Source organism: Bartonella sp. CL71SXKL (assembly GCF_042194935.1).
Classification (GTDB): Bacteria; Pseudomonadota; Alphaproteobacteria; order Rhizobiales; family Rhizobiaceae; genus Bartonella.
Map to the genome: position 1 here is coordinate 230,687 of NZ_JBHINI010000001.1, position 57,671 is coordinate 288,357.

General features: G+C 37.9%; 43 protein-coding genes and 1 tRNA gene (2 of these 44 running past the window's edge). 28 read left to right on the forward strand and 16 right to left on the reverse strand.

The annotated features are described in order from the left end of the window. A protein-coding gene (locus tag ACFILA_RS00875) for a shikimate kinase (protein WP_375660507.1) crosses the window boundary here: on the reverse strand, window positions 1-570 show its 5' portion. It extends 63 nt beyond the left edge of the window; the window shows 570 of its 633 coding nt (coding positions 1-570); the start codon lies at window positions 568-570; its stop codon lies beyond the left edge, outside the window. A 260-nt stretch (window positions 571-830) separates the two neighbouring features. On the opposite strand from ACFILA_RS00875, the gene ACFILA_RS00880 reads away from it, so the two are divergent. The 3 genes from ACFILA_RS00880 (at window position 831) to ACFILA_RS00890 (ending at window position 3,592) form a co-directional block, all read left to right on the forward strand. Then, window positions 831-1,769 carry a site-specific tyrosine recombinase XerD gene (locus ACFILA_RS00880; RefSeq protein WP_273790142.1) on the forward strand — a complete coding sequence of 313 codons (939 nt, stop codon included), beginning with the start codon at window positions 831-833 and terminating at the stop codon, window positions 1,767-1,769. 78 nt (window positions 1,770-1,847) lie between these two features. Continuing rightward, window positions 1,848-2,804 (forward strand): acetyl-CoA carboxylase carboxyltransferase subunit alpha, encoded by a 957-nt coding sequence (locus tag ACFILA_RS00885; RefSeq protein WP_375630737.1) that lies wholly within the window; start codon window positions 1,848-1,850, stop codon window positions 2,802-2,804. A gap of 38 nt (window positions 2,805-2,842) precedes the next feature. After that, window positions 2,843-3,592: a murein L,D-transpeptidase family protein gene (locus tag ACFILA_RS00890; RefSeq protein WP_273790140.1), complete on the forward strand. Its 750-nt coding sequence runs from the start codon at window positions 2,843-2,845 to the stop codon at window positions 3,590-3,592. Between the two features lie 1,583 nt (window positions 3,593-5,175). Here ACFILA_RS00890 and ACFILA_RS00895 read toward each other — a convergent pair. The 3 genes from ACFILA_RS00895 to ACFILA_RS00905 all read right to left on the reverse strand — a co-directional run bounded on the left by ACFILA_RS00895 (window position 5,176) and on the right by ACFILA_RS00905 (window position 9,240). Next, window positions 5,176-6,237 (reverse strand): CobW family GTP-binding protein, encoded by a 1,062-nt coding sequence (locus tag ACFILA_RS00895; protein ID WP_375654299.1) that lies wholly within the window; start codon window positions 6,235-6,237, stop codon window positions 5,176-5,178. A gap of 406 nt (window positions 6,238-6,643) precedes the next feature. Next, on the reverse strand, window positions 6,644-7,741 hold the full coding sequence (locus ACFILA_RS00900) for a D-alanyl-D-alanine carboxypeptidase family protein (protein WP_375660492.1): 1,098 nt from the start codon (window positions 7,739-7,741) through the stop codon (window positions 6,644-6,646). Window positions 7,742-8,433: 692 nt separating this feature from the next. Beyond that, window positions 8,434-9,240: a 1-acyl-sn-glycerol-3-phosphate acyltransferase gene (locus ACFILA_RS00905; RefSeq protein WP_273790137.1), complete on the reverse strand. Its 807-nt coding sequence runs from the start codon at window positions 9,238-9,240 to the stop codon at window positions 8,434-8,436. Window positions 9,241-9,369: 129 nt separating this feature from the next. Here ACFILA_RS00905 and thiD point away from each other — a divergent pair, with 129 nt between their 5' ends. Then, entirely contained in the window at window positions 9,370-10,224 is an 855-nt protein-coding gene (gene thiD / locus ACFILA_RS00910) for a bifunctional hydroxymethylpyrimidine kinase/phosphomethylpyrimidine kinase (RefSeq protein ID WP_375659808.1), read from the forward strand. 1,936 nt (window positions 10,225-12,160) lie between these two features. Here the strand turns inward: thiD and ACFILA_RS00915 are convergent. From ACFILA_RS00915 to ACFILA_RS00925, 3 genes are all read right to left on the reverse strand, one after another. Next, on the reverse strand, window positions 12,161-12,442 hold the full coding sequence (locus ACFILA_RS00915; protein ID WP_273790135.1) for an N-acetyltransferase: 282 nt from the start codon (window positions 12,440-12,442) through the stop codon (window positions 12,161-12,163). Window positions 12,443-12,458: 16 nt separating this feature from the next. Beyond that, the gene (locus ACFILA_RS00920) at window positions 12,459-12,974 is read right to left on the reverse strand and encodes a hypothetical protein (RefSeq protein ID WP_375660493.1); all 516 of its coding nucleotides are present in this window, start codon (window positions 12,972-12,974) and stop codon (window positions 12,459-12,461) included. 274 nt (window positions 12,975-13,248) lie between these two features. Beyond that, a tRNA-Gly gene (locus tag ACFILA_RS00925) sits at window positions 13,249-13,323 on the reverse strand. Between the two features lie 186 nt (window positions 13,324-13,509). Between ACFILA_RS00925 and ACFILA_RS00930 the strand changes: the two genes are divergently transcribed. From ACFILA_RS00930 to ACFILA_RS00960, 7 genes are all read left to right on the forward strand, one after another. Continuing rightward, a complete protein-coding gene (locus ACFILA_RS00930) occupies window positions 13,510-14,487 on the forward strand; it encodes an ABC transporter substrate-binding protein (RefSeq protein ID WP_273790096.1) in 978 nt (325 codons plus the stop codon). Window positions 14,488-14,551: 64 nt separating this feature from the next. Then, window positions 14,552-15,448: an ABC transporter permease gene (locus tag ACFILA_RS00935; RefSeq protein WP_375660494.1), complete on the forward strand. Its 897-nt coding sequence runs from the start codon at window positions 14,552-14,554 to the stop codon at window positions 15,446-15,448. Beyond that, window positions 15,441-16,235 (forward strand): ABC transporter ATP-binding protein, encoded by a 795-nt coding sequence (locus ACFILA_RS00940; RefSeq protein ID WP_273790094.1) that lies wholly within the window; start codon window positions 15,441-15,443, stop codon window positions 16,233-16,235. The genes ACFILA_RS00935 and ACFILA_RS00940 overlap by 8 nt, the downstream gene beginning before the upstream one ends. 4 nt (window positions 16,236-16,239) lie before the next feature. Then, window positions 16,240-17,280, forward strand: coding sequence for a DNA polymerase III subunit delta (gene holA, locus ACFILA_RS00945; protein WP_375660495.1), 1,041 nt, complete (start codon window positions 16,240-16,242; stop codon window positions 17,278-17,280). 1,957 nt (window positions 17,281-19,237) lie between these two features. Then, window positions 19,238-20,167 (forward strand): prephenate/arogenate dehydrogenase family protein, encoded by a 930-nt coding sequence (locus ACFILA_RS00950; protein ID WP_273790092.1) that lies wholly within the window; start codon window positions 19,238-19,240, stop codon window positions 20,165-20,167. Between the two features lie 410 nt (window positions 20,168-20,577). Further along, window positions 20,578-21,432 (forward strand): YihY/virulence factor BrkB family protein, encoded by an 855-nt coding sequence (locus tag ACFILA_RS00955; RefSeq protein WP_273790091.1) that lies wholly within the window; start codon window positions 20,578-20,580, stop codon window positions 21,430-21,432. Between the two features lie 30 nt (window positions 21,433-21,462). Continuing rightward, window positions 21,463-21,939: a YaiI/YqxD family protein gene (locus tag ACFILA_RS00960; protein ID WP_273790302.1), complete on the forward strand. Its 477-nt coding sequence runs from the start codon at window positions 21,463-21,465 to the stop codon at window positions 21,937-21,939. A gap of 2 nt (window positions 21,940-21,941) precedes the next feature. On the opposite strand, the gene ACFILA_RS00965 is transcribed toward ACFILA_RS00960, so the two are convergent. Next, a complete protein-coding gene (locus ACFILA_RS00965; protein WP_273790090.1) occupies window positions 21,942-22,637 on the reverse strand; it encodes a TlpA disulfide reductase family protein in 696 nt (231 codons plus the stop codon). Between the two features lie 32 nt (window positions 22,638-22,669). Between ACFILA_RS00965 and argH the strand changes: the two genes are divergently transcribed. The 6 genes from argH (at window position 22,670) to ACFILA_RS00995 (ending at window position 29,551) form a co-directional block, all read left to right on the forward strand. Beyond that, window positions 22,670-24,070 carry an argininosuccinate lyase gene (gene argH, locus ACFILA_RS00970; protein WP_273790089.1) on the forward strand — a complete coding sequence of 467 codons (1,401 nt, stop codon included), beginning with the start codon at window positions 22,670-22,672 and terminating at the stop codon, window positions 24,068-24,070. A 51-nt stretch (window positions 24,071-24,121) separates the two neighbouring features. Continuing rightward, complete coding sequence (locus ACFILA_RS00975; protein WP_375637319.1) at window positions 24,122-24,301, forward strand: LPS translocon maturation chaperone LptM; 180 nt, start codon at window positions 24,122-24,124, stop codon at window positions 24,299-24,301. Between the two features lie 8 nt (window positions 24,302-24,309). After that, window positions 24,310-25,590: a diaminopimelate decarboxylase gene (gene lysA, locus ACFILA_RS00980; protein WP_375659812.1), complete on the forward strand. Its 1,281-nt coding sequence runs from the start codon at window positions 24,310-24,312 to the stop codon at window positions 25,588-25,590. A 126-nt stretch (window positions 25,591-25,716) separates the two neighbouring features. Beyond that, complete coding sequence (locus tag ACFILA_RS00985) at window positions 25,717-28,146, forward strand: TIGR02302 family protein (protein ID WP_375660496.1); 2,430 nt, start codon at window positions 25,717-25,719, stop codon at window positions 28,144-28,146. Window positions 28,147-28,368: 222 nt separating this feature from the next. Continuing rightward, the gene (locus ACFILA_RS00990) at window positions 28,369-29,139 is read left to right on the forward strand and encodes a class I SAM-dependent methyltransferase (protein WP_273790085.1); all 771 of its coding nucleotides are present in this window, start codon (window positions 28,369-28,371) and stop codon (window positions 29,137-29,139) included. A gap of 280 nt (window positions 29,140-29,419) precedes the next feature. After that, window positions 29,420-29,551, forward strand: a complete 132-nt coding sequence (locus tag ACFILA_RS00995) for a DUF4102 domain-containing protein (protein WP_375630682.1) — start codon at window positions 29,420-29,422, stop codon at window positions 29,549-29,551. Between the two features lie 499 nt (window positions 29,552-30,050). On the opposite strand, the gene ACFILA_RS01000 is transcribed toward ACFILA_RS00995, so the two are convergent. From ACFILA_RS01000 to tsaD, 3 genes are all read right to left on the reverse strand, one after another. Continuing rightward, entirely contained in the window at window positions 30,051-30,731 is a 681-nt protein-coding gene (locus ACFILA_RS01000) for a response regulator transcription factor (RefSeq protein WP_375630684.1), read from the reverse strand. A 905-nt stretch (window positions 30,732-31,636) separates the two neighbouring features. Beyond that, window positions 31,637-32,071, reverse strand: coding sequence for an EVE domain-containing protein (locus ACFILA_RS01005; RefSeq protein ID WP_273790082.1), 435 nt, complete (start codon window positions 32,069-32,071; stop codon window positions 31,637-31,639). A 586-nt stretch (window positions 32,072-32,657) separates the two neighbouring features. Continuing rightward, the gene (gene tsaD / locus ACFILA_RS01010; protein ID WP_273790081.1) at window positions 32,658-33,752 is read right to left on the reverse strand and encodes a tRNA (adenosine(37)-N6)-threonylcarbamoyltransferase complex transferase subunit TsaD; all 1,095 of its coding nucleotides are present in this window, start codon (window positions 33,750-33,752) and stop codon (window positions 32,658-32,660) included. A 286-nt stretch (window positions 33,753-34,038) separates the two neighbouring features. On the opposite strand from tsaD, the gene ACFILA_RS01015 reads away from it, so the two are divergent. The 4 genes from ACFILA_RS01015 to ACFILA_RS01030 all read left to right on the forward strand — a co-directional run bounded on the left by ACFILA_RS01015 (window position 34,039) and on the right by ACFILA_RS01030 (window position 39,469). Next, complete coding sequence (locus tag ACFILA_RS01015; RefSeq protein WP_375660497.1) at window positions 34,039-35,223, forward strand: COG4223 family protein; 1,185 nt, start codon at window positions 34,039-34,041, stop codon at window positions 35,221-35,223. Between the two features lie 11 nt (window positions 35,224-35,234). Then, window positions 35,235-36,794: a heme biosynthesis protein HemY gene (locus tag ACFILA_RS01020; protein ID WP_375660498.1), complete on the forward strand. Its 1,560-nt coding sequence runs from the start codon at window positions 35,235-35,237 to the stop codon at window positions 36,792-36,794. 146 nt (window positions 36,795-36,940) lie between these two features. Further along, entirely contained in the window at window positions 36,941-37,687 is a 747-nt protein-coding gene (locus ACFILA_RS01025; RefSeq protein ID WP_273790078.1) for a glutamine amidotransferase, read from the forward strand. A gap of 795 nt (window positions 37,688-38,482) precedes the next feature. Continuing rightward, window positions 38,483-39,469, forward strand: coding sequence for a DUF2125 domain-containing protein (locus tag ACFILA_RS01030; RefSeq protein ID WP_375660499.1), 987 nt, complete (start codon window positions 38,483-38,485; stop codon window positions 39,467-39,469). A gap of 1,311 nt (window positions 39,470-40,780) precedes the next feature. Here ACFILA_RS01030 and ACFILA_RS01035 read toward each other — a convergent pair. Next, a complete protein-coding gene (locus tag ACFILA_RS01035) occupies window positions 40,781-45,490 on the reverse strand; it encodes an NAD-glutamate dehydrogenase (protein WP_375660500.1) in 4,710 nt (1,569 codons plus the stop codon). Between the two features lie 267 nt (window positions 45,491-45,757). Here ACFILA_RS01035 and ACFILA_RS01040 point away from each other — a divergent pair, with 267 nt between their 5' ends. From ACFILA_RS01040 to rpsP, 4 genes are all read left to right on the forward strand, one after another. Next, on the forward strand, window positions 45,758-46,414 hold the full coding sequence (locus ACFILA_RS01040; protein WP_273790076.1) for a carbonic anhydrase: 657 nt from the start codon (window positions 45,758-45,760) through the stop codon (window positions 46,412-46,414). A gap of 230 nt (window positions 46,415-46,644) precedes the next feature. Beyond that, entirely contained in the window at window positions 46,645-48,213 is a 1,569-nt protein-coding gene (gene ffh / locus ACFILA_RS01045) for a signal recognition particle protein (RefSeq protein WP_375643065.1), read from the forward strand. A 24-nt stretch (window positions 48,214-48,237) separates the two neighbouring features. Then, window positions 48,238-48,567, forward strand: a complete 330-nt coding sequence (locus tag ACFILA_RS01050) for a chorismate mutase (RefSeq protein ID WP_273790075.1) — start codon at window positions 48,238-48,240, stop codon at window positions 48,565-48,567. A 16-nt stretch (window positions 48,568-48,583) separates the two neighbouring features. Continuing rightward, window positions 48,584-48,958 (forward strand): 30S ribosomal protein S16, encoded by a 375-nt coding sequence (rpsP, locus tag ACFILA_RS01055; RefSeq protein WP_273787601.1) that lies wholly within the window; start codon window positions 48,584-48,586, stop codon window positions 48,956-48,958. A gap of 137 nt (window positions 48,959-49,095) precedes the next feature. On the opposite strand, the gene ACFILA_RS01060 is transcribed toward rpsP, so the two are convergent. After that, the gene (locus tag ACFILA_RS01060; protein WP_273790074.1) at window positions 49,096-49,311 is read right to left on the reverse strand and encodes a DUF1674 domain-containing protein; all 216 of its coding nucleotides are present in this window, start codon (window positions 49,309-49,311) and stop codon (window positions 49,096-49,098) included. Between the two features lie 83 nt (window positions 49,312-49,394). Between ACFILA_RS01060 and htpX the strand changes: the two genes are divergently transcribed. The 3 genes from htpX to ACFILA_RS01075 all read left to right on the forward strand — a co-directional run bounded on the left by htpX (window position 49,395) and on the right by ACFILA_RS01075 (window position 53,663). Beyond that, window positions 49,395-50,441, forward strand: a complete 1,047-nt coding sequence (gene htpX, locus ACFILA_RS01065) for a zinc metalloprotease HtpX (RefSeq protein ID WP_375660501.1) — start codon at window positions 49,395-49,397, stop codon at window positions 50,439-50,441. A gap of 47 nt (window positions 50,442-50,488) precedes the next feature. After that, window positions 50,489-51,853: an RsmB/NOP family class I SAM-dependent RNA methyltransferase gene (locus ACFILA_RS01070; protein WP_273790072.1), complete on the forward strand. Its 1,365-nt coding sequence runs from the start codon at window positions 50,489-50,491 to the stop codon at window positions 51,851-51,853. A gap of 64 nt (window positions 51,854-51,917) precedes the next feature. Next, window positions 51,918-53,663, forward strand: a complete 1,746-nt coding sequence (locus tag ACFILA_RS01075; protein WP_375630700.1) for a heparinase II/III family protein — start codon at window positions 51,918-51,920, stop codon at window positions 53,661-53,663. 914 nt (window positions 53,664-54,577) lie between these two features. On the opposite strand, the gene ACFILA_RS01080 is transcribed toward ACFILA_RS01075, so the two are convergent. The 3 genes from ACFILA_RS01080 to ACFILA_RS01090 form a co-directional block, all read right to left on the reverse strand. Next, window positions 54,578-54,730, reverse strand: coding sequence for a DUF1127 domain-containing protein (locus tag ACFILA_RS01080; protein ID WP_273790070.1), 153 nt, complete (start codon window positions 54,728-54,730; stop codon window positions 54,578-54,580). A 349-nt stretch (window positions 54,731-55,079) separates the two neighbouring features. Beyond that, the gene (gene purH / locus ACFILA_RS01085; protein ID WP_375659682.1) at window positions 55,080-56,699 is read right to left on the reverse strand and encodes a bifunctional phosphoribosylaminoimidazolecarboxamide formyltransferase/IMP cyclohydrolase; all 1,620 of its coding nucleotides are present in this window, start codon (window positions 56,697-56,699) and stop codon (window positions 55,080-55,082) included. A 718-nt stretch (window positions 56,700-57,417) separates the two neighbouring features. Then, on the reverse strand, window positions 57,418-57,671 hold the 3' end of the coding sequence (locus tag ACFILA_RS01090; RefSeq protein WP_375654306.1) for an SURF1 family protein. It continues 529 nt past the right edge of the window; only the last 254 of its 783 coding nucleotides appear in the window; the start codon falls outside the window, past its right edge — the gene reads right to left on this strand; the stop codon is at window positions 57,418-57,420.

Here is a 57,671-nt window from a genome sequence, read left to right on the forward strand (position 1 = left end):
GTGCTGTACGGATCGTATAACATTTTGTGCTACGGTATGACGGCTTTCTTTATGACTGTTAATTGTTAAGTTTGCCTTTTCATAGATAGGATAACGCTGTTCCATGAGTTTTTGCATGGTTTCTTTAGGATTGGCTGTTTGAAGCAGGGGACGTGTCGGGTGCTTTGAGACACGTTGCATGAGGATATCAAGATCGACTTTTAGCCATATAGATATACCATTTTTGTGAATGGCTTTTCGGATATTTTCATTTATGTAGGCACCACCACCTGTTGCTAAAATAAGGGGACTTTTTTTCATGAGGTTTAGAATAACACGCTGTTCAAGAGCACGAAATTCGGATTCACCATAAATTTCAAAGAGTTCCGTGATTGTCATTTGTGCAGCTTTTTCAATTTCTTGGTCAGAATCATAAAAGGGTAAACGAAGCATGGTGGCGACGCGTTTTCCGATCACTGATTTGCCTGCCCCCATAAGGCCAACAAGGACAAGTGCTCTTTTATCAAGGGACGATAAGAGCTGATTCTTTATTTGTGTTATGGGGATTCGTTTTGGTCGATTGCTTTTCATAACTTTATTTCGGCATTTATCCATCTTAAAGTCAATTCCTGTTAATCTTTGTGAGGCATTATACGAGATAGAATATTTTTGGGTAGGTTATTGTCTTATGCCAACATTGACTAGATTTTTGATGATTCTTTTCATTTTGTTTTCTGTTTTTTTCATTATAATGGGTGCTCTTGTGGTTTGGGTTGAACCAGTAACTGTGGATATGTACATTGATGTTCCCTTGGATTCATGGAATCTTTCTACGGAAGTGAATCAATGAAATGAAAAGTGGTGCTGTGATAGATCATTTTCTTGAGATGATGAGCGCGGAGAGAGGGGCTTCACCTCATACACTTGCGGCTTATCAGCATGATTTGCAGTGGGCACAAGACGAATTGTCTTCACACTCTGTTTCGCTTTTTTCAGCACAAAAAGAAGATTTAATTACCCTTTTGTCGCTTATGCATACTTTTGGTTTTGCGGCATCATCGCAAGCGCGCCGTTTATCGACTTTGCGTCAGTTTTATCAATTTCTTTATGCTGAAGGGTTGAGAGCAGATGATCCCTCTCATGATATTGATGCACCTCGTCAGGGGCGTCCTTTGCCCAAAATCATGAGTGAAGATGCAGTGATAAAATTGCTTGATTTGGCACAGTTAGAAGTCAATCAAGCAGATTATGGGTCCAAAGAGTATTTCCGTGCACTGCGTCTTCAGCTATTGATTGAAATGCTGTATGCAACGGGATTACGCATCAGTGAGTTGGTGAGTCTGCCGGTTCAGTCTGTTCGAAGGAAGGAGTACAGCGTTTTGGTTCGTGGTAAGGGCAAAAAAGAACGAATGGTGCTGTTATCAAAAAAAGCATGCCAAGTTCTTTCACAGTGGTTAAACTTGCGTGATCAGGGAAAGGGTGCTACGAGTTCTTATCTTTTTCCCGCGCATTCCGAGACAGGATATATTGCTCGTCAAGTCGTTGCGCGGGAGTTGAAAAATCTCGCTAGAAGAGCAGGAATAGAAAGTGATAGCTTTTCTCCCCATGTGTTGCGTCATGCTTTTGCTAGTCATCTTTTGCAAAATGGTGCTGATTTGCGTGCCGTTCAACATTTGTTAGGTCACTCTGATATTGCTACTACTCAGATTTATACCCATGTGTTGGAAGAGGGACTTTATCGTTTAGTCAATGAGCATCATCCACTTGCCGATGAGCAAAAGGCTCGTTAAAGAAAAGGTGATGTTTTTGAAAAAGACTTTATAAAGCAAATTATAAGTGTATAAGTGACACTGAATGAGTTGACACAAATGTATAATTATCTTGATTTTGAAAAACCAGTTGCTGATCTTGATGGGAAAATTCTTGAATTAAAAAAAATTTCTCAGGAAAAAGGCAGTCTTGATATGAGCGATGAGATTGCTCGCCTTGAAACGCGTTCCCAAACAGCCTTGCGCGATATTTATAAAAAATTATCGCCGTGGCAAAAAACGCAAGTCGCTCGTCATCCTAATCGTCCCCATTTTATGGACTATTCTAAACGCCTATTGAGTGACGTTACGCCTTTGGCCGGAGATCGCAAGTTTGCTGAAGATGAGGCTATTCAAGCGGGGTTTGCACGCTTTAAAGGTGAGGCCGTTGCTTATATCGGTCAAGAGAAAGGTTATGACACGCAAACACGTTTGCGCTATAATTTTGGTTCTGCACGTCCAGAAGGCTATCGTAAAGCTGTACGTATTATGGAAATGGCTGATCGTTTTGGTTTGCCACTTCTCACTTTTGTTGATACGGCAGGCGCTTATCCTGGTGTGAGTGCTGAAGAACGGGGGCAGGCAGAAGCAATTGCCCAATCAACAGCTACAACTTTGCGTTTGAAAGTTCCTGTAGTTTCCGTTGTTATTGGAGAAGGCGGTTCTGGAGGGGCGATAGCAATCGCGGCTGCCAATAAAGTTTATATGTTGGAGCACGCAATTTATTCTGTTATTTCACCAGAAGGAGCAGCTTCTATTTTATGGCGTGATCCAGCTCGTGCGAAAGATGCTGCAATGAATATGCGTATTACCGCTCAAGATTTGTATCGCTTAAAGATTATTGATGGCATTATTTCGGAACCTTTAGGGGGAGCACATCGTGGCAAAGAGATTGCCATTGATGCAACGGGTGATGTTATTTCAGAGGCTTTAAAAGCTATGGCTGGAAAAGATGGTGAAGTTCTTAAACAAGAGCGAAGAGAAAAATACCTTCAAATTGGTCGATCTCTAACATAGGTCATTTTTTGTGAGGGGATTGATTGGAGTTTTATTCGATGACATTTAGCAGATTCCTCGCTGTGTGCATGTTGTTTGTAATGGGAATATTGACAGCATGTGAAGGAAGATTACCAGCTTCTATTCGTGCTAAGGTTGAGCAGCCGTTGCCGCAAGAAATCCAGAATAGAATGGCTTTGTACGATATTGATCCTTATGCACCAATTGTAATGCGATTTTTCAAGGAAGAAAATCTTGCTGAAGTTTGGAAACAATCTCGTTCAGGACCTTTTATCTTGGTTGCTCGCTATGGTATTTGCAAATGGTCTGGTAAGCTTGGACCTAAATATAAAGAAGGGGATCTTCAGACACCAGAGGGTTTTTATACTATTAGCGCAAACCAAATGAATCCTTATTCAAAATATTATCTTTCTTTTAATATAGGATTTCCTAACCTTTATGATCAAGAAAATGGTCGCACAGGAAGCAATCTTATGGTGCATGGTTCTTGCTTTTCCGCAGGTTGTTATTCTATGAGTGATAAGAACATGGCTCAGATTTATGCGTTTGCACGGGATGCTTTTAAAGGAGGACAAAGAGAGTTTCAGTTACAGGCTTTTCCTTTCCGCATGACCGAGGATAATATGTCACGTCATAGCAAGGATCCTCATTATCAATTCTGGGTTATGCTTAAGAAAGGTTATGATTTTTTTGAAAAAAATCGTCAACCTCCAACTGTTGAGGTTTATGGAAAACGTTACGTTTTTAATCGCGATATTGATAAAACTTCAGTTTCTCGAATGCCGTGAGTGTTATTGTATTCTATTGCACTGTAACACTATCACTTAATAATGGCGATACAGGATATGCAAAAACTTTGCACATAAGGTGTTTAAGTGAGTAGTCAATATTTTAAAGCGCAGAGTTTTTTCATAGAGCCTTATGTAAGTAAATCAGATGAAGTGGGAAGCCAAGAGGAATTTTCTCAAAGAAGTTGGATTGTTTGCACATCGGCACTGGTGTCAATCTTCGTTTTTAGTGAAGAGTAAGTTAACATGAAATGTACCTCTCTTTTTATTTCTTTCAAAGAGTTTTATTCTTTTATGCTGTAAAATATTGTCTTGTCGTGCTGTTATATAAGATACATTCACATATTTTAAAATGCGATATTGCCTCTGTCTGATTTTGGTTTTTTTCTTAACAGGGATTTTGATTTCAATTAGCTTGAATAAATATAGAGTTGAGCAGAATATTTTAGAACCAAGAATTTGGCCAATCTGTCTGTGAAATGAATCACATGAAGTGGTTTGCAGATGAAGCGCATTTAGAGAGAAAACAATCTGTTTACAGATTGATGGATATTGAAAATTTTTATCATAACAATTTGATTTATAATGATAGTTTATAATTTTTCAGTTTGAATTAGGGACTAAATATCATAAGATCCTTTTATCTTAAAATTTGTTTATGGTGAATCAATCGAAACCATTTTTTGCACGCCATAAAATTGGATTGGCATGTGAATAAAATTTTTAAAGAAAGGAGTACAGATAGTTCTCATGAGTACTCTAAAGTGCCAAGTTTTTTCAAAACATTTTTAACTGGCAAAAGTATGAGGCGATCAGTTTACATATTTATAGAGTAAAGATGGAGAATGGGCCTTATACATTTCATGGAGAATTTTGTATTATATTATTTATGGGTAGCGTCTTGAAATAGGAATAATGCGTATTGAGAGACGGTGTTTTTAAACGAGTGCGTGAATTCGTGATACAATGGTATTCTATTTTGTGTGAGGGCGACGATTTTACAGATAAGGGTAATATGTTAGCGCTGGAGTGTTTTAATAGATAGTCATTTTCCGGCATGTGATTTTGTAAGAGAGCTAAAAAGTTTCAATTGTGGTAGTCTATGGGGATTTTGCCGCTCAGTGAAAAGGTACGAATAATTTTATGAGAGGCATTATTGTGCAGAAAGCATTGTTAAAAATGTGTATTTTCTTATTTTTTATTCCATTATGTTAATAAACTTGAATAGAAATATTTATGAAAGTTTTTTATAAATTTATAACATATTGATTATAAAGATAATTTAGTGTTATTCAACTTGAATTAGAACCCTGAATACCGAAAGATTCCACATTTCAAAGCTGTTGCATGTTGAATCAATTAAAACCATTTGCTTGCACGTTACAAGCAGGGATAGCCGCGTGGGTAAAATTGTACAAGAAAGACTAAAATGCTTTTTACAAACCGTTTCAAGTGCCAAAAGCTTTTTGTTTCAACATTGGGAATTAGCAAAGTGTGTAATGATGTGCCGGTTTGCTCCTTTAAAAACATAAAGATGGTGGTGTCAATGAATTTAATGCTATATCATTGAATGGGAGAAAAAATTAAAATTTTATTCCTGGAATGACCAGAGGATTTTCTAAGAGAGCTGTTTTGTCTGCAGTATCTATTGCTGGTTTATTAAAAAAAGCATTGAGGAGTTTTTGTATAGCTTCTTTTTCAACACCATCGGCAATGATGACGAAACGTGTTTGTTTTATTCCTTTTGGCCATGCTGGCAATCTTATGGGAGGGTGAAAAAATGTTTGTACGCCATGTAATACGAGTGGGCGATAAGGGTCATCACGCAATGCGATAATTGCTTTAATACGTAATAATTTTGTACCATAACGCTCTTGTAGGAGATCTAAAAAGGCTTCAATTGTGCCGTAATCAACAGGACCCTCACAGTTTAGTGAAAAGGTACGAATGGTTTTATGGGGGGTATGATCATGCGGGGTAGTCGTAAGATTTTGTTTAAGTTTTGTATTTTCTACTTTTTCATCCCATAATGTGTTATTTATTAATAGATTTGAACAGAAATCTTCAGAATGGGCGTCAATGATTTGTGCTGTAGGATTCATTGTTTTAAGTGTGCTAAGGAGTGTATCTGAAAGCGTTTGTGGGTCTCTAAGATCTGTTTTGGTGAGAATGATTTTATCAGCAAATATTAATTGTTTATATATTTCAGGATAGCGCTCACATATGGAAAGCGGGCTTAATGTATCAAATGTTGCAAGAACAGCATTTATGGACAATGTTTGAATAAACAACGGGTGGCTTAAAAGTATTTGTAAAATAGGGGCGGGATCAGCTATCCCTGTGGTTTCAATTATAATATGATGGAGTTGTTTGATCTGTCCTGTCTGAACGCGATTTATTAAATCAATTAATGTGTCGATGAGATCACTGCGTAAATTGCAGCATAAGCAGCCATTGGCAAGCTCAATAATTCCTTCTGTCGTTTTTTCAACCAGAAGGTGGTCAATACTGATTTCGCCGAATTCATTGATGATAACAGCACATTCTGTTAAAAGAGGGTCTTGTAGCATACGGTTGAGCAAAGTTGTTTTGCCAGAGCCTAAAAAACCTGTAATAAGCGTGAGGGGGATGCGCTTTATTTTCATGTTAATCATCAATCATAGTTTTGTTTTTAAAAAATATATCTCAGTATGTCTAACCAATTTATAATGGTGTCCGTGAGGGATATAATGGTTAATCCCCCATGAAATCCATTGTACCACTATCTTTACGCTTATAAAGGTAGGTGCACGTGGGTATATTATACACTTTTTAGCGTCAATGTTACGATAATTCTTAGTTCTTGAAAGGACTTATAGGAAGAATTTTTATTCTTTGTTTTAATTATTTTATCTACATGTTCATCCACCTTGTGGCGGCAAGGAACTGGTTTTTATTGATTCAACAAATACAGATTTGAAATGAGAGAATCTTACAATACTTGTGGGTCTGACATAAGGTACAAAATAATTAATTATCATTATAAATCAAAGTATTATAATTAATTTTAGATTATGATTTATGGTTTTTTATAGAATGGTTTGCGTGCCTTTTATACGGAATATAGGGTTTTCTTAGTGGTTTTACTGTCATTTTAGGTGTTTGTGGCGTACGAATGAGATGTACTAATAAAGGATGAGAAAAAGAAGGTGGAGCAGTGATAAAAGGTGAGGTGAGAATAATATTTCCTTGATCATCATATGAATTTGCATGCATTTTTATGGCTTCAGGTGTGCATGTTTGTTGTCTCATATTGTTGGCTTGTGTTATGTTGCTCCCATAAGGTTTTAATGTTGCTAGTGTTAATTGGGGGTTTCCTTGGTGCAAAAATCCTGTTTCAAGAAGTTGTGCAGCTTTTTCTTCTCTTTCACTTATGTTGTTAGCCCCTAGAATGACAGCAATAATTGTACGTTTATTGCGGGTGGCTGAGGCAACAAGATTAAAACCAGAGGCACAAATAAAGCCTGTTTTCATACCGTCTATCCCATAAAAACGGCCAATGAGGTTGTTTGAGTTATGTTGGATTTTTCGATTATTACCAAAATCAATGGCTGGAATAGAAAAATAATGAGCATATTGTGGAAATTCTCGACGTATTTGAACGGCTAAAAGAGCAATATCGCGTGCCGTGGAGTAGTTTTGAGGATCTGGTAAACCACTTGCGTTCGCAAAATGGGTGCCAAACATGCCTAAACGTTTAGCTTCGCTATTCATTTTACGTACAAAATCTTTCTGTGAACCCGCAATAGCTTCACTCATGGCAATGGCTAAATCATTGGTAGATTTAACCATGGTAATACTTAAGGCTGTATCAAGTGTGAGTACAGAACCAGCTTTATAGCCTGAACGATATGAGGGAGCTTTTGCGGCGTATTCGCTGATGGTGATATGTTTGTTTGGTGAAACTTCCCCTCGGCTCATGGCACGAAAAATAACATAAGCAGTCATTAATTTTGTCAAGGAAGCAGGATACCAACGCTCAAAAGCTTGATTATGTTTTAAGATACGCTTCGTTGTAACATCAACAGAAATAAAAGGCTGCGCTAGAGCAACAGCGCTGGATAAACTCAAAATCACAGAAAAAAATAAATTATAGAAGAGACGTTGCATTAATTTAAATCTAGTTCCCTCTTATTCGTTATTTAGAATTGTTTTAATGTAGCACACAAAGCTTTTAAGTCTAGGATAGGGAGGAAAGATGGTTAATTGCTGTATCCGTTGTGTATGTGGGATAAAAAACAACACTCATTTTTATTTTCCCCTTGAATTTGGTTTGATGACTTAAGTATCTCAAGAAATACTTTTTAAATAATGAAGATTGTACAAGATTTCAGATTCTTGGGGGATTGATGTTTCTCAGGAAGGAACGAATCTGCATAATCATACATTTTTCTTGCTTTCCTATTAGGACAGCCCTTGGTATTTGAGATGGTTCGTAAAAAGTATTTTAATCTTTTCTTGTATCGTTTTATTCACACGAGGTATCCCCGTTTGTAATGTGCAAGAAAATAATTCTAATTGATTCAACCTAGAGTAGATTTGAAATGAGAAAATCTTACGGTATTAGGGTTCTCATTCAAGTTGAATAACGCTAAAATATCCTTATAAATCAATGAGATGTATGTTATTTAAATGATTTTAAAGAGAGGAAGAATTCTTTTTCAAAAAAATTTACACATTGATTATTTCTTATCATGTACATGTGTTTTATAATTTTGAATTAGAAAGTTTGAAGTATCTTTCTTATATTTTTGTTCCCTATACTCCGCTCAATATACAAAGTGATGCATTATTCTTATCAATCAGTGCATTGTTTCATGATGATTTAGTTTTTGAAGTTTCTGAACAGCGTATGGTGGCATAGGAGGAGGGGTAGGATCTTGAGCTGCTAAGAGAAGCAGTTCATCACACGCTTTTTCAGTTTTTTGGACAAGTTGATCTAGAAAATCACGTTTGCTTAAACCAGCCTCTATCGGGGGAAGAATACGGACACGAATTGTTCCAGGATAGCGGCGAAAATTATTGCGTGGCCAATATAAACCCGCATTATGTGCAATAGGAACAACTTGAAGTCCTAATTCATTATAGAGCGCGACAATTCCTGACTTATAATCTGGTTCTTGACCGGGTTGTCGGCGTGTTCCTTCGGGAAAAATCAAGATTTGGCGCCCTTGTTTTACTTTCTCTTTTGCTTTTTGTATAATCATTTTTAAGGCTTTGATGGGTGTGGTGCGGTTAATGGGGATAATTTGCGTTTTTGCCATATACCAGCCAAACAATGGAATCCACATCAATTCACGTTTTAAAATGAGAGTGGGATCATCAAAATAGGGAACAAGACTGAAAGTTTCCCAAGCCGATTGATGCTTTGGAGCAATGATGTAGGGTCCTTTGGGAAGATTTTCTAAACCTTCAATCTCATAACTTGTGCCTGCGATGTATTTTTGCAAAAAGAGTGTAACGCGTGCCCATGTTTTAGGGACAATCCATGCCTTTTTGCGGGGCATTAAAAAATAAACGGGAGCGTAAAGAATCATTTGTATGAAAGTTGTTGTATAAAAAGCGAACGTAAAAAGAATAGAACGAAGGATAAGCACTACATTTTCCATTTTATATCTATAAGAAGACTTCATATATAATATAATTCACATGAGAAAACATCTTCTTTATATTTTTTCAAGCATCTATTTTTTCGGTAACTCATTTTCCGATATTTAAAAACAGAAGGAAAGAGGTTAATGGAATTACAAAAAGATAAACTTTTTATTCCACGGATTTTATCTATTGCGGGAACAGATCCTTCTGGTGGCGCTGGAATGCAGGCGGATTTGAAGGTTTTTTCAGCTATGAAAACTTATGGTATGAGTGTGGTTACAGCTGTTGTTGCACAAAATACTCAGGGTGTGCGTTCTTTTCAGGCATTAGATGCTTCTTTTGTTGCAGATCAAATTGATTCTGTTTTTGAGGATATCCATGTTGATGCCGTTAAAATTGGTATGGTTGCAAATGCTCAGATTGCACAGGTTATTGCAGAACGTCTTGCTTATCATAAAGCGCGTTTTATTGTTTTTGATCCGGTTATGGTTGCAAAAAGTGGTGATGTTCTTTTAAAGTCTGATGCAATTGAAATTATGCGTGATGTTCTTGTGCCGATGTCAACTTTGATCACGCCAAATTTGCCTGAAGCTGCATTGTTATTGGGATGTGAAGTGCAATGGTCTTTAGAGACTATGTATCAATATGCTCCACGACTCTTGGCGCTAGGGTGTCGTGCAGTTTTGTTAAAAGGGGGACATTTGAATACGCTTACCAGAAATAGTACAGAAAATTACGATTGTTCTAGTCCAGATCTTTATTGTGATTGTGAAAACCTTGTTATACTTGAAGCCTCTCGTCTTTCAACCACTCATGATCATGGGACAGGGTGTACCATTTCTGCTGCCATTGCAGCTCTGTTACCTACCCAACCTTTGGATTGCGCTGTTAAACAAGCAAAAGATTATTTGCATGGCGCTTTAACTGCTTCAAATGCTTTAAAAGTAGGGAAAGGGCGAGGGCCGCTTCATCATTTTTATGCATTATGGAAAGATTAATACAACAATTGATAGTGAAAAATCTTCACTCTATGAATTTGTTTCGTCATTATATGCTGTTTTGGACTTATGACTATAAGTGTTAGCGCATTGTAGCTTAACAGTTATTTTGTATTAAGAAGGATGAGAAAAAAATGTTATAATTTGTTTCTTTTATATATTTTTTACGATTAATCTATCCTGTTTCAGAGGCAATTTTGAGTATAAAAAAAGAGAGAGAAAGGAATTGTAAAATCAGGATTTGATAGAAAAAAGGATAGAGGGAAAGACCAATATTAAAGCTGGCTGATCCCACTATATTTGCTGTTTCTTATATTGGTGGCAAAACAGGATGAGCCAAAATCGTTATCAAAATTATTGAAGATATCTAACATTTACAGAGTTTTTTGTCGGTATGGATAGGGTTTTCTAAATAGAAATTGATGCTTTCTGATGGAATTATCAATGATCTTTCAGGTGATGTGGTAAATTTTTTTCGGATATTACAACGTCATTATCCTTTTTATGGAACTGCTTTATGGAATTATTGGCGTTTCAGATGAGTAGCCATGAGGAGTTTCAATATTTAATACAGCAAGATCTAGAAACTTTCACGCATTTAGAGCGGGTTTTAAGGTTTTTATATTTATAGTGATTAAATTTTAGCGAGAAGATAGTCGATCGTACAATCGGAGTTTCAATAGACCTGTAGCGTATGGTTTAATCTTTTCAAAATTGAATTTTTATTCTGTTGTTTAGCAGATGTTACCATTAAACATTTAAAATGGCCTGATTTTATTGTGCGCTATGACGGTTTCAACACCTTATGTTACCTTATCTTGATTAAAGTTATGTTCCTTATGTAAAATAGAATGCACTTATATTGTTAATTCACATGTTTATTTTAAAGAGATTTCTCTCAAGGTGTGTCACATCCATTTTATAATAATGTTCGTGAATGGTCTAAAGCCTCTATGAAGTGTATAAAACTATTATGCTTCCCATTTTTACGTTTTCAAGGTGAAAGGGGTCCCCCCCTATACTATTTTAGCTCCCAATGTTGCGATAATCTTTGGTATTTCAGAGCGTTCAGAAGAAGAGTTTTTATTCCTTTCTTCAAGTGAATTTTATCGATACGTCAATTTTGCCTGTTATGCGTGAGAAGATGATTGTGAGTGATTTTAATGTATAGAGATTTGAAATGAGATAGTCCTATGATATTTGAGACGCTTGCTCAATATGAATAATTATAAATTATCTTTATAAATCAAGTTATTAATTTATTTTTGTGTTGAAGATTATTCTGGATAAGAATTTGTTCAAGCAAGAGGATTACCAAATGATGTCAACGCTGTTTGCACAAGTACAAGGGAAAATTTCTTTTGTCTTTCAAATGATGTGCCAGAAATCCCAAAAACTTAATTTACTCTACATAATAGGGAAAACAGTTTATTTCGTGTAAAAATAATACAATTAGCGTGAGAAATTTCTGATCATCAACTGTGATATAAAAAAGAAACAATACACATAAAGGACCTTTAAATGATCTTTGAAAGTTTTTTTAAGCTCCTTTGGTTATTTTATAAAGCGAAAATTTTTTCTATTAATTAACTAACAGACTAACCATCTAACAAACTATGATGCAACTGTCGTTCTAAATATTTGCTTTCGAGTTCTTCATAATTATCAGTAACAAACAGTAGATTATTGATCATATAAAAAATTTACACTTATTCAACTTAGATTTGTGATAGATATCTTTATTTAAGACAAAGTAAGAAAATAAGAAAATTTGAGCGAGTCATTTAAAACAATTATATTTGTAATGATTTTAGCTTTTCACTATCAGTAGTAAAGGGGATTGGCCAAGCTTCCTTGGTTTTATCGATTGCTTGATCATATTTGAGCTCTGCTGAAAATAATAAATTCTTTTAGTTGATGAGCAAAAAAGAATTCATCACTCAATGACCATGTGTTTATTGGAATAAATTTTAAATTCACCAAAGTTTGTAAAGCCCAATTTTTTATAAATGCCAATTCCCTCGTGAGAGGCTTGCATACCAATAACATGACATTTCTTTCTTTTTAAATGCTCAATAGCAATTTTTGTCATGAATGACCCAACACCTCTTTTCTGAAAATCTGGATTGGTGACAATATCATACACTCCACCAACTCCATCTGCTTTAATACAAAAATATATTGCTATAGGATTGTTATTTATATAACCAACGAACATCTCTACATCAGAGTCTTTATTTATAACAACGGCCTATTGTTTCATAAAATATAACTGCTTCTTCATCAAAAGGCTCGAAGACTGATGCCATAACATTTCCATAATCTCTAAAATCTTGAAGTGATTCAACTTCCTTGATTTTGAAGTTATCCGGCATAGAAGTAACATGTGAGTCTATATTTTGCGCTAAAGCTGCCATGCCTACCTCTGTTTCAACATGCTCTAAGCTAATAGATAAGAGAACTTCATCAACTTTATAATGAGACGAATGAGGTCCAACCCACCAAGCTAAAGGTAGTTTCTGCGCATTAAAGGAAGCGATTATAGATTTTGCCTGCTCTACCGGTATAGTTTCTTGTAAATTTTTAGCAGAGATAATATTGAATGTATCTGAAGCAAATGTTGAATTAATAGAAGATACGCCATTTGAAAAATCAACAACCTTCATTTTGGGGCACAATTTTGGTAAAAAACGTACTTTTGAACAAAAATTATTCTCTAATGATAAGTCAATTTTTGATTTGTTTAACATTTGTTTTTCTTGTTATTGTTCATCATTTCTAATTAATTTTTATACGGGGGCTGTAAAAAAATCCGTCTAAGTTAAAAATTATTATCTTAGATCTAAGCCCCAATCCAATAGATGCTTCACAAGAAATTACGAATCTTAGAAAAACTTTGAAAAAAGTAAATTGATACAAAACCGAGTGGAAAAATATACAAAACCTGCTGGCAAGCTACATACAGCTACAACAACCGATGACAAGCTATAACTCCATACAAGAACGAATAAATACAAAATTCAATGGAGCGGGCGATGGGATTCGAACCCACGACCCCAACCTTGGCAAGGTTGTGCTCTACCCCTGAGCTACACCCGCTTACCGATTCGATATATGTCTTGTCTGTATGGCGTAGGCTTCTACGAATTGCAACAAAAAAATATCATTTTAGTTTGATTTATTTTGTCCATGTTTAAATAAAATGAAATAAAGATTGATTTTAGAAAATTCTTCAGTAATAAATTATTCCTTTTTTAATTTTTGCATGGAGAGGGGTGGAATATAATGTTGAAGAGAATAAATATATTAGGGATTATCATTGCAACTGTTTTTATGATGAACAGTGTTGCAAAGGCCGATGACCAAGTTAAACACGTTAAAGTTGCAATAACGCAAATTATGGTCCATCCTGCTGCGGATGCTGTTCGTAAAGGTGTGGAAGATGTGCTTGCAGCAAATGGTTATAAGCAAGGTGAAAATTTTCAACTTACCTTTTTATCAGCGCAGGGTAATATTTCAACAGCAACGCAAATTGCACGTAAATTTGTTGGTGATAAACCCGATGTTATTGTAGCAATTACCACGCCTTCAGCACAAACGATGCTTGCGGCAACAAAAACAATTCCTATCGTCTTTGCAGCGATTTCTGATCCTATCGGAGCTAAAATCGTTTCTTCACTTACCAAACCTGGCGGTAATATGACGGGGAGTTCTGATCGTATAGATGTTGCAGAAAGTGTTAGACTTTTACAAGAAGTAAAACCAGATTTGAAAAAAATTGGTTATCTTTATAATGCTTCTGAGGCAAATTCTGTTTCGACACTTAAAACGTTAAAGGATGTAGCAAAAAAAGCTGGAATTGAAATTATTCCCTCATCGGCACCAAAGCCTTCAGATGTGCAGGCAGCAACACGCGCTTTAATCGGTAAGGTCGATATTATTTTTGTTCCTGCTGATAATACGATTTTATCTGTTTTAGAAGGTGCAATAAAGGTCTCAGAGGAAGCCAATATGCCTGTATTTACTGTTGATGCTAATACTATCGGGCGCGGGCCTTTTATGACGCAAGGTGTGAATTTCTATGATGTAGGGGTTGATGCTGGAAAATTGGTCGTGCGTATTCTAAAGGGTGAAAAACCTGGTGATATTGATGTTGTACAGGCAGCTAATAATGACATTCGAATTGATTTGAAAGCAGCCCAAAAAGCAGGGATTGTTATTCCGCAGGCAGTTATTGACCGTGCAACAAAAGTGATTCAATAACTTTTATTGATCAAAGTGTTGATCCTATAAAAATACGTTAAGTTTTCATGGAGATTGTTTTTACATGAATATATTTGCGTTTTCTGGTGCTGTGGAATTAGGCCTTATTTATGCGTTTGTTGCTATAGGGGTTTATCTTTCATTTCGGGTTTTAGATTTTCCTGATTTAACAGTTGATGGATCGTTTCTTCTTGGTTCCTGTGTCTGTGGTGTTTTGATTCTCTTGGGTTTCAATGCATGGACAGCTATGGCATGTGCTTTTTGTGCAGGTATGGTGGCTGGTTTATTAACGGCTATGTTGAATTTGCGTTTTGGCATTTTGAATCTTTTAGCTTCTATTTTAACAATGTCGGCACTTTATACGGTTAATCTTCGTATTATGGGAATTATGGGAGGGTCTAATGTTAATTTAGCTCTTGCTGATACGGCGTTAACGCCCTTTTATAATCTGTTTGGTTTGTCTGATATTTTTGTGCGCCCTCTTTTCATTGGTATTGTGTTGCTCGTTATGGCGTTTTTGATTTGGCGCTTTTTGGAAAGTGAAATTGGTCTTGCTATGCGTGCAATGGGAGCTAATCCACGCATGGCGACGGCGCAAGGTGTTCATACATCAGCATTGATATATTTTGGAATGGGGCTTTCCAATGCGTGTGTGGCACTTGGTGGTTCTCTTTATATTCAAACTGCGATTGCAACAGATATTACCGGTGGAATTGGAACAATTGTTTTTGGATTGGCAGCCGTGATTATCGGTGAAACTCTCTTTCGTACGCGCAATATTTTTTGGATTATAATCAGCTGTATTGTAGGGTCTGTGCTTTATCGTGTGGCGGTGCAATTTGCATTTGAAGCAAATGGAATTGGTATTGATACGTCGACAGATCTTCAGTTGATTACTTCACTGTTGGTTATTTTAACCCTTATTGTGCCACGCTATTGGAGGAGGCGTAAACGTGATTGAATTTTTTCATGTTGGGGTCACATTTAAACCGCAAACACCTTTGGAAAAACAGGCTTTAATTGATATTAACCTGAAAATTGATCAGGGTAGTTTTGTTACGGTTATTGGTTCAAATGGTGCTGGTAAATCAACTTTGCTCAGTGTTTTAGCGGGTGCAACGCTTCCTTCAACAGGGAAAGTGGTTATCAATGGACAAAATGTTTCTAGGCAATCAGTCAGTGAACGCGCTGGAAAAATTGCTTGTGTTTTTCAAGATTCGTTAGAGGGAAGTTGTGGTTCTTTAACAATTGAAGAAAATTTGGCTCTTGCTGCTCTTCGAGGAAGTCGTCGTGGTTTGCGTGCAGCTTTAAATTATGAGAAACGGCAATTTTTTCGAGAGAAAATTGCTCAATTAGGCATTGGTCTTGAAGCATATATTCATAATCCTATGGATAGTTTATCAGGTGGGCAACGCCAAGCAGTTTGTCTTGTGATGGCAACGTTAGCACATGCGGATGTTTTATTGCTTGATGAACATACCTCAGCACTTGATCCTGGAATGGCTGATTTTGTGATGCGGTTGACTGAAAAAATCGTTGAAGAGAAAAAATTAACGACTATCATGGTGACTCATTCTATGCGTCAGGCTCTTGATTATGGCGATCGCACCTTGATGTTGCATGGTGGAAAAGTGATTTTGGATGTCTGTCATGAAGAGCGTAAGGGCTTGAATGTCAATGATTTAATTGGCATGTTTCAGAAAGTTCGTGGGGAAGTTCTTGATGATGATGAACTGTTAATGGATTAATAGTGTGGCTCAGAAAAAAGCACATGAAGTTGATCAGTTTCTAATGCGTTTTTCACGTGCTTTTCCTATTGTTCTCATTTATGGGCCAGATCGTGGTCTTGTTTGTGAGCGTGCACAATGTTTTGCAAAACTTACACGGGTAGCAATAGAAGATCCATTTTCGACAATTCGTTTGGATGCTGCTGAAATTGATAAAGATCCTGCGCGTTTGGAAAATGAAGCGCGTACGTTATCGCTTTTTGGGGGAGATCGTTTGATATGGATCTCTAATGCTGCTAACCAAAAAGGTTTTCTTGCTGCTTTAAAACTTTTAATTGAGAAGCCACCAGAAGCTTGTTTTATTCTCATTGAGGCAGGGGATTTAAAAAAAGGAACAGGGTTGCGCAATGCTGTTGAAACGGCATCAAAAGCGATGGCTTTGCCCTGTTTTGCCGATGATATGCGTTCTCTTGACGGGTTGATTGATGAGGTTTTAGGACAGTTTAAGAAGACTCTTTCTTTAGATGCACGTAGATGGTTGCATGAAAGTTTAGGGGCGGATCGCCTTGTATCACGAGGTGAATTAGAAAAGCTTTGTCTTTACGCTGCAAATGCTCACGTTACTCTTGAAGATGTGAAAGCTGTTGTAAGCGATGTCAGTGCTCTTTCTCAAGATGAAGTCATTGATGCTCTTTTATTGGGCGATATATCAGGCTTTGAAGCGCATTTTAACCGACATGCAGCAGTGCATGGGGCACTTTTTTTAATTTTGAGTACAGCTCAAAGGCATTTTCAGCAATTACAGCTATTGCGTTATCAGGTAGAGGTTGAAGGAAAATCGCCTTTTACGGTGGTTTCTGAAGCTCGTCCTCCCATTTTTTTTCAACGGAAAAAGATCGTTGAACAAGCTTTAAAATATTGGAAATTAGAACAAATTTCTTATGCAATGGAAAGAATTCAGAGTGCTGTTTTAGACAGTCGTAAAAATCCACTTTTGGGCGAAGCTATCATTCGTCAAGTTTTGTTAGGGCTTACAATTATTGCACGACGCCAGATGGCAGCTTAACAGCCTAGAAATATAATGATTTTTTATTTTTGGTATACCACAGAGGCATTTTCAGCAATTAAAACTATTATGCTATCAAGTAGAGGTTGGTGGAACTTGTATTTTTGAGGATGCATTTTAGGAGCTTGAAAGCTTGATAGAAATTTTTCTTCAAAAGAAATAGTTTATTTTCAAAAGGCCATTTTGAAACAGTTTTATTATTTTGTTGTATCGTAAAGTACTGTTTTTTAGAGTAGTGATACGAGGCTCATATCAAATTTTATGTATTCGATGTTTTTTTGTGTGGATATTTGGTGAATATTAGGTTGGTTCATAGAGTCTTAATGGAGTAACACCCCCATGTAAAACAGAGTATCTCAAACAACAGAAGACACTTGTATGGTAGATTCATACGCTTTCTTAGAAATATTTTTTAATGCGCGTCATATCTATTTCGAGGCGGTGTTTATGAATGGTGTAGAAGTAAAGTTCCTTGTGAAGAATATAAAACCCATAGAGCAACTCTATCTTTACGCTTAATAAAAGTGCAAGTCGACACTCATTATATACTTTGCTAGCCTCTAATGTTGCTACAGTTTTTAGCATTAGAAAGCGTTTTTCATCATTTTTTCTCACATGTCTTCTTGTGACGTGTAGACAAGAGATTTTAATTGATAAGAGGGTTTGTGATGGAAGAATTTTACAGTATTCGAAGTTATGATTCAAATTGAAAAAAATTATTATTTTTATAAATCAATATACTATAGATTAATTGAATCACATAAAATAGTGAGCCAGAGGAATCTTTTAGACAAGAAAATGAACGGTGTGCAGATCTGTATGAATTAAGAATCTTCGTGGGATGAGGAGAAGGTCAAAATAGATTATGATGAAAACGACAGCACCTATGGGGAAACTTTTATGTTTGATACAGAGATGATTATCTTAGCAATGAATGTGTCTCATAAACAAAGCTAGCCATTGGTTTATTATTAATAATTTATTATTTTTTATATTGAATCAATCAGAACAATGTCTTTTACACGTCATAAGTGGGGGCGTGTGGATAAAAACTGTGCAAGAAAGCACTAAAAATGCCTCTTATGAATGCTCTCAAATTCCAAGGTTTTTTGCAACATTGGGGGTAGGAAAATATAATAATAGTGTTTTATTAAGTGTAAAGAGGGTCGTGCTTAATGGATTTATAGTTATAACATTTACGAACATTGTCGTGAGATAGGCTGGGGAGCGAGATGCCTTTTTAAAACAAACGCATGAATTTGTAATCCAAATCTATTCTATTTAGGGCGTTCTATTTTACGCGAGGGGTGTGATTCCATTAAAGGGATGTTCAGTGTTTTTGTTATCAAACTTTTTCTTTATTGAGAGGGCGTGTTTTTCTCATATTTATTTGATTTATGGTATCCGGAATCGGGAGAGGAAAATGTTTTAAATGGTATCTTTTGGTATGCGTTGTTTTACGGTGTTTTCAATATTCGCGAAACTTATGTTGATGTTGTAGGTGGAGGCGTAATACGTTTTTATATAGGTCTAATGTACAAATTAATGAACGTATCGGGATAATTGGAGAAGAGTTAGTGTCCGCTTACGCTTTTGATGTGTTTTTTTGTGAGTAAATTAGTAAGATAAAGTAAACTGATGGGATTTTATGTAGAGTCGTTGTTATCCTAATTGAGAGTGCATTTTATTTTGTTTCGGTGATGCGCTTTGATCAGTAATTAAGAGGGAGTTTTAGAGCGTGATGTTAGATTTCTCGTCATTTATTTTTTATGTGTTTTCTAGGTAAATTGATCTGTTGTCAGCTTGCGCAGGTGATAATTGGTAAACTGCGTTATTCTTTATTCCCTAGTTGTCATTTTTTAATGTTTTACGCATAACTCTTGAACAAACAAACAAGAAAATTGTGATTTTACAATTGTCTTTATTGCCATTTGCAAAGAATCTTTGAAGGTGAAAGATGCTCCATATTCAGTTTGAAAAAATAGCACTCATTGGGATCGGTCTGATTGGGTCTTCTTTAGCAAGAGTGATTAAAAAGAAAAATCTTGCGGCTCAGATTTCTATTGCAACACGTCGTCCAGAAACCCTGAAAAGAGCGCGTGAATTGGAGCTTGGGGATTTTTATACGACAGATAATGCAAAAGCTGTTGAAGGAGCAGATTTGGTTATTCTTTCTGTTCCTGTTGGAGCTAGTGCAGAAGTGGCAAAAACTATTCGTGATCATTTAAAACTTGGAGCGATTGTGAGTGATGTTGGTTCTACGAAAGCGTTGGTTATTGCGGAAATGGCACCTTTATTGCCAAAAACGGTTCATTTTATTCCAGGGCATCCAATTGCTGGAACGGAATATTCAGGACCGGATGCTGGTTTTGCTGATTTATTTATGAATCGTTGGTGTATTTTAACGCCTTTTGCGGATAGCGATGCTACTGCTGTCGCACAATTAACAGCGTTTTGGGAAGCTTGTGGTGCGCGTGTCGAAAAGATGGAACCTAAGCATCATGATCTTGTTTTGGCTATTGTTTCACATTTACCCCATTTGATTGCGTATAATACTGTTGGGACAGCGAGTGATTTAGAAAAAGTAACAAATTCGGAAGTGATTGCTTATTCCGCTTCCGGTTTTCGTGATTTTACGCGTTTAGCATCTTCTGATCCCGTTATGTGGCGAGATATTTGTTTGCATAATAAGGATGCTATTTTAGAAATGTTGAGCCGTTTTAGTGAGGGGCTTGCTTTTTTAGAACGGGCAATTCATTTAGGAGATGGTGAGACACTGTTTAACTTTTTTACACGTACGCGTGCTGTACGTCGCAATATTATTGATGCTGGACAGGAAATTGATGCTCCTGATTTTGGACGTCAGAGTGTTTCTAAAAAAGGGTGAATAAAAGCAAGGGGGTTTTGTTGAATTTCGTTGGTTTTTTCTAGAAATCGATAAGAAGTTTTTTCTTTATTCAGTCATAGATTGCAATAAAAAGGAGGGGCGATTGCTCCGATACAGATAATCATGACTTCAAAAGGTTTTATGTGTGCACGATCATCTTGCTTAGCTCTCTATAGGGCATATGATGTACAGAAGAGGTTACTGATCTGTAGAAGTAACAAAAAAATGAGGTCGTTGTAGAACTTCATAGAGTGGGTTATTGTTTTTGTTTTGGTATAAAGTCGGGCTTGACCGTATTGATTATTGACCTTTATATTGCAACATTGCAAAATGTTTATTTGCAGAGTTTTGATGATTTTTATAAAACTTGAAATAGACTGAGGAAGAGTTTTACCAGAAAGTATTGAGTTTTGTTAAAAAATATCTTTTGGTATAGCTATCGTATTTTGGGTGACGCAGTAAGTCATTATTGGCGTGATAATGGGAGTGCTTTTGCAAGCCATGTTGCGCTATCGGGGCTTTTAGCATTTTTCCCTTTTTTTATTTTTGGAACATCGTTTGCTCGTTTTCTAGGGGCTTTTACCTATACACCGCAAAAAATTAAAGCACTGGTGCAGTTATTGCCTGATGTTATTGCAGAGCCTTTATCTCAGGAAATTGTCAATGTTTTAACCATTCATAGAGGAGGTGTGTTGACGCTTTCTGTCATTGGAGCGGCTTATTTTGCTTCTAATGGGATAGAGGCTTTGCGTACGGCTTTAAATAAAGCTTACCGTGTTACTGATCGACGGAGTTTGTTATTTTGTCGTTTTCAAAGCCTGTTTTTTGTAATCCTTGGAGCTGTTGGTCTTGTTGTGATTAGTTTTTTATTGATTCTGGCGCCTTTGTTGATCAAAATTATGCAAAATCATTCTTTTTTTATGACTGAATATATTGCTGTTATTCGTGTATGGCGTTATACAGTTGCAATCGTTATTTTGTTTATCAGTCTTTTGATTGTTCATAAATGGCTTCCAGCAGGGCGGCGGAAAATTATAGATATTTTACCAGGAATAGTGGTGACAATGTTTATATGGTTTATGGCTTCTATCGCTTTTGCGCAATATTTAACGATGTTTGATTATATTTCTACCTATGCAGGGTTGGCATCTATTATGGTTGCTATTATTTTTCTCTACATATTGAGTGCAATTTTTATTTTGGGAGGAGAAATAAACGCGGCGATAATGTTTTATCGCAAGGATTTGCAACATTCAGATGAATGAAAGAGCTTATTATTGCTTGAAAGCCAAGGTATGAATATCCCAATAAAGCCTGCTATCACTTTGTTGATTGATGCGGATGCTTGTCCTGTAAAAGATGAAGTTTATCGTGTGATGAATCGTTATCAGCTTAAGACATTTGTTGTGGCAAATCGTTCTTTGTCCCTTCCAGATGAAGCACTCATTGAAAGAGTGGTCGTTGCTGGTGAATTCAATGGTGCTGATGATTGGATTGTAGAACATGTGCATGAGGCAAGTATCGTTATTACCAGTGATATTCCTTTAGCAGCACGGGTTGTGCAAGCTGGGGGTTTTTGTCTTTCGCCAACGGGGCGTATTTTTGATGTAAATTCAATTGGTCAGGCTTTGGCGATGCGCAATTTGATGGAAGATTTGCGTGGACAGGGCAGTATAATAGGTGGTCCCCGTCCTTTTTCTCGTAAAGACCGTTCTGCTTTTTTGTCAGCACTGGATCTTGTTATACAACGTTTAAAAAGACGCGGTTATTAAAGTTATAGGGCTTCTTTAATGACTGCTTTTATAAGTGCTTTGGCATCGTCATTGGCCCATGGAGCTGCACCATTGAAAGAAGCAATGAGATATCCCTCTTTATCAATGAGCAATGTAATGGGGAGTCCTAAAGCGAGCCCCTGTTTTCTAACATTGTTGAAAATATCCATTGTTTCATCGCGATAGTAAAGTAAATTATCTGAATGAATATTCTGTAAAAATTGCTGAATTTTTTCAGGAGAAGCAGTTTTATCGATATTAATAGCTATGACATCAAAGTTTTCTCCACCTAATTCACGTTTTAATTGCGCAAGTTCAGGCATTTCTGTGCGGCAAGGTGCACACCAAATAGCCCATAGATTGACCAGCATTGGTTTTCCAGTAAATTCGCTGAGTGTGTGCTCTTTTCCTAGAATATCCTTGAAAGAGAGTTTATTCATATCTGAGGGTGTATCAGCAAATCGTATGTGGCTAAAAAAGCCTTTTGCTGCTTTTCGTATCGCCATCATTTTTTCTGCTCGTGCTTTATTAATGTTTATTTCTTGTGCTTGTGCTGCTGAAATGAAATTGAAAAGAAAAAACTCTCTTTTGGTATCGTAGTTTATGGTTGCGTATAAACTCAATGCAATGATAAAGAATGCAAGGGAAAGTTGCCTTTTTTTATTGTTTTTTTTGCTGATGAAAATTTGAAAAATCATAATTTTGTCCTTTGGATGGGTGTTTTCAGAATATGACAGATGAGAAGTTAAAGAACCAAATGTGGGGTGGTCGGTTTGCGGCAGGCCCTGCTGCAATTATGGAAGAAATTAATGCTTCTATTGATTTTGATCAAAAACTTTATCGACAAGATATTGAAGGTTCTCTTTCTCATGCAGCTATGTTAGCGCAAACGAAAATCATTTCACAATCAGATTATGAAAAAATTGTTCATGGTTTGAAACTTATTCGCCAAGAAATTGAAGACGGTAAATTTGTTTTTTCACGAAAGCTTGAAGATATTCATATGAATATTGAAGCGCGGCTGAGCGAATTGATAGGTCCTGTAGCTGGGCGTTTGCATACGGCGCGTTCACGCAATGATCAAGTTGCTGTTGATTTTCGCTTGTGGGTACGTGAAGCAACGCAAAAGATAGCACAAGCTTTAAAAGGATTGATAGAGCAATTACTTATTCGCGCAGAACAACATGTTGATACCTTTATGCCAGGCTTTACGCATTTACAATTGGCTCAACCCGTAACATTGGGTCATTATATGATGGCTTATGTTGAAATGTTTGGTCGAGATTTATCGCGGATGCGTGATGCTCTTGAGCGAATGAATGAATCGCCTTTAGGAGCGGCTGCTTTAGCGGGGACAGGCTTTCCAATTGACCGTTTTATGACAGCAAAAGCGCTAGGCTTTCGCGAACCTACACGCAATTCAATTGATAGTGTTTCAGATCGTGACTTTGCATTGGAATTTTTAAGCGCTGGCGCTCTTTGTGCAACACATCTTTCACGTTTAGCAGAAGAAATAATTCTTTGGTCAAGTGAACAGTTTTGTTTTATTCATTTATCAGATGCTTTTTCAACGGGTTCGTCTATTATGCCACAAAAGAGAAATCCTGATGCGGCAGAGTTAGTACGAGCGAAAGCAGGTCGATTGAATGGTGCGCTTATGGGATTGTTAACGGTGATGAAAGGATTACCGCTTGCTTATTCAAAGGATATGCAAGAAGATAAAGAATATGTGTTTGATGGGGCTTTGAGTTTGGAATTATCACTAGCAGCAATGACAGGGATGATTGCTGATTTGAAAGTGAATAAAAAAGCCATGAAACAAGCAGCGGATTTAGGGTATGCAACAGCTACAGATTTTGCTGATTGGCTTGTACGCGAATCAGAGATTCCTTTTCGCGAAGCACATCACATCACAGGGTGTGCTGTGGCATTGGCAGAAAAAAAACAGTGTCGCCTCCATGATTTATCATTAGATGAACTTCAAGCAATTTGTCCTGATATCAATGCGACACTTTTTGATGTTTTGACCGTTGAAAAATCTGTTGAAAGTCGCAAAAGCTTTGGGGGAACAGCGCCTTCAGAGGTTTTTCGGCAAATTGCGTATTGGAAAAAGCGTCTCGTGAGCGCTTGAGTGATTGTATTTTAAAGGTAAAAAAGAGATCGAGATGAGGAAAGAGGACAGATGAAAATTATATTAAAGGGGGTGATGATTGTCCTTTTTGGGGGCTTGGGTATCGTTGGGTGTGGGCGTAAAGGGTCATTAGAGTTACCTCCTTCAACAGGAGTGAATTCTTCACAAGGAACTTTTGTTCCTCAAGGAAAAACAGATAAACCTTTTATTCTTGATAGGTTGATACAATAGGGATTTTTATGCGTTTTTTTTCTTATCATCAAGGTGTGCTCCACGCTGAAGGTCTTTCGCTTTTGGAACTTGCGCGGAAAGTTGAAACACCTTTTTATTGTTATTCAGCTAGCGCAATCGTTGCACATTTTAAAGATTATCAGAATGCATTTCATGATATGCCGAGTTTAATTGCTTATGCGGTTAAAGCGAATTCCAATCAAGCGGTTTTACAACTTTTAGCTAACAATGGAGCGGGAGCTGATGTGGTCTCAGAAGGGGAATTACGGCGTGCACTTGCTGTTGGTATTCCTGCGCAGAATATTGTTTATTCTGGTGTTGGTAAAACAGTGAAAGAAATAGATTTTGCTCTTGCACAAGATATTTATTGTTTTAACGTTGAATCAGAGCCAGAACTTGAACAATTATCGGCGCGGGCTGCTGCGCTTTCAAAAACGGCTCGTATTTCTTTACGTATTAATCCTGATGTGGATGCTAAGACTCACAAGAAAATTACAACAGGTAAGTCTGAGAATAAATTTGGTATTCCACTGTCTTTGGCGGGTGATGCATATAAAAAAGCAGCCCAATTGCCCGGTCTTCATGTGTGTGGTGTTGATCTCCATATTGGCAGTCAAATTTGTGATTTAAAACCGTTTGAAGATGCATTTGTTATTGTTGCAGATTTTGTGCGTCAATTATGGAATAATGGTTATGCGATAACCCATATCGATATTGGGGGCGGGCTTGGTATTTCTTATGGTTATGAGCAGCATCCAGTACCTTCTCCTTTTGAGTATGCAGCACTGGTAAAGAAACATATTGCGCCTTTAGGGATCAATATTATCTTAGAACCTGGGCGTAGTATTGTTGGTGAGGCTGGTGTGTTGGTGACATCGGTTGTGTATTTAAAAAAGGGGGAAGGACGAAATTTTGTTATTGTTGATGCGGCGATGAATGACTTCATGCGTCCAACGCTTTATGATGCGTGGCAAAATGTAATGCCAGTGAAAAAAACACCAGTAGATGCCCCTCTGATTAATGCTGATATTGTTGGTCCCATTTGTGAAACTGGTGATTATTTAGGCTTGGAACGTTCTTTACCAGTGTTGAAAGCGGGTGATGTTTTGATGTTAACAGGAGCAGGGGCTTATGGCGCAGTGATGGCAAGCACTTATAATAGTCGACTTTTGGTGCCGGAAGTTTTGGTTCAGGATACACGTTATGCAGTCATTCGTCCACGCCTTGATTATGCACAATTGATAGGCTGTGATCATATTCCAGATTGGATTGAGCCCAAATTAGATTGAGCATTATTAAATATTTTGGGTCTTATTTTTACTAAACTTTGATGAAACAATTTATTTTCTAGAAATTGTTTTGTATGGGGTTTATGATCTTAATGCACCACGATAAAAGGGGATAAATGCTTGTTTATGAAAAATAAAAACATCAAAGGTTTTGCAATGAAGCTTTTGTGTGTGCGCATTTTGATGTGGGGGATCCTTTCATTTGAACGGATGTGGGTACGGTTGTTGCCATTTTTCCTCGTTCTTAGTCTCTTTTGTTCGTTTAGCTGGTTGGGACTTTTTGGCATTTTGGGCTATTGGTCACATTTGCTCTTACTTGGGGTTATACTTGTTTGTGCTGGGGCAAGTTTGTTTTTTCTTATTCGTTTTCGGTTTCCCACAATGCGGGAAGTAAATTGCCGCCTTGAACGCGTCAATGATCTTAGACACCAGCCTTTGAATATTCAGACAGATCGTTTATGTTCTGAAAATGATGAAGATTTTAGTGCTGTTATTTGGCGTGAACATCAACGCCGAATGGCAAAGCAATTATACCATTTAAAAACTGGATTTATCTCTCTTAATAGTGCGGATTATGATCCTTTGGCTTTGAGGGCTTTGTGTGCTCTTCTTTTTGTGTGCGCTTTTAGTTTTTCTTTTGGTTCACAAGGGGGGCGTTTGGCTGATGCCTTTGATTTTCGTCCTGTCGTTGATGAAAAACTCATGCGGATTGATGCTTGGGTAACACCCCCAGCTTATACCGGTGTGGCACCGATTTATTTGACAAAAGATGAGAAAACACAACTAGAAATCCCTGAAGGGAGTAATGTTGTTGTGCGTGTTGTCAATGGAGCTGGTATTACAGTAAAAGCAAAGTCTGTAGAAGATGGGAGGGAAGTTTCGTTTTCAGAGAAAACGGAACAAACAGCTTTGAATGATCCAATCGTTCATTTTGAAACACATTTAAAGCATTCAATAAATTTATTTGTATCATCACGTCGTAAAAAACAGCAGTGGCATTTGCAGATAATTAAGGACAAGCTTCCGACAATTCATTGGCTGGAAAAACCAGGGAGGATTTTAACGGGATCGTTGGAGTTACGATATGTGGTGGATGATGATTATGGTGTGACAAAGGCTTTTGTTGAAATAGAGCCTTTTCTTCCTCAGAATAAAAGTGCTTCTTCTCTTTATAATGCTCCGGAAATAGAGCTTCTTCTTCCGCGTGGTGGAAAGGGGAAAATGCGAATGGTGCAGGATATATCAGCGCATCCATGGGCAGGTTCGCAAGTCAAAATTACTTTGGTGGCAGAAGATGGTGCGGGGCAGAAAGGGCGTAGCAAAACTTTTGTTATGATATTACCACAGCGTGTTTTTTCGAATCCTGTTGCACGCGCAGTGGTTGAATTGCGTCGTTTATTAGCTCTTGATGCTTCTGTGAAAGAGCGTGTATTGGATATGCTTTCTGCTTTGCTTGTGCGTCCAGAAAAGGGGTTGCAAAATGCATCGCATTTTATTGTTCTACAAAGTGCGTGGACAAGACTTTCTTTAGCACAAACAGACGAGGATTTGCGCGATGTGGTGGATTATTTATGGCAAATTGCTTTGGGTATTGAAGATAATCAGCTTGAATCCGTGCAAAAAAAGTTAAAACAAGCACAAGCTGCTTTACGTGATGCACTGCGTTACGGTGCTTCAGCGGCAGAAATTGAACGGCTTATGGCAGATTTACGTCAAGCTATGGATGAGTATATTCGTGCTTTGGCTGAAAAAGCACCGGATAGTCAAGTTTCTAAAAATTCTAAAAGCTCAAAAAGTCCTAATCTTTCTGAATCTACATTACAAGAAAAACTAAATTTAATTGAGGAAATGGCTAAAACGGGCTCTTCTTTAGCAGCTGAACAACTCTTGGCGGAAGTTGAACAGACGCTTGATCATTTGCATGTGCAAAAAGGCAATCAAAATGAGGGAGAAAAAAGCCAATCTGTACAAATGAAAGAAAAGATGGACCAGCTTGGAGATTTAATGCGTCGTCAGCAAGAAATTCTCAATGAAACACATCAGTTAGAGATGGAACAAAAACGCGGAGAAGATGTGCCAGAAACACAAAAAAAATCTTTAAAAAAACGTCAAGCTGAATTGCAGTCTGAATTATCAACATTAGAAAAAGAATTATCAGAACAAGGATTTGAAACAGGGGGCGCGTTGAAAAGGGCAGAAGAAAAAATGAATTCTGCGGAAAATGCTCTTGATAATGGAAATCATCAGGTATCTATACAAAATCAGTCTGATGCTTTGGAATCTTTGAGGCAAGGTGCACAAAATGTTTTGAAAAAAATGCGCGAAACACTCAAAGAAACGGGAGATGATCAAAATGCTGATTCTGGTCCTAAAGATCCGTTAGGACGTCCACTTTCTTCAAAAACAGATGAAAAACAAGAAGGTGAGGCACTACCACAAGAAAGTGATCAAATGCGTACGCGGCAGATTTTGGATGAAATTCGCAAACGTCTTGGTAAAGAGCATCTTTCAGAAGAAGAAAAAAACTATCTTGAAAGATTGCTTCATTTTAATTAACCAGTGTTGGCTTTTTTCTTAATTGATGTCAAAAACAGTGTATGAAGAACCTCTATGGAGTTCATCTCCCAAAAAATGATTAAAGTGCTTGTAAGGCAATAATTATCCTGCTGTACTGATTTTTTGATCATTTAAGTTTAAAATATGAAATATTAAAATGTTCGCTATTGCGGAAAAAGAGCAGAAGTCCATATAAGTTTGGTATATGAAAATCTGTAATGTTTGAAATTTGTTTCTACATGGTATGTTGAGTTGGATATCGTTACGCTGAAAGATTTTTATGCTTCTGCACTTGGGCTGCGTGTGCAAAAGACGCTGTGTGACCAATTGAATTTATGGTGGCCTGATCTTACGGATAAACGGATTATGGGGTTGGGTTATGCGCTTCCTTATCTTTCTACATTGCGTGAACGTGCCCAACAATGTTTTGCTTTTATGCCAGCTTCTCAGGGTGCTTCGCCTTGGCCTTGTGCTGAGCAAGTTGCTACAGCGCTTGTTTTTGAAGAAGATTTGCCACTTCCTGATGCGTCAGTTGACTGTATTTTATTGGTACATGCATTAGAATATACAGAAAATTCGTTTGAAACGTTGAATGAAATATGGCGTGTTTTAGCACCCAATGGCCACTTGATCGTTATTGTACCTAATCGCTCTGGCTTTTGGGCGCGCAATATTACTACGCCCTTTGGTTATGGCGAACCCTATAGTCGGCAACAAATTACTCGTTTGTTTGAAAAAACAAATTTTGTTTCTGGGCCAATACAAGAAATTGTACATTATATGCCCTCTACGGGTTATGTTTCGCGGTTGTTCTCATTTTTTTATGAGCCATTTGCACGCTATCTTTTGCCTTATTTTGGTGGACTCTTAATGTGTCAGGCACAAAAACGTGTTTATCAGGGTTTGCTCGTACAGCGTCGTCAGTCGCGACGTATTTTTATTCCTGCGTTATCACCACAAGTGCGAAATATTTTAATTTATAAAGATAATTAATCATTTTGCCTTTGGCATAAGAACCGCAAATATAGAAGGATTCTCTTATTTCAATTTTTTGCATTTACAATTAAAAAATATTCTTTTGTACATTATATGTGGAATTGGCATGTGAATAAAAAATCTCAAGTATCTATATACTGAACCATATTTCATGAATAGTGGAAACATTTTAAAAGAAAAAATGCTGGTATCTTCGTAAGCATAAAAATAGCAGAGTCCAAGGGATCTTGCATAATATGGTTCATGGTGGTTAAAAACTGTACAAGGAAGGATTAAAATGCTTCTTATGAACCATCTCTCAAGTGTCAAGGGCTCCTCTGCAACATTGAAATCTAACAAAGTGTGTGATGGTGCCGGCTTGTTCTTTTATAAGGGTAAAGATGGTGGTGCTCAGTGGCTTTATCGTTAGGATAAACATTTAGCGTTATATCATTAATTATACAACCTCTTAAGAGGAGATAAAATCATAAAGAATGGAGGAAAACTATAAAGATAAAAAACATCTCTCAATTTAGGCTAGTGAATATAAGATAAAGCATTGCGTGGAGCGGTTTTTCTGAAAAAAATAATCATAAATAGCACTCATCTAAAGATGATAGTTATGATCAAGAATGTTGCTAAAAGATATCACGATTATTTATATGCGGAACATATTAAAAATTTTAGAAAGAACAAAAGTATGTGAAACAGAAGTTACAAAGTATATCGTGAGGTTTGAAAGCATTTTTGTTTCTGGTTATCATGTTGAATATTTCGTTTTTTATTCATAATGTTATATATTTTGTTATAAGAGTACAGATAAGAGTAAGTTTTATGTAATAGCATTTGAATTATACGCGAAGTTTTTTTCATCTCTTTCTGTTTTCATTTAGGATATTAAAATTATTTTTGAAACAGTAAATCTCGAATTAAAGATTTAAACGGTAACCATTTTGATCTGTCATGAGAATTTGTGCATTGGAGGGATCGTTTTCGATTTTTTGTCGCAAACGATAGATATGGGTTTCTAGAGTATGGGTGACAATATTTTCATTATATCCCCAAACTTGTTCTAACAATGTTTCACGGCTGACAATTTTATCATTGGCATAATAGAGACATTTAAGGATCGCTGCTTCTTTTTCTGTGAGACAGATTTTATTGTTGCATTGATCAAGAAGAAGTTTTTGTCTTAGTTTAAAAGTATAGGGACCAATATGAAAGGTTGCGTCTTCATTTTGTTCATATTGGCGCAACTGTGCTCGAATTCTCGCTAATAACACCGCAAAGCGAAAGGGTTTTGTCACATAATCATTGGCGCCTGTTTCAAGATCTAAAATATTATCGCAGTCTGTATCATAATTCGTTATCATGATAATGGGGGCACGAAATCCTTGGGAGCGTAATTGTTTAACTGCTTTGCAACCATCAAGATCAGGAAGTTGAAGTCCCAAAATAGTGAGATCAATATTTTCTTCTTGGATTATTTTCATTCCCGCTTCTGCTGTTTTTGCTTGGAAAATTTTAAACTCTTGATGCATTTGCAATTGTTCTACTAAAATGGGGCGTAGATCATCATCTTCAACGATTAAAAGAGTATAGTGGTTCATGTTGTTCCTTATAGGCATGTTGATGCACTGATTGGTATAGTTTCATGAAAAATGAGATTTCATGCAAGAAAAATTAAAAGAGAAAAATTAAAAAAGAGCGTTTCTAAAAAATAAACTTTTATAATTTCTAATGGTTGCTTGCTGAAAAGAAGGTATTCCGTCTGCAGAGTATTTTACGTATTGGTTGGAAGCGTTTTTTATGTTCTAGAACGTGTTTTAGCTATTGAGTGTCATCATCTTTACGCTTTATGGAGAAACAAGCTAGCACTATCATTCACTTTGCCAGCTCGTGGGTGTTGCGGATAGTCCTTGGCACTTGAGACGATTCATAGGAGGAATTTTTAGTCCTTTCTTTCACGGTTTTTATCCATATGGGACTTTCTCCGCTTGTAATGTGCAAGCAAATAGCTTTTGATTGATTCAATATAAACAGGTTGGGAATGAGAGAATCCTGCGGCATGAGGCGCACTCGTCCAACATGCAAAACAATGAACACGCAATATGATGCGTTTTTTAAGCGTGAAGAGAATTGTGCAACACCTAGCACATATGCACTGTTTAGGAGAACTTCACGATCGTTTTTATTGTTTTTATCCACGTTCAGTTTTGTTTTTTTGTTGCATTTGTGTGTGAAGGGGATTGTGTGTTATGTTCGTGGTGGTGCTTATTATAATCGTTGAGCAAGCTTTGCCTTTAGCAATGCCGAAAAGATGCATCATAAAGAGGTTTTTTGTGTAATTTGGAAGGAGACTGTATTGAGAAAGAGTGCAGGATAAAAAATGACAAAAAAATATCATATTTATGCATTTAGCATAAGAATACCTCAACAGAAGGATGTGTTGAGCTTATTCTTCTGCGCTACGAAGCATCTTTTTATATGAGTTAATGAATAAAAAACTATTGTTTTAAGATAAAAGCATTTCCTCCTTAAGGTTGCCCATCAAACAGACTTCTTTCCATTCATCTTCTGTTACGGGTTGCACTGATAAGCGGCTAGCTTTGACCAGCACCATATTTGCTAGTTTGGGATTGGCTTTAATTTGTTTTAATGAAACAGGTGTTGGCATGTCACAAAGTGCACGGATGTCCACACATTCCCAGCGTGGATCAGAGCTTGTAGAATCAGGGTGCGCTTCAGCACATATTTCTACAATTCCTACAATTTCTAAACCTTTATTTGAATGATAAAAAAAACCTTTATCGCCATATTTCATAGCACGCATATTATTACGGGCTTGATAATTGCGTACACCATCCCATTGTTCGCCATTAACTCCTTTTTTCTTTTGCATCTCCCATGACCATTTATGGGGTTCAGATTTAAAAAGCCAATAAGCCATGAGTTCTCCTTTTTCATAGATTGTTATGCATTTTTATAAGTATCTTTGTAATACCATCAACGATGATTTTTAAAATGGGGTAAAGAACGGCTATTATCTTTTTTTCTTGTTTCAAAATAGAGAGACGCGCTCCATTGATATTTCATGTTGTATAAAGGTATTTTGCTCTTTTCTTATCTTTTCAGCTATGGTTTGAAATGCGGTCACTATAAGAGTTTTTTGGAAAAAATGAAGAAAATTGGTTCTAAAAAGCTTTAAGATTACAATGGCAATGAAACGAATGAATGGTCAAAGATGAAGAGGTCAACGAATGGCATTCATATCTATGCTTCGTGGGAGAGAGTAGATCTTATTATGCTGTAAAATACCGTCATTTGAAATGTAATGATATAAGGCAGTTTTTTGAAACATGAAGGTTTTCAGAATATGTGGTGAATATTTAGGTTTACGTGTCGAGCTTTGGGTTAAGTGAATTGTGTGAATGGGAAGCAGGTTGGAATCTGCTCGATAGAGAATTCGGGCTATCTATAAACCGGATTGAGTAGAAATCTTCATTCTTTAAGGTGTGTGTGGGACGTCAATTTTATTATGCTTTTGTTCCACGGCGTCCCATCCCGATCAAGGGCGCGGCGTTTTCATCTAATGGCCAGCGTGAGCGGGGTGCAATGTCAAGAGAGCTTGTTTCTCCTCGTGCGAGTTTTTGTGCACCGGCAAAAGCAATCATTGCAGCATTATCGGTACACAAGGAAAGAGGAGGGGCTATAAATTCAAAACCATGTTGATGGGCAAGTTCTTGCAACGTAGAGCGAATGGCTTGGTTTGCGGCAACACCGCCTGCGACAACCAAAGCAGGAGAACGCTTTTCTTGATCATGAGAGAGAGGATATTGGTGGGTAAAGTGTTGTAGGGCTAGGTGAATACGATCATGTACTGTATCGGTCACAGCGGCTTGAAAACTTGCGGCAATGTCAGCAATATCATTTTCTGTAAGGGGAGCTATGGCTGTTGCGGCTTGTCGAACAGCAGTTTTGAGTCCTGAAAAAGAAAAGTCTAACCGTTTTTCACCTTTTAAAGGTCGTGGAAGAGGGATGCGATTTTTATCACCAAATAAAGCTGCTTTTTCAAGTGCTGGTCCACCAGGATAAGGAAGACCTAAAAGTTTTGCTGTTTTATCAAATGCTTCTCCTAATGCATCATCAATAGTGGTTCCTAAACGTTGGTAGTTACCTACTCCATGAACAATGATTGTTTGTGTATGACCCCCTGAAACTAAAAGTAATAAATAAGGAAAGCTGACGTTGTGCGTTAACACAGCTGTTAAAGCATGTCCCTCTAAGTGATTTACCGCAATAAATGGCTTGCCAGTGGCAAGAGAGAGTGCTTTTGCGCTCATAACGCCTACTAACAATCCTCCTATCAAACCAGGACCACTGGTGGCTGCAATGCCATCAATATCTTTTAATTTTGTGTTTGCTTCTGTTAGTGCTTGCAGAATTAAATGATCAAGAACTTCAACATGGGCTCGAGCAGCAATTTCAGGAACAACACCGCCGTAAGGTGCATGGTGATCAATTTGACTCCAAACAACATTGGAAAGAATTCGGCTGTTTGATTCATTGTTATATTCAATGACAGCTGCTGCCGTTTCATCACAACTTGTTTCTATTCCCAGCAGACGCATTTTAAACAAAACCTTATATTGAAGCTTCTTTCTTGCGTGCGTACCATGAACAGAAAAAGATGGAAAGTATTTCTCTTAGAATTGTTTTTTCTATTTCTTTGAATTTTATGATATCGTTGATTAAAAAATAAAGCTGTATTTTCGAGTATAAAATGCAAATGTTTTTTTAAAAACTTGTCTATTAAAGGCGATACTTGTAAATATTATTGAGAAAAGCTGCGTTTTTAAAACTTTTTTCATTTTATTATTTTATCATTAAAAAAAGTGTGCACGAAAAGTGACAGAGATGGTCGATTCTTCAAAACCAAAAGTTAAACCACATTATGCTGGTACGCGCCGTAAGAAACCAGTTATTGAACATGAAGCTGTTCCCTATGATTCAGAGGGAAAAATCCACAATTCTGTAGAAGCTCATGCGCGAGAAAAACAGAATATGCAAGGTCAGGATAAAAGTACCTCTAGTACAACTTGGCTTTTCTTGTCGCTTTCTGGGATTTTGGGAGGATTCATTGCTTTGGGAATTTTTATGGGGCTTCAATGGGCTGGTTTTTTTCCTTCTCCTTTTGTGGAAAATTCTGCTGGAGGAGAAAAAGCTTTGCAGATTGCTGAAGCCGCAAAAAGTCAAGGTGAAGACACAAAGGAACAATTGAGGCGGGTCTTTCAAGAAATCGATGCGTTAAAAACAGAGTTGTCTTCTTTTTCATCACAACAGTTTAAAACAACGAAAAATGATGAACTATCGAAAGAAGAAAGCAAAAAAGCTTTTGCGATTTTAGAGGAAAAAGTAAAAGCTCTTGAAGAAATTGTACAAACTTTTGTTAGAAAGTCGAAAGATATAGAGACGGCTTTGTCTGTTGGGCAGAGAAATGCAAATGATCTTGCTGCGTTAAAACAACAGTTAGAAGCACTACAGGAAGAAACTGCTGTTAAAAATAGTAAGAAAAAAGAAATAGATACCGCGCTCTTTACTGCAATTAGTTCATTAAAAAATGCTGTAGAGCGTGGTGGATCTTATAATAATGAACTAAAGCTGTTACAGCAATTATCGCCTTCGATTAATGGACTTGATGTGTTGCAAAAAACAGCTACTGTGGGTCTTCCAAGTTCAGCACAACTTTCAGTTGATTTTGCTCATGTTGCCGATGCAATTGTTGGTACGCAAAATCTTGTTGCGTCAGATGCTGGTTTTTTTGACCGAATTTTAGCGTGGATAAAAGGGCTCATTGTTTCGCGACCGATTGGAAATGTTGAAGGGACAACGCTGGAGGCTATTGCGGCACGCATGGAAGTTGCCATTCAAGCTGGTGATTACGAAAAGGCTTTGAGCGAATGGCAATCATTGCCTCAAAGTGCAAAAGATGTTTCAATGGATTTTGTTAAGCAGCTTGAAAGACATATTGCTATTCAACAGTTGTTGCAGCAATTGTTATTGTCTGTGCAACAAGGATCTTTTAAAGCAACAAAGATGTAAATAGGCCCAAGATGATACGTGTTTTTATTTATATTTTTGTTGTTTGTATCCTCGGTTTAGCTTTCACGTGGGTTGCTAATCACAATGGTATTTTTGTTCTCACATTTTTGCATTTCAGATTTTCTGCTTCATTTCTTACAGTGTTAAGTGTGCTTATTTTGTTTTTTATAACGCTGGTGCTTTTATGGTGGTTATTATCTTTCTTTTTTTCCATACCGAGTGCTCTTTCCAATTATTTTTATAAACGCCACCAAAAGCGTGGTTACGAAGCTCTTTCAAAGGGGATTCTTGCAACTTTTGCTGGTGATAGTATGGTTGCGCAAAAAATGGAAGCACGGGTTGCTAAATATCTTGCAGGAAAACGAGAGCCATTGGTAAAACTCTTACAAGCGCAAACCTTGTCTTTACAAAATGACTCTGTTCGCGCCATCGGTCTTTATGAGGAGATGAGAAAGGAAGATCCGACAAAACTGGTTGGACTTTATGGTTTGTTTCGTGAAGCAATGAAGAGTAAAGCTTATGAGGCAGCGCAACAATATGCCGAAGAGGCACTGACCTTATCGCCAGCACTTTTATGGGCGCATAAGGCGGTGCTTGATCGGTTAAGTGCTGAAGGTAAATGGGATAAGGCACTTACTGTTTTTGAAAGAACGCAAAAAGCTCTCCCGCGTTCTGTTCGCGCGACTCCAGAGCGGCAGCATATACAGGTTTTACTACTAAGTGGGCAGGCACTTTCTTTGTTTGATACACATCCTGTACAAGCACGTGAAGCTATTTTGAAAGCCCATAAATTGGCGCCTGATTTTGTTCCAATAATAGTTATTGCTGCTGATATTCTTTATAAGTTAAATGAAACGCGTAAAGCGGATAAAATGATTATAGCGGCTTGGCAAAAGAATCCTCATCCTGATTTGGGGGCGCTTTATCTTGAAAGAGAAGAAGGAGCCATTGGGCGATTGAAAAGGGCTAAGACACTTGCTTCTTATAATAAAGATGCATTTGAGTCGGCTTTCCTTATTGCTAAAGCAGCTTTGGATGCTGGTGAAACAGCATTAGCAAGAGAGAAGGCACAAAAAGCATTACAATGTCATCCACGGGAAAGTGTTTATTTATTGTTGGCAGATATTGAAGAGGCACAGGGAAACAATCAAGGTGCTGTGCGTCAATGGCTTTCTTTAGCACTTCGTGCTGAACGTGATCCAGTATGGATGTGTGATGGGTCCATTTTTTCTTCTTGGTCAGCGGTTTCTCCAATCAGTGGACGTTTGGGCTGTTTTGAATGGAAGGCGCCTCCCTGTATGCCTTCTCTCACATTAGAGGCGGACAATATTGTGCCGAAAAAGCAAGACAAAGAGTATGTTATGGGAAAAAGTGATGATGTTGAAGATAAGAAGCTGGAAAAATTAACACCTATAGATAATTCTCTTTTGCATAATGTGCAGGTGGAGAAACAAGATATAAAAGAACAAGATGTAAAAATGTTCAGTCAAATTCATTTAAATGTTGATGATCCAGGGGTTAAAACAGAAGAAGAAACATCTTTATCGAGGAAAAAGTTTCGTTTATTTTAAATTGCACCAATGTGATAATACGAATGTTTTCTCAGAAGAAACAATTGACCTAGAAGAAAAAATATCGTTAGTCTTTTCCAATAAAATTATTCTCTTATGCTTTAAAAATAAAGTTTTGCTTGGTAGCAGAGGTGATTGGTTAGAAAATGTTTTTAAATCAGAGATGTCTTGATAAAAAACAAAAAAATAACAAACCAAGGATTGCTGTCGTTATTCATCGGCGCTCTACCTATACTGGTCGTTTGGGAAAATTTTTACAACAAAAAGGTTTTGTTCTTGATATTTATCGTCCTATTTTTGGACAAAAACTCCCTGATACATTAGAGCATTATGCCGGTGTTGTTATTTTAGGGGGGCCGATGAGTGTGAATGACAGCGAAGCTTATATTGGTGAGGAAATTGATTGGATTTCGTTATCACTAAAGGAAAATAAGCCTTTTTTGGGTATTTGTCTTGGAGCACAAATGTTAGCGCGAAATCTAGGGGGGCGCGTTGGTACAAGAAGTGATGGGACTGTTGAAGTCGGCTGGTATCCACTAGAAGCAACCCCACAAGGGAAGGAATTGATGAATTGGCCAGAAATGGTCTACCATTTCCATGATGAAGGTATTTATGATTTACCGAAAGAGGCAATGCTTTTGGCAACAGGGAATACATATCCTACACAAGCTTTTCGTTATGGAAACAATGCATGGGGCTTGCAGTTTCATGCTGAGTTTACACGCGCTATGATGCGGCGTTTGGTCGTGCGTTCGGCACATAAATTGACTGAAAAAGGTGCTCAACCTGCTTGTGCACATTTGAAAGGTCGTTTAATCTATGATCGAGCTTTGAGCCAATGGTTTGAAAGCGCATTACACCAGATTTTTTGTACACCGCCCGTACTTGTGTGATTATTGACAACGCATTGATTTATATAGATAATTTACTGTTTTGCATATTGAATGAGAACCCCGAATATCGTAAGGTTTTCTCATTCCAAACCTGTGTATGTTGACTCAATAAAAACCTCTTGCTTGCTGTCACAAGTAGGGCTGGCGTGTGGGCAAAAACTGTATAAGAAAAGACTAAAAATGCTTCTTATGAACTGTCTTAAGTGCCAAGGGCTGTCGCAAAATTGTGGGGGTAGCCAAATATAATGATGGTGCTGGCTTTGCTCCTCAATAAGCGTAAAGATGGGGGTGCTCAATGGTTTTATCGTTAAGAAACACTATTCATTATCATTTTTTTTGTGCTGTAAAACAGTATGGTTTAAGGCAGAGGTAGAAAATCTATGTAAAACTTTACACATGAGGTGTTTTTTGTTAAAGGGTGTAAAGGGTTTTTTAAGAAAATCTTGTTTGTTGAGCTTATGAGATACTGTACTTTAGAACGATGTATAGGGACTTCTTGAAGTGACCAGTAGATAAAATCCGGTCGATTAAGAAGTTGGATTGTGTATAAACTGACCGTGGTTGGGAATCTTTATCCTTTTTAGGGTGGGGAGGAAGTTAAGAGATAAAGAAAGTTTGAATATTGTCTAAATCCTTTCAAATACCATCATCACAAAAAAGTTTTTCTTTGAGTTATTTAATTTGTGGGCTCTTTTGTCTTGCTTTGGTATTTATTTATAGCGCGCTCTGGTTTTTTTTTCACGTAAAATAGAAGACTATGTTTCTGATATATTCACAAAAATATCTTCCCATAATATGGCGGCGGTATGTGAGAATGTGCACAAGGATGGTTATCCTTTACGTGTCGGTGTTGTTTGTGACAAGTTTCAATTTTCTTGGCCTTTACATGGGGTTTCTTTATCGACGGGGCGTTTGACAGCTGGTGCACCAATTTATGCACCTCATTTGGTCGAGTTTAATGTTCATTCCCCTGCATTAATTGTTTTTTCTGGAAAAACTTCCATAGTATCCAGTTGGCGCAATTTGATGATTGAAACAGAACCTTATTGGAAAACGGGTAAGACATTGAAGTTTATAGCTGAAGGGCTTGAGATTTCACCTTTTTCTTCTTCCTTTGAAGGTCAAAAGCTTCAAGAAGCGTTAGGAGAACAAACGACAGATAAAAAAACGACACAAGAAAATATTGAAGATCAGGCATCTTTGCAAAATACGCATAACGTGATTATTCAGCCGTTAGAGCCAAAAGAAGCTTCCCAAAAAATAACGGCAGAATTTTTTCGACTTGATCTTAAACATGAAAAGAATGATTTATCGGGACATATAACTTTTGACGGTTTTGATGCTTCTCCCTTTTTAAAATCTTCTTTTGTTGATATTCCTAAAATTGATGGCAATTTGAAATGGATTTTAAATGATGCCTCTCTTCTGTTTGAACATGAAGAAAAAAATTGGCAACAGCGATTGTATGGAAAAAGTGGACTTTTAAAGCAAGGTGAATTGACTTTTCATACAGGTGGTGCAGTGCGTATTAGTGGACCTTTTTCTTTTGATGATGAAGGATATTTGACAGCAAAATTTGAACTTGTCCTTATTCAGTCTATGAAGCTTCTTGACACTCTGCAGCGCTTATTTCCCACGCAAACCAATAATCTTCAAGCGTTATTTTTTATTTTAGGTGCTTTGCCTAAAAATGCGGACGGCGCTCCCGTTCTTTCCTTGCTCATTAACAATGGGTGGGTAAAATTAGGCTTTTTAAAACTTGGTCGTCTTGCTCCGCTTTAGGTGTTGTACCAAAGCCTTTTTTAATTTTTACCACAAAATTTCGATTTTTTCTGATTTTCATACTTTTTTGCAATTTTAGAGTGTCAAAATCTATTTTAACAAAATGCGTATTTAATGGTAAAAAAAAATAGCTATAAAAATAAAAAATTACCACCTACTCCTAATTCGTCCAACCTCTTTTCACTTAGTACAAAATCTTATATCAAACTACATATAGTAACAGTGTTTGTATGGAAAAAGTGGCATTTTAAAGTATGCTGAATTGCCTTTTTATACAGGTGGTGTGGTGCTTGTTAGGAACCTTTTTCTTTATATATGGAATGAGTATATTGCATATATCTGTTTGGGAGTAATCTCTTAAAACAAGTAAATAGCCTAGTTGGAGGAGAATATGAAGTTGTAAAGGGAAAATCAACATCCATCTTTACTGTCATTTTTTATTCGATTTTACGCATTTCAAAAGCAGTTACAGTTATATCATTTTAAATGATAGATTAAGCTTATCCTTTTATTTCTGATGTTTTTTAATGAAGCTATATGTCTTCCACGTAAAACAGAATATATTTGTATTGCATATTTACGCATTTGTTAAAAAAATATTTCTCAGTACTTCTTATTTTACGATGTCGCCTATGAATGGTATAACGATAGAGCCATTAAGGGCTACCATCTTTTCGGTTATGGAGTAATAAGCTGGGGCAACACCATCATATTATATTTGCTAACTCCCAATGTTACTGCAGATTTTGGCATTTGAGGCGGTTTATGAGGGGCATTTTTAGTCTTTTCTTTACTGTTTTTATCTATTCGGCTTTCCCATTTGCAATATGCAAGGGGAAATGGGGTTAATTGATTGAATATAAACAGATTTTAAATGAGACAAATTTAGAATATCGGATTATCAGTTATCATAAAAATGATAAAATTATGATTGTAAATCAATATATTATATTTTTATGATGAAGGATATTTGAAAGTAAAATCTGAATTTATTTTTTATTTTGAGTGCTCTGTCTAAAAATGCAGGATAGGGCTTTCGTTCTTCCCTTGCTGATTAGTCATGGGGGGATAGAACGGAGCAAAAGCTTAGCTGTTTTGTACTGCTTTTAAGTCTGAAAGTTTATGTTTTTAGGGTGAGAAATCAATCCTGGTGTTTTTTTTTGAAATTGTTGCAAACAATTCTATTGTGATAAATAGCGAGATTTTTATTGTTGGTGTTATGTCTAAAATGCAAACTTCTGCTCTGTCTTAGTTGGTTTGTCGTGGTGGTGGGATAGAACGGGAGATTGAGTGGGTCGTTTTGTATTTGCTTTAGGTTTGAAAGCCAATATTTTGAAGTTGAGAAATCAATCCTGCTGCAAAAGTAAAACGAGAAATATTGAGATCATTTTCAATAAGGGCGCTAATGCGGTTTGTAATGTTGTGAATATGATCTTCTTCTGTTTTTTTCCAAGTGTCAAAAGGATCTTTTTTCTTTCCATAATTTTTGAGGATTTTCATAACGATTTGCCGAAAGCTTTCAGAAACATTTTCTTTGGCTTGGCTTAAAGCCATACTATCATAATAATCTACTACAGGGATTATACGACTTGCTTCGTTAATGCGGTTTATACGAATGATTTGCGCAAGTGAAAAGTAGATCTCTGCGGTTTTAATAAGATCACTGTTGCTTTTTTTTGCAATTAAAGAAATATCACATATTGTTGAAGCAGCTTCCAAGAGGGCTAATTGTTTCGCTAATGCTTTTGGTGCTCCCTCTTCGCTGTAGTGTAATGCTTTTTCTTCAATCTTTTGCTTAATATCGTTGCCGTGAGAATGCATAAGCTCTTTTTCAATAACGCTACGGGCTTGCTTTATTGTTTTTACAATTTCTTCTAATGGACGTGAGAGATCTATGTTGTGCAAACCCCAATTGGTTGTTTCAAAGAGCATTGGGGTCATTGCTGCGTAGAATTTATTTTGGACAAGACCGGGTATTTTATTATCAAGCTTATCAATTTGCTCAGACAATTGAGGAATTTCGAAACCATCGCGGATAGCAATGAAAACGCGAATAATATTTTCAGTCTTTTGTTCTGTTGCATCGTGTAGTCTATTAACAAAAGTGGGGCCTCCACGATTTACAATATCGTTGGCAATCAGCGTTGCGATAATATTACGACGCAATTGATGGTTAATAACTTCCTTCTTAAAATTTTCTTGAATTTGGGTTGGAAAATAGTTCAGCAAGGTTGTATTGAAATAGTGATCATCAACAATGGGGCTATTAGCAATTTCTTCTTTTAAGGTCAATTTAGCATAGGCAAAAATAACGGCGAGTTCTGGACGGAGAAGACCTTTGCCTTGGGTTGTTCTTTGTCGTAAAATTTGCTCATCAGGGAGTATTTCAACTCTGCGATCTAGAAGCTTTTTTTGTTCCAAGTCGTGCATAAAGCGTATTTGATAGGGCAAATCAGCAGTGCTCTGGTTTTCCGCCAAAGAAAGCGCAAGAGGTTGTAGATAATTGTTGCGCAAGACGAGTTGCTCGACTTGAGGCGTCATTTTTTTCAAGAGCTTATTGCGATCTTCGCGGGTTAACGTTTTGGCACGTAGTGCTGATGCAAGAACAATTTTGAGATTGACCTCAATATCAGAACAATTAACACCAGCAGAATTGTCAATGGCATCCGTATTGCATCGACCACCATTTGAGACATATTCAATTCGTCCACGTTGTGTAACACCAAGATTAGCCCCTTCGCCAATAATTTTTGCACGCACTTGTTCTCCGGTAATGCGTATTGCATCATTTGCACGATCACCTACTTGGGCATCGTTTTCTGTTGCAGCACGGATATAAGTACCAATGCCACCGAACCATAAAAGATCAACAGGGGCTTTGAGAAGAGCAGAGATAATTTCAAAGGGTGTTCCTGTTTGTTTTTCGAAACCAATGGCTTGTGCTGCTTCAGGTGAGAGAGTAATGGTTTTTTCTTTTCGTGAGAAGATACCACCGCCCTTTGATAATTTGCTTTGGTCGTAATCCTGCCAGCTTGAGCGAGGCAGTTTGAAGAGACGCATACGCTCTGCATAGCTTTCGTCTATGTTCGGATCTGGATCAATAAAAATATCGCGGTGATCAAAAGCGGCAATCAATTTTGTTTGTTTGGAAAGCAGCATCCCATTGCCAAAAACATCACCAGACATATCGCCAACACCGACACAGGTGAAGGGCGTTGTTTGAATATCGTGATTAAATGACTCTCTAAAATGTCTTTTGACGGCTTCCCATGCACCTTTAGCTGTAATACCAATTTCTTTGTGGTCGTAACCTGCTGAACCTCCAGAGGCAAAAGCATCATCAAGCCAAAAGTGGTTTGCTTGGCTGATGGCATTGGCTGTATCAGAAAAAGTTGCTGTTCCTTTGTCTGCCGCGACAACAAAATAGGGGTCAGGGTCATCATGACAGATGACATTGTGGGGAGAACTTATTTTGCCGTTAATTAGATTGTCTGTGATGGAGAGCAAAGCTGTGATAAAGTCTGTATAAGCTTGTCGTGCTGCTTCTATGATGACAGCACGGTCATTTGTTTGGGGAAGCCGATGGGGATAGAAGCCACCTTTTGCACCTGCAGGAACGATAACCGCATTTTTAACTTGTTGGGCTTTGACTAAGCTAAGCACTTCGGTGCGATAATCTAATGCACGGTCAGACCAACGAATGCCGCCACGAGCGATAGGTCCAAAACGCAAATGGACCCCTTCAACTTCTGGTCCATAAACAAAAATTTCTCGGTAAGGGCGCGGTTCAGGCAAACCTTCAATTTGGCGCGGATTTAATTTGGTGGCTAAAATACGCCGTGGATTTCCATCAGGAAGAGGCGTAAAGGCATTCGTTCGTAAACTCGCCTCGATAAGGTTACAATAACGGCGTAAGATCAGGTCATCATCTAAACCAGAGACTTTCCGTAATTTTTCTTCAATACGCTTTTGAATAACTTGTTGGTTTTTTTCCCGTTCTTTTTCTGTATGGCTTTGATGAAATTTTAAATGAAATAAAGCATAAAGATCTTGGGTAATGTCAGGATAAGCATTTAAAGTTTGGGCAACGCGATCTTGCGAATAAGGAATTCCAGCTTGTTGGAGATAGCGCCCATAATGGCGCAAAATAACAATTTCATGCCAATCAAGCTCAGCTGTTTGTGTGAGAGCATTAAAGCCGTCATTATCAGCATTTTGTGCCCAAATGGCTTCAAAGGTTTCGGCGTGTTTTTGCCCGTCTTTTTCAAAATCGATACAGCGCTGGAAAGTACTTTCCAGCTGCATATCATGAAGATACACAGAGCGCCCATTGCCATCTGGTAATTCAAGGGTTTGTTCAGCAATAACGCGAAACCCCATATTTTCAAGGAGTGGTACACGTTTGGAAAGGGCAAGAGCTTCATGGCGGTGAAAAAGCCGAAGAGAAATGTACTGTTTTTCTTTGTTTTGTGCGTGATAAAAGATCACGAAAAGGGGTTTTTCATCATGAAGACTTAGAATATGTCCGGCATCGTTAATAGCGTCTTCAGCTGAAAATAAATCACGATAGCTGTTGGGGAATTCACTGGCTAGACGTGTTTGTTGCTCTGTTATTTTCTGGGTAAGAGCGATGGCTTGAACCCTGTCTTCCCAACTTCGTGCAATCGAACGTACATGTTGTTCAAGTGTGGAGCGCTCATGAAGGGGAACAGTTTCGTTTCCTTTGCGATGGATGATATAATAGACACGTATAAGGGTGCTTTCCAAAAATAGCGGATAAGATTCAAAAAAGTCACCTTTATAAAGCTCAACAAAATGTTCGCCAACTTTTTCACGCAAGCTGCTGCTATATTGGTCACGCGGTACGTAGACAAGGATAGAAACAAAGCGTCCAAAAGAATCAGTGTGGGCAAGAACCCGTAAACGTGGGCGCTCATCTAATTGTAGAATAAGCTTAGTGTTTTCTGTCAATGTATCAACATCAGAGCGAAACATTTCATCTCTTGGATAGGTTTCTAAAGCACTGATGAGTGCTTTTCCTGAATAATCGGCGTGATTGTGTCCAAGTCGTTGAATAATAGTTCGGGCTTTTTCTTTTAAGAAAGGAATTTGCAAAATAGAACGTGTATAAGCTGAGGAGGTAAAAAGCCCTACAATGCGTAATTCTCCACAGAGTTGGTTTTCTTTATCAAAGATTTTAAGACCAATATAATCGAGCCAAACAGAACGGTGAATTTTGGAGCGGCTGTTCGCTTTTGTCACGATAAACAGATTATCGCTTTCCATGAAGGATAAAACTTCTTGAGGAGGTTCTTTCATGCTTTTATCGTCAACAATATGAATAGAAGCATCCGTGAGTATACCAAGTTCAATATTACTGGCTGTAAAGGATTTTAGGGGTTTTTGGTCTTTGATGAAGTTGTAAGTGCGCATACCAAGGAAAATGAAATTATCGTCCATTAGCCAGTGAAGAAATTCAATAGCTTTTTCGCCTTCTTGTTTGTAGTGTGGGGGAAGACTTATTTGGTAGGCATGAATCTGCTTTTCAACTTCTTCAAGCATAGGTTTCCAGTCTTGTACAGCAGCATTAACCTGTTCAAGAACTAAGGTGAGTTCATTTTCAAGTTTTTGTATTTGCTGTTTGTTTAATGACTCGATGTGAATTTGCATCAGACTGATGCGTTTTCCAGAAGCACAATCAATAATGGGGTGTGCAATCAAATAGATATGGTTTTTGTGTTGATTAAAAACATTTAAAATAGAATCGAGAAGAAAGGGTTTGTTATCATTGACAAGCGTGATAACGGTTATAGGTCTGTTACTACGGGTTAAATTTTGCTCAAAGCAGATGGTATTTTTTCCCGTCTGATGGAGATTAAAAGCTTTTACCGCGATGGTTGTGGCTTTTTGAAGTTCTTCATTTTCGTAATAAGCAATATCTTCTTTATCGGTTTGGGCAAAAAGGATTTGTTCTATTTTATCTTGGGTGTTTTTTGTCTCTGTTTTTTTTTGTTGCAACACATTCACTCTCCCTTTTTGCTCTTAAGGGGTCTTTAATTAAAAGCAGACCATTATATTTTTTATATACTGTAACACCTTCTTTCTAAAGAAAATAGCTCTTTATTTGGAAAGAATGAGTTTGTTTTTGCTATTTTTTAGTAATATTTTGCACTTTAAAGAAATATTTTGCTTCAAGGAAAGGGCACTTTTAGTATTTTTGTATGTTAATAGTTTGTTTTTTAAAATATACAAAATAAAAGTAAAAAAAGAAGCAAAAGTAAAGAGAGAATGGCGCGTTTACCAGAAAGACTTTTAAGTGGTTACCAAAACTTTATAAACAATCATTTTTTATATAAAATAGCAGATTATCAGCAATTGGCGATTGAGGGGCAGAAACCTGAAGTTTTGGTCATTGCTTGTTGTGATTCGCGTGCAGTACCAGAAATGATTTTTGATGCTAAGCCAGGGGAAATTTTCACCCTGCGCAACGTGGCGAATGTGGTTCCTCCTTTTTCTCCTGATGACCAATATCACGCAACATCAGCAGCTCTTGAATATGCTGTGCAATTGCTTGAGGTGAGACATATTGTCGTTTTTGGTCATGCCCATTGTGGAGGCATTCGTACTGCTCTTAATGAGACATATAAATCTTTATTATCAAATGATTTTATCGGTCAATGGATAAGTCTCTTAGCACCAGCAGCAGAAATCGTTTTGAATAATAAGTCGCTGTCTTGGCCAGAAAAACAGACGGCATTAGAGCAGCTTTCTATTCGCCATTCGTTGAGAAATTTAGAGACGTTTCCGTGGATTAAGCTTCGCAAAGATCAAGGTTTTTTGACATTGCATGGTGTTTGGTTTGATATCTCTAGCGGAAAATTATGGAGCATGGAACAGGAAACAGGTTGTTTTATGCGTGTTGAAGTTGAAAGTTTTGAAGTATAGTATTTGTTGTTTTTATTTCTTCGTATAAAAAGATATTTTATGATAAAACTTGACAAAGCTGGGGTTTTATTGTTTGAAGGAGCAAGCTTTCAGTGACAAAATTAACTTGGAGCCACCGACTGAGACCCCAGTTTAAGGGTATAAAGAGATCTCAGAGGTCAACATCCGACGGCGCGATGCGTTCTCGGATGCTATTTTGGTTTGTTTGTTATGCAACAATGAGGTAAATGATGTTTGAATCCTTGCAAGAGCGACTTGGTTCTATCCTGTCTCATTTGACGGGACGTGGCGCTTTATCGGATCAGGATGTTGTAGAGGCGCTGCGTGAAATTCGTCGCGCTTTATTGGAAGCTGATGTTGCTCTTGATGTTGTGCGCTCTTTTACCGATAGAGTTCGGGAAAAAGCTGTTGGGGCCGAAATCGTTAAATCAATTAAACCAGGCCAAATGGTGGTTAAAATTGTTCATGATGAATTGGTTCATATTCTTGGAAATGAAAGCGTTCTGAGTGATTTAAATGCACCAGCTCCAGTTGTTATCATGATGACTGGTTTGCAAGGTTCCGGAAAAACAACTACAACAGCAAAGCTTGCAAAACGTTTTACTGATAAGCACAATAAAAAAGTTCTCATGGCGTCATTAGATACACGCCGTCCCGCTGCACAGGAGCAATTGCGCCAATTGGGAGAGCAGGCAAAACTTGCAAGCTTGCCTATTATTGCGGGTCAGCTGCCCGTTGATATTGCATCACGTGCCGTGCAGGCTGCTAAATTAGGTGGTTATGACGTGCTTCTTCTTGACACAGCAGGACGTAATCATATTGATGAAGCTTTGATGCTCGAATTGGCTGAAATTAAAGCATGTTCCCTTCCTCATGAGATTATGTTGGTGGCTGATAGTTTGACGGGGCAAGATGCCGTTCATCTTGCTCGTTCTTTTGATGAGCGTGTAGGGATTACGGGGATTATTTTAACACGTATGGATAGTGATGGGCGTGGTGGCGCTGCTCTTTCTATGCGTGCTGTTACAGGTAAACCAATTAAAGCAATTGGAACTGGTGAAAAAATAGATGCTTTAGAAGAATTTCATCCCAGTCGTATTGCTGATCGTATTCTCGGAATGGGGGATATTGTTTCTTTGGTTGAAAAAGCTGCTGAAACAATGGATCATGAGAAAGCTGCTGCTTTTGCAAAAAAAATGCAAGCCGGAAAATTTGATCTGAATGATCTTGCAGAACAGTTGCAGAAAATGAAAAAACTGGGTGGAATGGGCGGTATTATGGGCATGTTGCCAGGAATGGGGAAAGTCAAAGAGCAGATTGCGGCTGCGGGGTTTGATGATCGTTTGTTTGATCGTCAATTGGCCATTATTTCATCTATGACACCCAAAGAGCGGGCGAATCCAGAGCTTTTAAAACATAGCCGCAAACAACGAATTGCTAAGGGGTCTGGTACGACGGCGGCTGATATTAATAAACTTTTGAAGATGTATCGCCAAATGGCTGATATGATGAAAGCCATGGGTGGTAAAGGAAAAAGTGGTTTTATGGGAAAGATGTTGGGAGGCCTTGGTTCCAAAATGGGTTTTGGTGGTATGGGAAACTTGGGAGGGGATTCTCCAACTATGCCGGATTTGTCGGGATTGGATCCAAAGCAATTCTCAACGCTTCAAAAGCAAATTGAAAATGGTAATGGAGGGAAGCTCTTGCCCGGACTTCCCAAGCGTGGACCTACTTTTCCTGGTCTTTCCAATGGCATTGTCGATGGGGGAAATTTTCCTCAGCATCCTAAGAAAAAATAAGATGTAAAGAGGGAAAGGAATATAATGCAGGAAACAGTATTAAACGAATTGGCACATTTACGAGCATCCATTGATAATTTTGATGCAACTTTGATTCATATCTTAGCAGAGCGGTTTCGTTGTACGAAAGCTGTTGGGCGCTTAAAAGCCCGTTATGATTTGCCTAAAGTAGATCCTCTGCGTGAGCAATATCAGGTAGCGCGTTTGCGGCAATTGGCTATGGATAGTGATCTTGATCCTGATTTTGCTGAAAGATTTTTAAAATTTATTATTAAAGAAGTTGTGAGTCATCATGAAGTTATTGCTGAAGAGCAAAAAACAAAAAAAGTCAATTTAAACGAAAGCCAGAGCTGACAATAGGAGATAAAATATGGCATTGAAAATTCGTTTGTCCCGTGGAGGTTCAAAAAAACGTCCTTACTATCATATCGTCGTTGCAGATGTTCGTAGTCCGCGCGATGGGCGGTTTCTTGAACGTGTTGGTGCATGGGATCCAATGTTGCCTAAAGATGGACCGAGGGTGAAACTTAATGAAGAACGTATCCAATATTGGCTTGGGCAAGGGGCTCAACCAACAGATCGCGTTTTACGGTTTTTAGATGCAGCTGGCTTGAAAAAGCGTCCAACTCGTAATAATCCACATAAAGGTGAACCGGGTAAAAAAGCACAAGAACGTATAGCAGCAGCAAAGCAAGCAGCAGAAGAAGCAGCGGCAGCGGCTGAAGCAGAATCTGCTTCAGCATAAGAAGCATGATTGTTTAATCAATGTGTTTTTAAAAGCTTTAGAAAAATAAATATTATCCGTTTTTGTCTATCAAAAACGGATTTTCATTAAAAAGCTGCTTGTTTAAATTGCGCCGTTTTTTTTTTAAATCAATGGTTTTAAAAATCAATGGCGCGGCCTTTAATTTCCCAGTCTCCATAGCGGGAAGGGTCTTTGCCGCCGCGTCCGCCGTTTTCTAAAGGTTGTTCTTTTTTTGCTGCGCGTTTTCGTCTTTCTTCAGCTTCTTTAAGGGCGCGTTGTGCTGCGGGAGAAAGAGATTGCTGTTTAACGACAGTTGCATTTTTTTTGCTTGTTTTCTCATCTTTTTTATTCATTTTACACCTATTCCATTGAAGAAGCAGAAAGAAAACACCATCATATAGTATTGATTGACTTTTATCATGGAGTTTTTTGAGTAATGAATATAATGCGTACAGCTATGCTTTTGGCTTTTTTAACTGCTCTCTTTATGGGAGTTGGTTATCTTGTTGGAGGGGGCGGTGGCATGGTCATTGCTCTTTTGATGGCAAGTGGTTTAAACTTTTTTTCTTATTGGAATTCAGATAAAATCGTTTTACGCATGTACGGGGCGCGTGAAGTTGATCAGCATTCAGCACCAGTTTATTATAAGATTGTAAGCGATTTAGCACACAAGGCTTCTCTTCCTCAACCAAAGGTTTATGTTATTGAGAATGCACAGCCAAATGCTTTTGCAACGGGACGTAATCCGCAAAATGCAGCTGTTGCTGCAAGTACTGGGTTGTTAGAGCGGTTAAGCGCTGAGGAAATTGCCGGCGTTATGGCGCATGAGCTCGCACATATTGAGCATCGTGATACGTTAACAATGACTCTGACCGCAACGATTGCAGGGGCAATTTCAATGCTTGGTAATTTTGCTTTCTTTATGGGAGGACAGCGTAACTCTTCAGAAGATTCTCATGGCGCTGGGGCAATTGGAGGATTTATTGCATTGCTCGTGGCGCCTTTTGCAGCGATGCTGGTGCAAATGGCGATTAGTCGTACACGGGAATATGCTGCGGATCGGAGAGGGGCTGAAATATGTGGTAATCCTTTATGGTTGGCTTCGGCATTGCGTAAGATTGCTGATGGGGGACGTGGGGTATATAATGAAGAAGCAGAGCATAATCCAGCAACCGCGCATCTGTTTATTATTAATCCTTTGAGCGGTGAGGGAGCGGATAGTCTTTTTTCGACACATCCAGCAACTGCAAATCGTATTGCTGCTCTTTATCAGCAAGCAGAAGAGATGAAAGGGGCTCTTGCCAAAAGTGTGGGATGGAATAAAGAAGACGCTATACATGAAAAAAGCAGCGGGATGAACTATGGAGATTTTCATAGTGGTCAGGCTCATGCATTAGGTGAGAAAGAAAATAGTTCTTTTCAGCGTGTTACAAAACGTCCTTCTTGGCTTCGTTATGAAAATTCAAAAAGATCTCGTTCATAGAGTTATTGAGGGAGTTTTTAAGGAAGCAATAATATAAAGGTGGTGGTTTGAAACACAAAAAAGCGGGGCATGTGTCTGAAAAAAATGTTCCAGGATTAGCTGTTCGACAGGTGTGTGTGCGTCTTTTGGGGGCGGTAGTTGATAAGTACACGCCTCTGTCTGGTTTGACGGATAATGAACACGGACATCCACAATATTTGAAGCTTTCACAACGAGATCGTTTGTTATGTCGGGCTATTTTAACAGCTTCATTGCGTCATCGAGGGCAGATTATGGCGGCTCTCTCACGCTTTTTGGCGCGTCCTTTGCCTTCACAAGCACTTTCACTTCAGCATCTTTTGCATATCAGTGTTGCACAAATTCTTTATCTTGATATTCCCGATCATGCGGCTATTGATTTAGCTGTGCGTGTGGCGAAACTTGATCCTCGAATGCGCCGTTTTTCAGGGGTGGTGAATGCTCTTTTGCGCAATGTTGCACGTGAGGCAGAGCCTTTACGTCAACAAGTTCCTACCATTGAAGGTGTGCCAGCGTGGTTTGGACAGCTTTTAATATCAGCTTATGGAACAGAAAAGGCACATCAGATTATCGCAATTCAAAGTGTGGAACCTCCTTTCGATTTGACAGTGAAATCTGATAGTGGTGGATGGGCTGAAAGGCTTGGCGGTGTGGTATTGCCCAATGGTTCTGTTCGATTGAAGCGTCTGGAGTGTTCTGTTTCTGATTTACCAGGCTATCGTGAAGGGTCTTGGTGGGTCCAAGATTTTGCAGCAGCTTTGCCTGCTTGTTTACTTGGGAGTATTGAGGGTAAACGCGTTGCTGATCTTTGTGCGAGCCCTGGGGGAAAAACAGCACAATTGGCTTTGCAAGGGGCAGAGGTGACAGCAATTGAGCTTTCTGCTAACCGCGTAAAGCGTTTAAAAGAAAATATGGAACGGCTTCATTTTTCAGTTCACATTTGGCAGGGCGATGTGAGAAATTTCTATCCCACACAGCTTTTTGATGCAGTTCTTCTTGATGCTCCTTGTTCTTCTACAGGAACAATCCGTCGTCATCCGGATATTTTATGGACGAAATCGAGGGAAGATATCGTCAAGTTAGTGGCGTTGCAATATGATTTGCTTGTCGCAGCAATTTCTTTGGTAAAGGAGGGGGGACGGATTGTTTTTTCCAATTGTTCATTGGCAAGAGAAGAAGGTGAAGATCTTATTGAAAAAATTTTATCGACACGCAATGACATTGTTTTAGACCCTATTTATCCAGAGGAAATGGGAGCACTGGAACATTTGCTTTGTGGGGGGATGTTACGGACAACGCCTGCGGATTTTTGTCATAAAAATTTTGATGCTGAGAAAACCGTATTTTTAGGAATGGATGGTTTTTTTGCTGCGCGCTTACGAAAAATTGCTTAATTAACGCTTCATTTACAAAAATGGTCGAAATTGTATTTGATTCAGCATAAATGGAGATAAAATTTTGGCGGTTGCGGTAAAAGCTCCTCAGGTAAAAGTGGCAGCCTGTATCGATACGATACAGAATGTTATGCGGCGTTTATGGGTTGGACCATTGTTTCGTTGGCGGTTTTCAGGGTTTCGTCCTCATAAAATTTTAGCGCATCCCATGGATTTGCATGTAGCTGATCCGATGATGGCGCATGAATTTTATCATGGTCGTTTTGCTTTTGCTGGTCACATTGTTCATTCTGGTGCTGTTTCTCCGTTTTCATTGGTTCCACCAACGCTAGAATGGGAAGCGGCTCTACATGATTTTCATTGGTTGCGCCATATGGAGGCAGCAGGAAGTGATTTAGCTTCTGCACATGCACGCTCTCTTTTAGAAGACTGGTTTGACCATGCTGGTAAGAAGGTAAAAGGGCTTGCTTGGAGTGATCCTGTTGTGGCGCGGCGCTTGATTTCATGGATTTGTCATTCGAAAATGTTGTTAGAAGGGGCAAGTGAACGGTTTGAAAAACGCTTTTTACGTGCACTTGGTTTGCAATTTCGTTATTTGCGCGTAACAATTTGTAGTATGGAGCACAATGATCAACGTTTACAAGCAGCAGTGGCTTTGACATTCGCATCTCTTGCTTTGCCTGTTTCTGCGGCAGTGAAAAAAAAGGTACAAACCACACTTATAGAGGAGCTTTCCCGTCAAATCCTAGTTGATGGTGGGCATATTTCCCGTAGTCCTGTTATTTTGCTGAATTTGTTATCGGATTTATTGTCGTTACGGCATCTTTTTATGCGTAGCAATGAAACAGCACCCCGTATTTTGATTGATTCTGTTGAGCGTATGTTGCCAGCTTTACGATTCTTTATCCATGAGGATCAAACGTTGGCCCATTTTAATGGGGTTGGTCCCCTTGTATCGGAACGGTTATCATCACTTTTGGAGCTTGATGAAACAGGAGGACATCCTTTTAGTTATGCCCGTTATTCAGGATTTCAGCGCTTAAAAGCCAATCAAACAACAGTGCTTGCAGATACAGGAAAGTTTCCACCCCGCTCTGTAGCACAGCAGGCTTGTTCGGGGTGTTTGTCTTTTGAAATGTCTTCACAAGGGCACCGTTTTATTATCAATACCGGTGTTAATCCTGATGGGCGGGAAGATTATCGACATTTAGGGCGTGTTACTGCAGCACATTCAACAGCTACGCTTAATGATTGTTCAGTAGGTGCTTTTTATCATAAAAAGAAAAATGGTGCGCCATTTTTGTTTGATGGACCAACAGATGTTCAAGTGTGCCGTATAGAGGATTCAGAGAAGACGGGTTTTATTGCGAGTCATAATGGTTATATGCGACCCTTTAATCTTATTCATGAGCGTGGTCTTATTTTGGCGACAAATGGAGATATGATTGAGGGTTTTGATCGCTTTTTTATGCCCAATAAAGGGGGAAAGAGACACAAGAGTGTGCAAAATGAAAAAAATCATGTTGCTGTTCGGTTTCATCTTCATCCACAAGTTGAAGTTAACTATGATGGCGAACGTGTGTGTTTAGCCGTAAAGAATGAGAACGTGAAGAGCGAACAAGTATGGTATTTTATATCGCCTGACGCAGATATTTGTCTTGAAGATTCGATTGATTTTGCAGAATTAACAGGTCCACAACGGACACAACAGATTGTTTTATATTTTCGTCCAGCATTTCAGGAAAAAGTTCGTTGGCGTTTTATCCGTAAAGCGTTTGATAAAAAATTAGAACATTATTCCAACCCATAGTATATTGCGTTTTATCTTGCGTGTCGCAAAACATTATCGTTTATTGTGGTAATATTCTCAAAATTTGAAGATCATATCAATTTTATACATGAAGCATTTTGTTAGAGTATGGGTTGGATGTTTTTAGGCAAGGTTTGCTCATAGAATCTCATGAGGTGATGCTAAAAGGGATTGGCTCCAGAAAAAAAGTTTTTGGAAAGACCATTGTTGACAGATGAGTACTAGTTAAGGATTTTGATCCTTTAAAGATATGGAGAGAAAATTAAGCCGTTGCTTATCTTCGATAAGTTTTTAAGTGTGCTGTTGGGATCAATATTTATCTCTGAGAGAGTTGCATTAATAGGGCTACACTCCTCACGAAAAACAGAGCGCTATTGTATTGTATATTCACGGACTTATTTTAAAGAAAAATCCCTTAACGCTTCCAAGCTTATTTTGCGACGATGCCCGTGATGGGTATAACGGTAAATCCATTAAGCACCCCCCATCTTTATGCTTATGAAGGAGCAGTTCGGCACTATCACACCATTTATCAGTGCCCAATGTTTGTAACAGTTCTTGGCACTAGAGATGGTTCATAAGAGGCATTTTTAGCCTTTTCTTAATAGTTTTTATCCATACAGCTCTCCCCGCTTGTAACGTGCAGGCGAATGGTTTTGGTTGATTCAACATACATAGATTTGAAATGGAAGAATCTCACGGTATTCGGAGTTCTAATTCAATATGAATAACGCTAAATTATCATTATAAATCAAAAGTTGTATATCACAGAAACACTGAAAATTTGAGAAACAATACACAGCAATGGCTGAGAAAAACAACTCTTCTGCTCTTAAAAATGAAGGCGTAATAACAAATCACAAAATGCACGCTTTTTCAGAGCAAAGCATTCTCTCAAATATCTCAAACAACTTTCATAAAGATTTACGCGAATAACGTCGTGCAATTGAATCAATATCACCTCGACAAATTCCAAGATCGCTGAGTTCATATGTTGAAAGACGACTTAACGCATTAACGGTTCGACGATAACGGCGCCAATTACTATAAAAACGTAGAATATTCATATCCTCTACTCAAACTTTTCATTACACTCTTTAGTTTAAGAATAGAGCATATTACTAAAAAGAGTTGTGTTATAATATCATAACAGGTATGCATCTACATACAAGATAGCATCCCTTTAACATTTTCCTCATGTGAAAGGGCAACCATTAAAAATATCAACAAGAACAATATTCTTTCCCTAAACAATGGCTAAATTATGTGCATTTTCTTCGGTGATAAACTTCTTCACGTGTAGATTCTTTGGATTGAATAACTGCTTCCATTTCAATAGTTATCAATAGTTATACGATGATTATGAAAAATTCCTTGAAACATTTGTCTCATACGAAGAGGGAATCAGCAAAATTATTAATGGCGGAAGTGTCGTGTTCCTGTAAAAACCATTGCTAAACCCTGTGCATCAGCAGCGGCGATAACTTCTTCATCACGCATGGAGCCTCCTGGTTGAATAATTGCTGTTGCCCCTGCTTCAGCTGCTGCTAATAAACCATCTGCAAAAGGAAAAAATGCATCTGATGCAACAACAGATCCTTTTGTAAGGGTTTCTGTTAAGCCTGCTCTTTGCGCACTTTCTGCTGCTTTACTTGCAGCAATTTTTGCTGAATCGATGCGGCTCATTTGTCCGGCTCCAATTCCAACTGTTGCGCTATTTTTCGCGTACACAATAGCATTTGATTTAACGTGTTTTGCTACACGAAAAGCAAATTGAAGATCACGCATTTCATCTTGAGTTGGTGCCCGCTTTGTCACTACTTGCAATTTAAGATCATCCACCACCACGTTATCACGTGATTGCACTAAAATGCCTCCTGCAAGTGTTTTCGCAAGAAGTCCTCCACAGCGTGGATCAGGAACTCCACCTGTAATGAGCAAACGAAGATTTTTTTTCTTGGCAATAATTTCACGTGCCGCCATTGTGGCATCAGGAGCAATAATCACTTCTGTGAAAATTTTAACAATTTCTTCAGCACATTCTTCATCAAGGGTTTGATTTAAAGCAACAATTCCACCAAATGCCGATACATTATCACACATAAGAGCTTTCAAATAAGCGTCTTTCAAATTTTCTCCTTCCGCAACACCACAAGGATTGGCATGTTTAATAAGAGCGACAGCAGCGGTTTTTTGCGGATCAAATTCTGCCACAAGCTCAAAGGCTGCATCTGTATCATTCAGATTGTTATAAGAAAGCGCTTTGCCTTGTAAAAGTTTTGCTGTTGCAATACCAAAACGTTTTTCATTATTGCGATAAAATGCTGCCTGTTGATGTGGATTTTCCCCATAGCGCATAACACTTTCAAGATGACCGGAAAAACTCTGCCATGATGGAATTTCAATTTTTAAATCCCGTGCAAACCACGTTGCTATTGCCGTATCATAAGCAGCGGTGTGTGCATAAGCGCGCATTGCTAGCTGATGACGCATAGATAAGCTTAAACATCCATTATGCTGCTTTAATTCAGCTAGAATCGAATCATAATCTTTTATCGCTGTTACAACACCGGTATAAGCATAATTTTTTGCCGCGGCGCGAATCATCGCCGGTCCACCGATATCAATATTTTCAAGAATCGTTTGCCCATCGGCTCCCGATAGGATCGTCTCTTCAAAAGGGTAAAGATTCACCACCAAAAGATCAATTCCATGAATGCTGTTCTTTTCCATAGCTTCCCTATGGCTAGGATCTTCTCTTACCCCTAACAAAGCACCATGAATCAAAGGATGGAGTGTTTTTACACGCCCATCCATTATTTCAGGAAATCCGGTAACTTCAGCAACATCTTTTACGGGTAAACCAGCTGCTATGAGGGTTTTTGCTGTTCCTCCTGTTGAAATTAATTCAACATTGTAAGTAGCATGAAGGGCTTGTGCAAAAGCAACCACACCCGTTTTATCAGACACAGAAAAGAGAACACGACGAACCCGATGAAGATCAGGTATGGGAAAATTTTTGGCAACAACACCCATAACAGAAGCCTTAAAAATGAAAGAGTTAAAATTCTAGTAAAACACGCTTATACGTTTATAGCATAAGCCTTTAGCAAAATACACTGAAAGGATAAACTGTCTTTTTAGAATATAGGATGCTCACCTTTTTCTATTATCCTGTAAAAACCTCTCATTTGAGGTGTGGTGATAGGTATAAAAGTCGCGTTGAGAAATTAAATGTTTTTTTGTTGCTTATAACTCAACATCTCATCTTCATAGCAGTTGTGAAACAAAAAATGCCTCCGTATGTTCTCTGCTATATTAGCTTTTATACTATATGAAGGCGAAAGTATTGCGTATATCAATTGGAATAATCTCTGAAATGGGAAACAATCTAATGAAACAAGAATATAAAATTATAAAGGCAAAAATGAGTGCCTATCTTTCCTATCATTTTTAAATTTGGCTTTATGTTTTTCAAAAGCGTTTATGACAATGTTTTTTAAGAGTGAATTTTTTATAGAGTGGAGATAATGCATTGCTTCACATTTTTGGGCATTACATTTTTAATGAATAAACCCTCGTTTTATGATGATTTTTTAAAGAGTGTCGCGTAAATCTTTTGTGAATGGTATAAAGATCTATTGTATGCCTATGATCTTTATTTAACAAAGGCGCAAGTTGGTAGATTTTATTCTCTTTATCAGTTTTCAAGATTCTAAAAATTTTTGTTACTTGAGATGTAAGAGGTATTTTTTTAGTTTTTTTGCCGTAGCAGAAAAAGAAAACCTCCTAACACACCAGCAGCTAAAATAAACCACGTGATTGCATAAACGAGATGATTATTTCGAAAATGAATAATCGTAAGACCAACGACGGGAAGATTTGCTTGTGGAGATGTTTTTCTGGCATCAATGAAATAAGGAGCAACAGTGGACAAACCAAGTTTTTGTGCCATAGCGGGGAGATCGCGCGTATACCATAAATTCTTGTCAGGATTATTTTTACGCG

Coding starts and splice junctions, on each gene's coding strand:
- ACFILA_RS00880 (WP_273790142.1), top strand. CDS start 831: ATGAAAAGTGGTGCTGTGATAGATCATTTTCTTGAGATGATGAGCGCG.
- ACFILA_RS00885 (WP_375630737.1), top strand. CDS start 1,848: ATGTATAATTATCTTGATTTTGAAAAACCAGTTGCTGATCTTGATGGG.
- ACFILA_RS00890 (WP_273790140.1), top strand. CDS start 2,843: ATGACATTTAGCAGATTCCTCGCTGTGTGCATGTTGTTTGTAATGGGA.
- ACFILA_RS00895 (WP_375654299.1), bottom strand. CDS start 6,237: ATGAAAATAAAGCGCATCCCCCTCACGCTTATTACAGGTTTTTTAGGC.
- ACFILA_RS00900 (WP_375660492.1), bottom strand. CDS start 7,741: ATGCAACGTCTCTTCTATAATTTATTTTTTTCTGTGATTTTGAGTTTA.
- ACFILA_RS00905 (WP_273790137.1), bottom strand. CDS start 9,240: ATGGAAAATGTAGTGCTTATCCTTCGTTCTATTCTTTTTACGTTCGCT.
- thiD (WP_375659808.1), top strand. CDS start 9,370: ATGGAATTACAAAAAGATAAACTTTTTATTCCACGGATTTTATCTATT.
- ACFILA_RS00915 (WP_273790135.1), bottom strand. CDS start 12,442: ATGTTCGTTGGTTATATAAATAACAATCCTATAGCAATATATTTTTGT.
- ACFILA_RS00920 (WP_375660493.1), bottom strand. CDS start 12,974: ATGTTAAACAAATCAAAAATTGACTTATCATTAGAGAATAATTTTTGT.
- ACFILA_RS00930 (WP_273790096.1), top strand. CDS start 13,510: ATGTTGAAGAGAATAAATATATTAGGGATTATCATTGCAACTGTTTTT.
- ACFILA_RS00935 (WP_375660494.1), top strand. CDS start 14,552: ATGAATATATTTGCGTTTTCTGGTGCTGTGGAATTAGGCCTTATTTAT.
- ACFILA_RS00950 (WP_273790092.1), top strand. CDS start 19,238: ATGCTCCATATTCAGTTTGAAAAAATAGCACTCATTGGGATCGGTCTG.
- ACFILA_RS00960 (WP_273790302.1), top strand. CDS start 21,463: ATGAATATCCCAATAAAGCCTGCTATCACTTTGTTGATTGATGCGGAT.
- ACFILA_RS00965 (WP_273790090.1), bottom strand. CDS start 22,637: ATGATTTTTCAAATTTTCATCAGCAAAAAAAACAATAAAAAAAGGCAA.
- argH (WP_273790089.1), top strand. CDS start 22,670: ATGACAGATGAGAAGTTAAAGAACCAAATGTGGGGTGGTCGGTTTGCG.
- ACFILA_RS00975 (WP_375637319.1), top strand. CDS start 24,122: ATGAAAATTATATTAAAGGGGGTGATGATTGTCCTTTTTGGGGGCTTG.
- lysA (WP_375659812.1), top strand. CDS start 24,310: ATGCGTTTTTTTTCTTATCATCAAGGTGTGCTCCACGCTGAAGGTCTT.
- ACFILA_RS00985 (WP_375660496.1), top strand. CDS start 25,717: ATGAAAAATAAAAACATCAAAGGTTTTGCAATGAAGCTTTTGTGTGTG.
- ACFILA_RS00995 (WP_375630682.1), top strand. CDS start 29,420: ATGCTTCTTATGAACCATCTCTCAAGTGTCAAGGGCTCCTCTGCAACA.
- ACFILA_RS01000 (WP_375630684.1), bottom strand. CDS start 30,731: ATGAACCACTATACTCTTTTAATCGTTGAAGATGATGATCTACGCCCC.
- ACFILA_RS01005 (WP_273790082.1), bottom strand. CDS start 32,071: ATGGCTTATTGGCTTTTTAAATCTGAACCCCATAAATGGTCATGGGAG.
- tsaD (WP_273790081.1), bottom strand. CDS start 33,752: ATGCGTCTGCTGGGAATAGAAACAAGTTGTGATGAAACGGCAGCAGCT.
- ACFILA_RS01015 (WP_375660497.1), top strand. CDS start 34,039: ATGGTCGATTCTTCAAAACCAAAAGTTAAACCACATTATGCTGGTACG.
- ACFILA_RS01020 (WP_375660498.1), top strand. CDS start 35,235: ATGATACGTGTTTTTATTTATATTTTTGTTGTTTGTATCCTCGGTTTA.
- ACFILA_RS01025 (WP_273790078.1), top strand. CDS start 36,941: ATGTTTTTAAATCAGAGATGTCTTGATAAAAAACAAAAAAATAACAAA.
- ACFILA_RS01030 (WP_375660499.1), top strand. CDS start 38,483: ATGGCGGCGGTATGTGAGAATGTGCACAAGGATGGTTATCCTTTACGT.
- ACFILA_RS01040 (WP_273790076.1), top strand. CDS start 45,758: ATGGCGCGTTTACCAGAAAGACTTTTAAGTGGTTACCAAAACTTTATA.
- ffh (WP_375643065.1), top strand. CDS start 46,645: ATGTTTGAATCCTTGCAAGAGCGACTTGGTTCTATCCTGTCTCATTTG.
- ACFILA_RS01050 (WP_273790075.1), top strand. CDS start 48,238: ATGCAGGAAACAGTATTAAACGAATTGGCACATTTACGAGCATCCATT.
- rpsP (WP_273787601.1), top strand. CDS start 48,584: ATGGCATTGAAAATTCGTTTGTCCCGTGGAGGTTCAAAAAAACGTCCT.
- ACFILA_RS01060 (WP_273790074.1), bottom strand. CDS start 49,311: ATGAATAAAAAAGATGAGAAAACAAGCAAAAAAAATGCAACTGTCGTT.
- htpX (WP_375660501.1), top strand. CDS start 49,395: ATGAATATAATGCGTACAGCTATGCTTTTGGCTTTTTTAACTGCTCTC.
- ACFILA_RS01080 (WP_273790070.1), bottom strand. CDS start 54,730: ATGAATATTCTACGTTTTTATAGTAATTGGCGCCGTTATCGTCGAACC.
- purH (WP_375659682.1), bottom strand. CDS start 56,699: ATGGGTGTTGTTGCCAAAAATTTTCCCATACCTGATCTTCATCGGGTT.